47 protein-coding genes, 1 tRNA gene and 1 pseudogene (2 of these 49 cut by a window edge) are annotated in these 57,671 nt (G+C 68.2%); 33 read left to right on the top strand and 16 right to left on the bottom strand.

The features are described from left to right. The 6 genes from ABD154_RS12770 to ABD154_RS12745 form a co-directional block, all read left to right on the top strand. Positions 1-44, top strand: partial view of a metallophosphoesterase gene (locus ABD154_RS12770; protein ID WP_198500661.1) — the 3' portion only. It extends 859 nt beyond the left edge of the window; the window shows 44 of its 903 coding nt (coding positions 860-903); its start codon lies beyond the left edge, outside the window; it ends in the stop codon at positions 42-44. Positions 45-99: 55 nt separating this feature from the next. After that, a complete protein-coding gene (locus ABD154_RS12765) occupies positions 100-2,463 on the top strand; it encodes a transglycosylase domain-containing protein (RefSeq protein WP_198500662.1) in 2,364 nt (787 codons plus the stop codon). A gap of 186 nt (positions 2,464-2,649) precedes the next feature. Further along, positions 2,650-2,805: a Sp36 family protein gene (gene sp36, locus ABD154_RS12760; RefSeq protein WP_171007136.1), complete on the top strand. Its 156-nt coding sequence runs from the start codon at positions 2,650-2,652 to the stop codon at positions 2,803-2,805. A gap of 30 nt (positions 2,806-2,835) precedes the next feature. Continuing rightward, positions 2,836-3,309 (top strand): RidA family protein, encoded by a 474-nt coding sequence (locus ABD154_RS12755; protein WP_140955489.1) that lies wholly within the window; start codon positions 2,836-2,838, stop codon positions 3,307-3,309. Continuing rightward, complete coding sequence (locus tag ABD154_RS12750; protein WP_140955490.1) at positions 3,299-4,273, top strand: NUDIX hydrolase; 975 nt, start codon at positions 3,299-3,301, stop codon at positions 4,271-4,273. Before ABD154_RS12755 ends, ABD154_RS12750 begins: the two co-directional genes overlap by 11 nt. Further along, positions 4,270-5,034 (top strand): MBL fold metallo-hydrolase, encoded by a 765-nt coding sequence (locus tag ABD154_RS12745; protein WP_344251400.1) that lies wholly within the window; start codon positions 4,270-4,272, stop codon positions 5,032-5,034. The genes ABD154_RS12750 and ABD154_RS12745 overlap by 4 nt, the downstream gene beginning before the upstream one ends. Positions 5,035-5,191: 157 nt before the next feature. Here ABD154_RS12745 and ABD154_RS12740 read toward each other — a convergent pair whose 3' ends face one another. Next, positions 5,192-5,869 (bottom strand): Crp/Fnr family transcriptional regulator, encoded by a 678-nt coding sequence (locus ABD154_RS12740; protein ID WP_137827074.1) that lies wholly within the window; start codon positions 5,867-5,869, stop codon positions 5,192-5,194. Positions 5,870-6,068: 199 nt separating this feature from the next. On the opposite strand from ABD154_RS12740, the gene nth reads away from it, so the two are divergent. Then, positions 6,069-6,809, top strand: coding sequence for an endonuclease III (gene nth / locus ABD154_RS12735; RefSeq protein WP_211978045.1), 741 nt, complete (start codon positions 6,069-6,071; stop codon positions 6,807-6,809). After that, on the top strand, positions 6,806-7,579 hold the full coding sequence (locus tag ABD154_RS12730) for an NUDIX hydrolase (protein WP_249120904.1): 774 nt from the start codon (positions 6,806-6,808) through the stop codon (positions 7,577-7,579). Before nth ends, ABD154_RS12730 begins: the two co-directional genes overlap by 4 nt. Before the next feature lie 365 nt (positions 7,580-7,944). On the opposite strand, the gene ABD154_RS12725 is transcribed toward ABD154_RS12730, so the two are convergent. Both ABD154_RS12725 and acs read right to left on the bottom strand, forming a co-directional pair. Then, positions 7,945-8,352 (bottom strand): phage holin family protein, encoded by a 408-nt coding sequence (locus ABD154_RS12725; RefSeq protein ID WP_140955493.1) that lies wholly within the window; start codon positions 8,350-8,352, stop codon positions 7,945-7,947. Positions 8,353-8,466: 114 nt separating this feature from the next. Beyond that, positions 8,467-10,401, bottom strand: coding sequence for an acetate--CoA ligase (gene acs, locus ABD154_RS12720; protein WP_198500663.1), 1,935 nt, complete (start codon positions 10,399-10,401; stop codon positions 8,467-8,469). Positions 10,402-10,690: 289 nt separating this feature from the next. Here acs and ABD154_RS12715 point away from each other — a divergent pair, with 289 nt between their 5' ends. The 6 genes from ABD154_RS12715 (at position 10,691) to ABD154_RS12690 (ending at position 18,386) form a co-directional block, all read left to right on the top strand. Further along, positions 10,691-13,915: a hypothetical protein gene (locus ABD154_RS12715; protein ID WP_344251399.1), complete on the top strand. Its 3,225-nt coding sequence runs from the start codon at positions 10,691-10,693 to the stop codon at positions 13,913-13,915. Positions 13,916-14,133: 218 nt separating this feature from the next. Further along, positions 14,134-15,141 (top strand): septum site-determining protein Ssd, encoded by a 1,008-nt coding sequence (ssd, locus tag ABD154_RS12710; protein WP_211978043.1) that lies wholly within the window; start codon positions 14,134-14,136, stop codon positions 15,139-15,141. Beyond that, positions 15,138-16,307 carry a TadA family conjugal transfer-associated ATPase gene (locus ABD154_RS12705; protein ID WP_211978042.1) on the top strand — a complete coding sequence of 390 codons (1,170 nt, stop codon included), beginning with the start codon at positions 15,138-15,140 and terminating at the stop codon, positions 16,305-16,307. The genes ssd and ABD154_RS12705 overlap by 4 nt, the downstream gene beginning before the upstream one ends. Then, the gene (locus ABD154_RS12700) at positions 16,304-16,993 is read left to right on the top strand and encodes a type II secretion system F family protein (RefSeq protein ID WP_198500666.1); all 690 of its coding nucleotides are present in this window, start codon (positions 16,304-16,306) and stop codon (positions 16,991-16,993) included. The genes ABD154_RS12705 and ABD154_RS12700 overlap by 4 nt, the downstream gene beginning before the upstream one ends. Before the next feature lie 6 nt (positions 16,994-16,999). Then, a complete protein-coding gene (locus tag ABD154_RS12695) occupies positions 17,000-17,647 on the top strand; it encodes a type II secretion system F family protein (RefSeq protein ID WP_198500667.1) in 648 nt (215 codons plus the stop codon). Positions 17,648-17,789: 142 nt separating this feature from the next. Then, a complete protein-coding gene (locus tag ABD154_RS12690; protein WP_198500668.1) occupies positions 17,790-18,386 on the top strand; it encodes a GNAT family N-acetyltransferase in 597 nt (198 codons plus the stop codon). A 136-nt stretch (positions 18,387-18,522) separates the two neighbouring features. Here ABD154_RS12690 and ABD154_RS12685 read toward each other — a convergent pair whose 3' ends face one another. Continuing rightward, the gene (locus ABD154_RS12685) at positions 18,523-19,881 is read right to left on the bottom strand and encodes an MFS transporter (protein ID WP_232623848.1); all 1,359 of its coding nucleotides are present in this window, start codon (positions 19,879-19,881) and stop codon (positions 18,523-18,525) included. A 214-nt stretch (positions 19,882-20,095) separates the two neighbouring features. Further along, positions 20,096-21,130, bottom strand: a complete 1,035-nt coding sequence (locus tag ABD154_RS12680; protein WP_198500669.1) for an MBL fold metallo-hydrolase — start codon at positions 21,128-21,130, stop codon at positions 20,096-20,098. A gap of 99 nt (positions 21,131-21,229) precedes the next feature. Between ABD154_RS12680 and ABD154_RS12675 the strand changes: the two genes are divergently transcribed. From ABD154_RS12675 to ABD154_RS12660, 4 genes are all read left to right on the top strand, one after another. After that, positions 21,230-22,147 carry a LysR family transcriptional regulator gene (locus ABD154_RS12675; RefSeq protein ID WP_198500670.1) on the top strand — a complete coding sequence of 306 codons (918 nt, stop codon included), beginning with the start codon at positions 21,230-21,232 and terminating at the stop codon, positions 22,145-22,147. Positions 22,148-22,317: 170 nt separating this feature from the next. Then, entirely contained in the window at positions 22,318-22,701 is a 384-nt protein-coding gene (locus tag ABD154_RS12670; RefSeq protein ID WP_198500671.1) for a DUF4244 domain-containing protein, read from the top strand. A 1-nt stretch (position 22,702) separates the two neighbouring features. Next, a complete protein-coding gene (locus ABD154_RS12665) occupies positions 22,703-23,074 on the top strand; it encodes a TadE family type IV pilus minor pilin (RefSeq protein ID WP_198500672.1) in 372 nt (123 codons plus the stop codon). Beyond that, the gene (locus ABD154_RS12660) at positions 23,071-23,388 is read left to right on the top strand and encodes an Rv3654c family TadE-like protein (protein WP_198500673.1); all 318 of its coding nucleotides are present in this window, start codon (positions 23,071-23,073) and stop codon (positions 23,386-23,388) included. The genes ABD154_RS12665 and ABD154_RS12660 overlap by 4 nt, the downstream gene beginning before the upstream one ends. Positions 23,389-23,481: 93 nt before the next feature. Here ABD154_RS12660 and ABD154_RS12655 read toward each other — a convergent pair whose 3' ends face one another. Further along, positions 23,482-25,758, bottom strand: a complete 2,277-nt coding sequence (locus ABD154_RS12655) for a DEAD/DEAH box helicase (RefSeq protein WP_198500674.1) — start codon at positions 25,756-25,758, stop codon at positions 23,482-23,484. A gap of 152 nt (positions 25,759-25,910) precedes the next feature. Here ABD154_RS12655 and ABD154_RS12650 point away from each other — a divergent pair, with 152 nt between their 5' ends. From ABD154_RS12650 to ABD154_RS12635, 4 genes are all read left to right on the top strand, one after another. Beyond that, positions 25,911-27,860: a methyltransferase gene (locus ABD154_RS12650; protein ID WP_344251398.1), complete on the top strand. Its 1,950-nt coding sequence runs from the start codon at positions 25,911-25,913 to the stop codon at positions 27,858-27,860. 135 nt (positions 27,861-27,995) lie between these two features. Continuing rightward, complete coding sequence (topA, locus tag ABD154_RS12645; RefSeq protein ID WP_198500675.1) at positions 27,996-30,830, top strand: type I DNA topoisomerase; 2,835 nt, start codon at positions 27,996-27,998, stop codon at positions 30,828-30,830. Between the two features lie 315 nt (positions 30,831-31,145). Beyond that, positions 31,146-31,439, top strand: a complete 294-nt coding sequence (locus ABD154_RS12640) for a BrnT family toxin (RefSeq protein WP_198500676.1) — start codon at positions 31,146-31,148, stop codon at positions 31,437-31,439. Further along, positions 31,426-31,776: a ribbon-helix-helix domain-containing protein gene (locus ABD154_RS12635; RefSeq protein ID WP_198500677.1), complete on the top strand. Its 351-nt coding sequence runs from the start codon at positions 31,426-31,428 to the stop codon at positions 31,774-31,776. Before ABD154_RS12640 ends, ABD154_RS12635 begins: the two co-directional genes overlap by 14 nt. A 312-nt stretch (positions 31,777-32,088) precedes the next feature. On the opposite strand, the gene ABD154_RS12630 is transcribed toward ABD154_RS12635, so the two are convergent. Then, complete coding sequence (locus tag ABD154_RS12630) at positions 32,089-32,823, bottom strand: lipoate--protein ligase family protein (RefSeq protein ID WP_198500892.1); 735 nt, start codon at positions 32,821-32,823, stop codon at positions 32,089-32,091. 217 nt (positions 32,824-33,040) lie between these two features. Here ABD154_RS12630 and tmk point away from each other — a divergent pair, with 217 nt between their 5' ends. Next, positions 33,041-36,013, top strand: coding sequence for a dTMP kinase (gene tmk, locus ABD154_RS12625; RefSeq protein ID WP_344251453.1), 2,973 nt, complete (start codon positions 33,041-33,043; stop codon positions 36,011-36,013). Further along, positions 36,010-37,167, top strand: a complete 1,158-nt coding sequence (locus ABD154_RS12620; protein ID WP_198500678.1) for a DNA polymerase III subunit delta' — start codon at positions 36,010-36,012, stop codon at positions 37,165-37,167. Before tmk ends, ABD154_RS12620 begins: the two co-directional genes overlap by 4 nt. Before the next feature lie 69 nt (positions 37,168-37,236). Here the strand turns inward: ABD154_RS12620 and ABD154_RS12615 are convergent, their stop codons facing one another. Further along, positions 37,237-38,328 carry a M20/M25/M40 family metallo-hydrolase gene (locus tag ABD154_RS12615; RefSeq protein ID WP_232623851.1) on the bottom strand — a complete coding sequence of 364 codons (1,092 nt, stop codon included), beginning with the start codon at positions 38,326-38,328 and terminating at the stop codon, positions 37,237-37,239. 279 nt (positions 38,329-38,607) lie between these two features. Between ABD154_RS12615 and ABD154_RS12610 the strand changes: the two genes are divergently transcribed. Beyond that, positions 38,608-38,680 (top strand) — tRNA-Thr (locus ABD154_RS12610). A 334-nt stretch (positions 38,681-39,014) separates the two neighbouring features. After that, positions 39,015-39,416 (top strand): hypothetical protein, encoded by a 402-nt coding sequence (locus ABD154_RS12605; RefSeq protein WP_198500680.1) that lies wholly within the window; start codon positions 39,015-39,017, stop codon positions 39,414-39,416. Between the two features lie 106 nt (positions 39,417-39,522). On the opposite strand, the gene ABD154_RS12600 is transcribed toward ABD154_RS12605, so the two are convergent. The 4 genes from ABD154_RS12600 to ABD154_RS12585 form a co-directional block, all read right to left on the bottom strand. Then, the gene (locus tag ABD154_RS12600) at positions 39,523-41,043 is read right to left on the bottom strand and encodes a hypothetical protein (protein WP_198500681.1); all 1,521 of its coding nucleotides are present in this window, start codon (positions 41,041-41,043) and stop codon (positions 39,523-39,525) included. Positions 41,044-41,116: 73 nt separating this feature from the next. Next, complete coding sequence (locus ABD154_RS12595) at positions 41,117-41,983, bottom strand: M48 family metallopeptidase (protein WP_198500682.1); 867 nt, start codon at positions 41,981-41,983, stop codon at positions 41,117-41,119. Positions 41,984-42,205: 222 nt separating this feature from the next. After that, positions 42,206-42,697 (bottom strand): HD domain-containing protein, encoded by a 492-nt coding sequence (locus ABD154_RS12590; protein WP_198500683.1) that lies wholly within the window; start codon positions 42,695-42,697, stop codon positions 42,206-42,208. Positions 42,698-42,718: 21 nt separating this feature from the next. Further along, positions 42,719-44,035 carry a C45 family autoproteolytic acyltransferase/hydrolase gene (locus ABD154_RS12585; protein ID WP_198500684.1) on the bottom strand — a complete coding sequence of 439 codons (1,317 nt, stop codon included), beginning with the start codon at positions 44,033-44,035 and terminating at the stop codon, positions 42,719-42,721. A gap of 191 nt (positions 44,036-44,226) precedes the next feature. Between ABD154_RS12585 and ABD154_RS12580 the strand changes: the two genes are divergently transcribed. Next, entirely contained in the window at positions 44,227-45,081 is an 855-nt protein-coding gene (locus tag ABD154_RS12580) for an SA1002 family membrane protein (protein WP_198500685.1), read from the top strand. Between the two features lie 9 nt (positions 45,082-45,090). Here the strand turns inward: ABD154_RS12580 and ABD154_RS12575 are convergent, their stop codons facing one another. Continuing rightward, positions 45,091-45,483, bottom strand: coding sequence for a hypothetical protein (locus tag ABD154_RS12575; RefSeq protein WP_198500686.1), 393 nt, complete (start codon positions 45,481-45,483; stop codon positions 45,091-45,093). Positions 45,484-45,845: 362 nt separating this feature from the next. Between ABD154_RS12575 and ABD154_RS12570 the strand changes: the two genes are divergently transcribed. Next, positions 45,846-47,054, top strand: a complete 1,209-nt coding sequence (locus ABD154_RS12570) for an acetyl-CoA C-acetyltransferase (RefSeq protein ID WP_198500687.1) — start codon at positions 45,846-45,848, stop codon at positions 47,052-47,054. 1 nt (position 47,055) lies between these two features. Continuing rightward, positions 47,056-49,218 (top strand): 3-hydroxyacyl-CoA dehydrogenase NAD-binding domain-containing protein, encoded by a 2,163-nt coding sequence (locus tag ABD154_RS12565; RefSeq protein WP_198500688.1) that lies wholly within the window; start codon positions 47,056-47,058, stop codon positions 49,216-49,218. A 97-nt stretch (positions 49,219-49,315) separates the two neighbouring features. Here ABD154_RS12565 and ABD154_RS12560 read toward each other — a convergent pair whose 3' ends face one another. Further along, positions 49,316-50,464 (bottom strand): putative glycolipid-binding domain-containing protein, encoded by a 1,149-nt coding sequence (locus ABD154_RS12560; RefSeq protein ID WP_198500689.1) that lies wholly within the window; start codon positions 50,462-50,464, stop codon positions 49,316-49,318. Positions 50,465-50,600: 136 nt separating this feature from the next. On the opposite strand from ABD154_RS12560, the gene ABD154_RS12555 reads away from it, so the two are divergent. Continuing rightward, positions 50,601-51,521: an NADP-dependent oxidoreductase gene (locus ABD154_RS12555; RefSeq protein WP_198500690.1), complete on the top strand. Its 921-nt coding sequence runs from the start codon at positions 50,601-50,603 to the stop codon at positions 51,519-51,521. Positions 51,522-51,563: 42 nt separating this feature from the next. Here ABD154_RS12555 and ABD154_RS12550 read toward each other — a convergent pair. Beyond that, positions 51,564-51,857, bottom strand: a pseudogene (locus ABD154_RS12550) (TetR/AcrR family transcriptional regulator); the annotation flags it as partial. Positions 51,858-52,108: 251 nt separating this feature from the next. On the opposite strand from ABD154_RS12550, the gene ABD154_RS12545 reads away from it, so the two are divergent. After that, entirely contained in the window at positions 52,109-53,572 is a 1,464-nt protein-coding gene (locus ABD154_RS12545) for a P-loop ATPase, Sll1717 family (RefSeq protein WP_198500691.1), read from the top strand. Positions 53,573-53,761: 189 nt separating this feature from the next. Here ABD154_RS12545 and ABD154_RS12540 read toward each other — a convergent pair whose 3' ends face one another. Beyond that, positions 53,762-54,358, bottom strand: coding sequence for a TetR/AcrR family transcriptional regulator (locus tag ABD154_RS12540; protein ID WP_198500692.1), 597 nt, complete (start codon positions 54,356-54,358; stop codon positions 53,762-53,764). Positions 54,359-54,471: 113 nt separating this feature from the next. On the opposite strand from ABD154_RS12540, the gene ABD154_RS12535 reads away from it, so the two are divergent. Both ABD154_RS12535 and ABD154_RS12530 read left to right on the top strand, forming a co-directional pair. Continuing rightward, the gene (locus ABD154_RS12535) at positions 54,472-56,085 is read left to right on the top strand and encodes a carboxyl transferase domain-containing protein (RefSeq protein WP_198500693.1); all 1,614 of its coding nucleotides are present in this window, start codon (positions 54,472-54,474) and stop codon (positions 56,083-56,085) included. A gap of 8 nt (positions 56,086-56,093) precedes the next feature. After that, positions 56,094-57,671, top strand: partial view of an acetyl-CoA carboxylase biotin carboxylase subunit gene (locus ABD154_RS12530; RefSeq protein ID WP_198500694.1) — the 5' portion only. 480 nt of this gene lie beyond the right edge of the window; only the first 1,578 of its 2,058 coding nucleotides appear in the window; its start codon is at positions 56,094-56,096; its stop codon lies beyond the right edge, outside the window.

The following is a 57,671-nucleotide window of genomic DNA, read 5'->3' as shown; positions in this document are numbered from 1 at the left end:
CACCACCGGAAGTCGCACTGCTCACCCTGGTGCCCCGCCCCTAGGGTTTTCACCGTTCTTTGAGTGAGCGCTCATCTGCGGTTGGTTAAACTTGGTTTCATGGTGTCTCCTGAGTCAAATGCTGAACCGACCAAGATGGCGGCCTTCCTCCAGTTCGTCGCGGTGAGCGCGGTGGCTGGAATCGTGGCCGCCGGTCTTGCCATCCCCGGAGTCGGTGTCGCCACCGCCAGCGCGAACAGCGCGGTCGACATCTTCAACGCCCTTCCCGCGACCCTCGAGGAACGCGACCTCGGCGAGAAGTCGACGATGCTCGCAGCCGACGGCTCGAAGATCGCCGACTTCTACTGGCAGAACCGCGTCGAGGTTCCCCTCGAGGAGATCTCGCAGCCGATGCAGGACGCGACGATCTCCGTCGAGGACTACCGGTTCTTCGACCACGGCGGCATCGACCTCGAGGGCATCGCCCGCGCGGCCGTGCACAACATGGTCTCCTCGACGACGCAGGGCGGATCGACGCTGACTCAGCAGTACGTGAAGAACGTGCTGGCGGAGAACGCCAACGCGGAGTCGAACCAGGCAGGCATCGACGCCGCGAAGGAGTCGGAGGGCACCGCCGGCTACGCACGCAAGCTCCGTGAGGCCAAACTCGCCGTGGCGGTCGAGAACAAGTACAGCAAGCAGGAGATCCTCAACCGCTACCTCAACATCAACAACTACTCGGGTTCGCCGAACGTCTACGGCGTTCAGGCCGCCGCGTATCGGTACTGGGGCATCGACGCCAAGGACCTCAACATCCAGCAGTCGGCGATGCTCGCCGGCATCGTCCAGAATCCTGCGGCGTTCAACCCGCAGCGATTCCCCGACGCCGTGCTCGAACGTCGCAACGTCGTGCTCGGACAGATGCTCAAGTACGGCCACATCACGCAGGCGGAGTACGACGAGGCGGTCAAGACGGGCCTCGACCTCAACCTCCAGGAGACGCCGAACGGCTGTTCCGCCGCTGAGAACAACGCGGAGTTCTTCTGTGACTATGTCACCAACGTCATCAAGAACGACGAATCCTTCGGCGAGACCGTCGAAGACCGACTCGCGCTCCTGCAGCGCGGCGGTCTGACGATCACGACGAGCCTCAACCCCGACATCCAGAAGATCGCGGACAAAGAGGTCAAGAAGCGCGTTCCCGTCGGCGATCCCTCGGGTGCCGGCCACGCGCTGGTGACGGTCGAACCCGGCACCGGCGAGGTCATCGCCATGGCCGAGAACCGTGAGTACACGGTCGGGGAGGTCAGCGAAGAGGACAAGAACACCAAGACGAGCATCAACTACACCGTCGACAAGAAGCACAATGGCGGTGGTGGGTTCCAAGTCGGATCGACATGGAAGCCGTTCGTGCTCGCGACATGGCTCAAGGAGGGCAAGAGCCTCAACGCGACGGTGAATGCGACGAAGCGCAACTTCCCGGCGAGCTCCTGGAAGTACAGCGGTTGCCCCGCGATGGGCGGCGACTGGGATCCGAACAACGCCGGTGACGGCGGCGGCAACGGCTCGATGTCCGTGCTCGAGGCGACCAAGAAGTCCGTCAACACCGGTTACGCCGCGATCGGCAACCAGCTCAACATGTGCGAGATCATGAACACCGCGACGGATCTCGGCATCCGCTACGGCAGCGGCGCACCGCTGGACCAGGCTGACGACGCCGGCTTCATCCAGGCGCTCTCGCCCTCGTCGATCCTCGGAACGACGGAGACGACCCCGATCGCCATGGCGGCCGCGTTCGCGACGTTCGCCAACGACGGAGAGTTCTGCGGCCCGAAGCCGATCCTCGAGATCACCGACCGCAACGGCAAGAACATGGACGTCCCCGGTGAGGGCTGCAAGCAGGTGCTCGACAAGGACGTCGCCCGCGGCGTCGCGTACGCACTGTCGCAGACGTTCAACGGCGGCACGACGAGCAGCCTCGGCATCGGCGTTCCGGCCGGCGCGAAGACCGGTACGACGAACTTCGAGGTCGGCCACACCTGGCTGCTCGGCTTCACGAAGACCCTGTCGACGGCCGTGTGGACCGGTGACCCCAGCGGTACCCGCGACTGGCGCAAGAACAGCAAGGGCAAGGTCCGCGGTCAGATCTACGGTGCGACGATCTCCGGTAAGACCTGGCAGTCGTACATGAGCAAGGCCGTGAAGTACACGAAGGGCAACACCGGGTTCCCCAAGCCCAGCTCGAAGTACTTCCAGGGCGGCGGCAGCGGCGGTGGATCCGGCAGCGGCGGCAGCTCGAACGGCGGCGGTGGAGGCACCGGCGGCGGAGGCGGAGGCGGCGGCACCGGTGGCGGTGGCGGCGGCTCCCAGAACGGCGGCGGTGGCGGAGGCGGCACCGGCGGCGGCGGAGGCGGCGGCGGTGGAGACACCGGCGGCGGAGGCGACGGCGGCGGGGACGAAGCTCCCGGCCTCGGCGGCAACTGAGCCAGACCCAGCGGGGCGAGACGACAGACCATGTCGTCTCGCCCCGCTTCGCATGTGTCGGCGATGCCCCACGCCCAGCGCATCTCCGCTAGTGTGGGGAGCGGCGTCGTCGCGGGTCCTCCGGGCACCGGCGACGCCCGATCCCGCCCGGGCGGCCCGGGCGACGACAACCAGGCAAGGAGAGCCATGACCAAGTGGGAATACGCCACCGTTCCGCTCATCGTCCACGCGACGAAGCAGATCCTCGACCAGTGGGGTGAGGACGGCTACGAGCTCGTGCAGGTCGTGCCCGGACCGGACAACAACGGACTCGTCGCCTACCTCAAGCGCCCCAAGGCCTGACCCACCGCACATCGTCGAAGGAGACCACCCATGTCGAAAGTGCTCGACCGCATCGCCGAACTCGACCTTGAGCTGCCCACGGTCGCCGCCCCTGCCGGCGTCTACGTTCCCGCGCTGCGCACTGGCAACTACGTCTACACCTCGGGTCAGCTGCCGGTCGTCGACGGCTCCCTGCCGACGACGGGCCACCTCGGCGCCGAGGTCGACGTCGACACCGGCTACCAGCTGGCCAGGATCGCCGGGCTCAACGCCCTGGCGGCCATCGCCTCGGTGATCGGGGATCTCGACAGGATCGTCCGCGTCGTCAAGGTCACCGGCTTCGTCAACTCGACCGACGACTTCACCCAGCAGCCGGCCGTCATCAACGGCGTCTCCGAGCTCTACGGTGAGATCTTCGGCGAGAAGGGCCAGCACGCGCGCAGCGCCGTCGGCGTCAACACCCTGCCCCTCGGCACCCCTGTCGAGGTCGAGGTCGTCGTCGAGGTCGAGGACGATGCCGCTTAGCGGACGCAATCTGCCCGTCTCCTCGGAGCTGACCTGGCTGCTCGATCTCTGGCGCACCGAGGGGCGGCGGCCCGTTCCCGAGCCTCCCCGTCCCGCCTCGGCGATCATCCTCGTCCGGGACACCCGGGAGGGGCTCGAGACGTTCGTGACCCGCCAGCTCGACGTGCGCGGGGTCGAGGACCGCAACCGGCTCGCCTACCCCGTGGGGGAGCTGCGACCCACCGACCTGCGCAATGTTCCGGTGACCGGGTGGAAGTCGACGCGCTGTGCGCGGACGCTGGCGCTGGAGAACAAGTCGCGGGCTCTGCAGCAGTTCTCGGCGGCCGCACGGGTCGCGTTCGCGGCGACCGGCGTCATGCTCGCGGAGAACGTCGACCATGACCTCGTCGCCTCGCCGCAGACGGACTGGCAGTCCGTCCGGTACAAGCTCCTGTCGAACGAGATCGGCTGGACGCAGGTGCTGCGGGAGCGCGATCTCAAGCTGCGCCCGGATCTGCTCAAACCGTGGATGCGGTGGATCAACACCGCCACGCAGCTCCACCGCTTCGACACGACGTACTTCCTCGCCGCGGTGCCGTTCGGCCAGGAGGTCGACTTCCTCACCTCGAACGAGAGCTCGGGGCGGTGGCAGCGGCCCGAGGAGATCCTCGCCGATGCCGCCGACGATCCGAACCGAATCAGCGCGAGCACCCGCCTCATCGTCGAGAGCCTCGTGCCCGTCCACAGCGTCGGCGCCGCCATGGCGCAGGTGCGCGACATCCACCCGCTGCGCCCGGAGATCATCGACGAGGACGGCGAATGGCGGCTGATCATCCAACCCCGCCGCGACTTCCACCGCAAGGGAACGCTGCGCGACAACGAGGTGGCCGTCGGCGACGACGAGAAGGACGAGAGCCCGAGCCTCATGAGCCTGGGCGGTGAAGACGACGACGCCGTGGTCGACGAGGAGAACGAGGACACATGAGGATCCGCGCGAACAATCCCTCACCGATGACCCTGACCGGGACGAATACTTACGTCATCGCCTCGGTCGATGATACCTCGGCGGTGGTCTTCGATCCGGGACCGGAGCTGGCGGAGCACCGGGAGGCCATCCTCGCCGAGGTGGGGGACCGGAGACTGACCGCGATCGTCCTCACCCACCAGCACGCCGATCATTCCGAGATGCTCGGATCCGTCGACGAATGGGCGCCCGAGGCGCCCGTCTTCGCGGTGCTCGACCGATTCGCCCACCACACCCCGCCGGTGCGCGATGGACAGCGGATCGCGTTCGGCAGCGATCCTGCCGATGTCCTCGAAGTCGTCGCGACCCCGGGGCACACGAGTGACAGCATCAGCCTTCTCCACGACGGCGTCCTCTTCAGCGGCGACACGATCCTCGGGGAGGGGACGACGATCGTCACGTACCCGGAAGGCTCCCTCGGCGACTATCTCGACAGCCTCGATCGCCTCCGTGCGCTTCTCGATGCCGGTGCGTACACCCGGATCGAACCGGCGCACGGTCCGACGATCGACAACCCCGCCGAGGTGATCGACCACTACCGCACCCACCGGCAGGAGCGCATCGGCCAAGTCCGCGCCGCCCTCGCCCAGGGTGCGACGACGGCGGCCGAGGTCACTGACATCGTCTACCACGACGTCGATCCCCGCGTCCGCGGGGCCGCCGAGCAGATCGTGCGCGCCCAGCTCAGCTACCTCGGTGAGCTCTCTGCCGAGGACGCGTAGCAGCTGCGCGGACGACCGCCTCGGGTGTCTGACCACCGGCGGGCGACGATGACGCTCAGGGAGGGACCCGGACTTATCGGACGGACGACGAACGCCCCGACAGCTGTCGGGGCGTTCGTCTCACTCTGGAGGCCGGTTAGAGGCCTGCGGGGTGTGATCAGCGGGCGCGGTTGCGCATGCGCTCCATGTCGAGGATGACGACCGAGCGCGCCTCGAGGCGGATGAAGCCACGGGCGGCGAAGTCGGCGAGAGCCTTGTTCACGGTCTCGCGGGAGGCGCCGACGAGCTGGGCGAGCTCCTCCTGGGTGAGGTCGTGCGCGACGAGCACTCCGTCGGGAGCCGGCTTCGAGAAGCGCGCGGCGAGGTCGAGCAGCGCCTTGGCGACACGACCGGGAACATCGGAGAACACGAGGTCGCCGACGGTCTCGTTCGTCCGGCGCAGGCGCTGGGCCAGCGCCTTGAGCAGGTTGAGTCCCGCCTGCGGGCGATCCTTGAGCCACGTCGTGAGGTCCTCGTGCTTGAGGCTGAGCAGCTCGGACTGGGAGACCGCGGTGACGGTGGAGGAGCGCGGACCCGGATCGAAGAGGCTGAGCTCGCCGATGATCTCACCCGGTCCGACGACGGAGAGCAGGTTCTCGCGGCCGTCGGAGGACTCGCGGCCGATCTTGAGCTTTCCGGTGGACACGATGTAGAGCTCGTCTCCGGCATCGCCTTCGTGGAAGAGCACGGTGCCCCGGCGGAGGCTCCGCGGGTTCATGAACTTCATCAGCGCGCTCGTCGATTCGTCATCGAGTCCGGCAAATAGTGTTGCGCCCCGCACAACTTCTGTATCCACAATGTCCTCCTTGTGATGGTCTCCACACATAAATCTACCTGGTCAAGGGTACCTATACCACCAAATGCGCGCGTGTGGGCGGATGAATGAGGAATATGAGGGTGTGTTGTCGTTTCCTGGAGACTGCCTCGCTTGGGTCCCCTTCATGTGTGAGCGGGACAACTGCGGTTTCGATTCCCGCGGATTAGGATGGTGAGTCGTGTTGACGGTGGCAGAGAAGAGCGCGCGGAAGTTCGCGAAGGAGACCCCGCTGGGGAAGAAGCGACGTGCCCGGAAGATGAACCGGATCCTCGCCGAGGTGTACCCCAACGCCCAGGTCGAACTCGACTTCGCGACCCCGTTCCAGCTCCTCATCGCCACCGTGCTCTCCGCGCAGACGACGGACATCCGCGTCAATTCGGTCACCCCCGGGCTCTTCGCCGCCTTCCCCGACGCGCACGCGCTCGCGGTGGCCAACCTCGGCGAGGTCGAGGAGCTCATCCATTCGACCGGGTTCTACCGGGCGAAGGCCCGCAACATCGTCAAGCTCGCCGGCGATCTCGTCGAGAAGTACGACGGTGAGGTGCCGCGGACGATGGAGGAGCTCGTCGAGCTCGCCGGCGTCGGACGGAAGACGGCGAACGTCGTCCTCGGCAACGCCTTCGACACCCCGGGCATCACCGTCGACACCCATATGGGCCGCCTCGCCCGCCGGTTCGGGTGGACGACGGAGACGGACCCGGTCAAAGCCGAAGAGGACATCGCCGGACTCTTCGAGACCAAGGACCTCACCCTGCTCTCGCACCGGGTGATCTTCCACGGCCGTCGCATCTGCCACTCCCGCAGGCCCGCGTGCGGAGCGTGCCCGCTCATGACCCTGTGCCCGTCGTTCGGCATCGGCGAACTCGACCCCGAGAAGGCCCGTGAGATGTTCCGGTACGAGATGGCGCCCTTGGCATGAGCGATTTCCTCCACGGGCTCCACGATGCCGACCGTACGGGATCGGGGTCGACCGGCGCCGAGGCGGCAGGCAGTGACAGCCCTGCCGACGCCGAGCTGCGCGACCAGCTCACCCGCCTCGCCGCCTCTAAGGGATCGCCGCTGTGGCTGCGCCGGGCGAAGGCCCGCGGCGATGCCGTCGTCCGCGACGCCGCCGTCCTCATGCTCTTCGGTCGCGGCGGGAAGCCTCGCACCGCCGCCGGACGCGACGTGCTGCCGGCTCTGGAGGACAAAGGCGTCGCCGACGTCGACCTCGTGCTCCTCCAGCGCGCGAGCACGCTGCGACACCACCCCGGTCAGGTCGCCTTCCCCGGGGGCGGACGCGATCCCGAGGACGACTCGCTCATCGCCGCAGCCCTGCGCGAAGCCGAAGAGGAGGCGGGCATCGTCCCCGCCAGCGTCGACGTCCTCGGCCAGCTCGAGCCGCTCTACATCCCGGTGAGCAAGTTCCAGGTCACCCCCGTCATCGGCTACTGGGCGGTGCCCGGCGTCGTCGCCGTCATGGACGAGGCCGAGTCCTATTCCGTCTACCGCGTCGCCATCGCAGACCTCGTCGCCCCGGCCAACCGCGGCAGCTTCTCCCGTCCCGACCTCGCGCTGACGACCCCCGCCTTCGACGTCGGCGTCTTCAAGGTGTGGGGCTTCACCGCCGGCATCCTCGACTTCGCCCTCGACGAGCTCGGCTGGGCCGTCGACTGGGACCGCGACGCCCACATCGACATTGACTTCTGAGGACGCGGTCTCGGGGGAGGGCTTCGCAGGCCCGGAGCCGCCTCGGTGGGTGGGCTCCACCGAAACGTCCCCGCGGGGACGTGGGTGGGCAAATGTCGTTCTGCTGGCGAAACGTCGTTCTGCCGGTCAGAGGTTTCGCGCTGACAGTGAATGATGGCGAAAAGTCGAAATGCCCCACAACTTGTCGACCGCGCGAGTACTTCTGGCCGACACGATCTCGGCGCTGCCGGCGAGTCGCGCAGGCAGTGCCTGCCGGACGCGACGCGAGGCGAACCCGGGTGGGACGCGAATGGCGCCGAGCTCCCGGGGGAGTCTCGGCGCCATTCGCCTGCTTGCTGTCGGTGCCCCGGTCGCGGGGCACCGGCTCAGTAGCGGGGGCCGGAGGGGTTCTTCAGGGCCCGCTTGACGGCGGCGACGAGTGCCTGCGCCGAGGCGATCGCCCCGCCGGGCACCGGGTTGCCCTTCTTGAGGATCGGCACCGCGATGAGCACAAGGATGATTGCGAGCACCGCGAGGATGCCGAAGATCATGAGGAAGCTTCCCCACCACGGCCATCCGAGTCCCTCACGGAACGCCGAGGCGCCGGCGAAGATCACCATGAACGATGACAGGAACAGGAAGAACAGGGCGACGAGCGCGAGTGCCGAACCGATGCCCAGATTCTTCGCACCGGCGGTGGCCTCGGCCTTCGCCAGGGCGAGCTCCTCCTCGGCGATCGCCTTGGAATCGTCGCCGATGTCCTTGATCAGTTCGCTGATCGACCTCTCGGCCATGAGTGCTCCTATCGACAGAACGGTGTGACAATCTTCCTTAAGAGTAGTCTCAACGTTCGTGCTCGCCAAAGACGTTGCGGACTGAATTCGGCCCGCGCCGATCCCACCGTCGGATCAGGACTTCGCCACCGATTCCTCGATGAGCTTCATCACCGAGGAATCGGCGAGGGTCGTGGCGTCCCCGACCTCGCGGTTCTCGGCGACATCCTTGAGCAGGCGCCGCATGATCTTGCCCGACCGGGTCTTCGGCAGCTCGGAGACGATGTGCACCTGCTTGGGCTTGGCGATCGGTCCGATCTCCTTGCCGACGAACTGGCGCAGCTCCTCGGCGGTCTCCGGGCTGTCCTCGACTCCGCCGACGGTGATGACGAACGCGATGACGGCCTGCCCGGTCGTGTCGTCGGCCGCACCGACGACCGCCGCCTCGGCGACGGAGGGATGGGCGACGAGCGCGGACTCGATCTCAGCGGTCGAGAGCCGATGGCCGGAGACGTTCATGACGTCATCGACCCGGCCGAGGAACCAGATGTCCCCGTCTTCGTCGCGGCGCGCCCCGTCACCGGCGAAGTACGTGTCGGGGAACCGCGACCAGTAGGTCTCCTTGAAGCGCTCGGGGTCCTTCCAGATCCCGCGCAGCATCGACGGCCACGGCTGGCGGATGACGAGGAGGCCGCCTTCGGGTCCGGCCGGGTTCTCACCGGTGTCGTCGACGACGTCGACGGCGATGCCGGGGATCGGACGCTGAGCCGACCCCGGTTTGGTCGCGAGCACGCCGGGCAGCGGCGCGATCATGTGGGCGCCGGTCTCCGTCTGCCACCACGTGTCGACGATCGGGCAGCGACCGCCGCCGATGACCCGGTTGTACCAGCGCCAGGCCTCGGGGTTGATCGGTTCGCCGACGCTGCCGAGCAGGCGCAGGCTGGACAGGTCGTACTTCGCGGGGATGTCCTCACCCCACTTCATGAACGTGCGGATCGCCGTCGGTGCCGCATAGAGGGTCGTCACCTTGTTCTTCTCGACGATCTCCCACCAGCGACCCTGATCGGGAGTGTCGGGGGTGCCTTCGTAGATCACCTGGGTCATGCCCATGGCCAGCGGGCCGTAGGCGACGTAGGAGTGTCCGGTGATCCATCCGACATCGGCGGTGCACCAGAAGACGTCGGTCTCCGGCTTCGCATCGAAGACGGCCTTCATCGTGTAGAGGACCTGCGTGAGGTATCCGCCCGAGGTGTGGAGGATGCCCTTGGGCTTGCCCGTCGTGCCGGAGGTGTAGAGGATGAACAGAGGGTTCTCCGCGTCGAAGAACTCCGCCTCGTGCTCGGGGCTCGCCTTCTCCACGGTGTCGTGCCACCACATGTCGCGGCCCTCGGTGAAGTCGACGTCCTGGCCGGTGCGGCGGACGACGAGGACGGATTCGACCGGGGTGTCTCCCGTCGACAGGGCCTCGTCGACGGCGGGTTTGAGGCTCGTCTCCTTCCCGCGACGGTAGCTGCCGTCGGCGGTGATGACGACCCGCGCCTCGGCGTCGATGATCCGCGAGCGCAGCGCATCGGCGGAGAACCCGCCGAAGACGACGGAATGAGCAGCGCCGAGGCGGGCCGACGCGAGCATCGCGATGACCGCTTCGGGAATCATCGGCAGGTAGATCGCCACGCGATCGCCGGCTTTGACGCCGAGCTCGGTGAGCGTGTTCGCCGCCTTCGACACCTCGGCGAGGAGCTCGGCATAGGTGTATTCACGGGAATCGCCGGGTTCGCCTTCGAACTTGATGGCGACCCGGTCGCCGTTGCCGGCGAGCACATGACGGTCGAGCGCGTTGTAGGCGACGTTGAGCTTGCCGTCGGCGAACCACTTCGCGAAGGGCGGATTCGACCAGTCGAGCACCTCGGTGAAGTCCTGCTGCCAATCGACGAGGTCACGCGACTGCTCCGCCCAGAACGCTTCGAAGTCGTCGGAACCGCGCTCATAGGCGTCTGCCTTGACGTTGGCTGCGGCCGCGAACTCCTCGGGCGGGGCGAAGGTTTCGGTCGCCTCGGTGCTGTCGGTCATGATTCCCTCCGGCTTCTTTGATGGAACGAAGATTCTCTCTGCACTGTATACCCGGGCCAGGCGGTGCGGTCACCGCCGTTCAGGCGCTGAACAGCGTCAGTCGGGGGTAGTCATCGGCACCCTGCTGTGCTAAGACTTGCCGGGTTCGCACGGTCGCCGGCGGTCGGACAAGGGGACTGTCGGTGTCGAATGACTGCACATGAGGGCCGAGGTCTGCAAGGATGGCCCTAGGCCTGCGGTGATGGACGCTGCAGACATGACCTTGTTCCCCGATCGACTGGAGCCCGCGATGAGTTCGCCGCAATACCCCAACGGCCAGGGAGTGCCGCCGTGGCATGACCAGAACGCGCCGAATGCAGGGCCGAACAATCAGCCGCCTGCGGGACAGGCGGGAGCCTACGGCGGTCAGCAGTTCGGCGGTCAGCCCGCCGGCGCCGGACAGTACGGTTCCGGCCCCGGACAGTACGGTCCCGGGCAGGGCGGTCAGCCGGGACAGTACGGTTCCGGACAGCCCGGAGCTGCCCAGGCCGGATCGGGTCAGTACGGATCTGCCCAGTACGGTTCCGGTCCATCAGCGTACGGGCCGCCCGCCGGCGGCCAGCCCGGTGCTCAGCCAGGGCCTTATGGCTCGGGCCCCTCCCAGTACGGGTCAGGTCCGGCTCAGTACGGTTCAGGACCGTCGCAGTACGGTGCGGGTCCGGGACAGTACGGCTCCGGACCGTCGCAGTACGGCTCCGGACCATCGCAGTACGGGTCGGGTCCCGCCCAGTTCGGGCCGGGAGCGCCCGGGCAGCAGCGACCACGGCGCTCGGGTCCCGGCCTCATCGGCCCGCTGACGCTGCGTGATCTCTTCCTGCTCTTCGCGGGACTGCTCGCTCTCATCGTTCTCTTCGTCGCGTTCAAGAGGTTCGAGTTCATCCCGCTGCCGCTGTGGTCGTGGAACATCGATGCGATGGGCACTCTCGTCTTCAATGTGCTCGCGATCCTCCTCATCGTCGCGGCGGTGCTCGTCAACAAGCTCGGCAACGGCGGCCTGCGGGTCGGATCGCTCGGTATCGACCAGTTCATCTCCGTGCTCGCCGCCGTCGCGTTCACGTACGCGTTCGTCGATCTCGTCACCTCGGTGCCGTACTGGCATGTCGGTGCCTACCTCGCGTTCTTCGCCGCTCTCGTGGCGTTCTTCGCCGGGGTCTTCACGATGCTGCCGTTCTTCGGCAAGGAATTCGACGCGCGCGAGAGCGTCCAGGCGCACCCCAAGGCGCGACCGGTGGGCAAGCGGGCACAGCACCCGGCTCCCCAGGCCAATGTGCCCGGCGCTCAGGCTGCCGCATTCGGCAGCGCACCCGGCCAGGACGGCTGGGGCGCACAGGGCCAGCCGGGACCGCAGGGTCAGTTCGGTGCGCAGGGCCAGTTCGGTGGACAGGGCCAGGAGCAGGTTGGTGGCCAGTCGGGTCAGTTCGACAGCCAGTCCGGGTCGGGCTCATTCGACCCCCAGGGCCAGCAGCAGTTCACCGCGGATCCCACGGCACACGGACAGGGATACGGTGCCACCGGCGCCTCCGACCAGCCGGGGTATTCCGCCCAGCCCACCGGCGGCGAACAGGGACACGCAGGGCGTCACTCCTACCCGTCGTCGGACTACAGCGGTTCCGCGGGGCGGTCGGATTCGTCCTTCGCCCCGCCGGCTGCCGGATCCGAGGAGCAGTCGGTGCAGAGCACCGGGTCGGGACAGACCTACCTCGGCGCTCAGCATCCGCGCGATCCTCAGCATTCGCAGAGCGAGCCGACCCAGACCTTCGGGTTCGGTGCGCAGCGCGAGGAGGAGTCGTGGGAATCGGAGACCGTGGTCTCGGACGAACCGCTCGTCGGCGATGATCCGACCGGTGCCGGGGCCGCCGGAACCGACGGTCGCGCAACCGACGCCGGCCAGGGTGACCGCCGTGATTCCGGCCAGGATGACCACCGTGGCTCCGACAATGCCGGTGTCGCCGCAGGTGCGTCAGTAGCCGCCGGGGCTGCCGGTGCGGCAGTCGCTGCCGGGGCCGCCTCGACGCGATCCGGCGACGTCTCGACGAGTGACAGCGCCGGAGCAGACGGTGTGCCTGCCGACCGGGCTGCCTCGGAAGCCGGCACCGCCGACCGTGGTGGTGCCGACAGTGCTGTCTCTGACGGTGCTGTCGCGGGCGGCGACACCTCGGATCGGTCCGCCGAGCGCGGACCCGATGACACCGTCGCGATCAGCAAGGCCGTGAGGAACGACGATTCGGCGGACGCCGGCTCGGAGCGGATCACCTCGGTGTCCGAACGTCGCCGCGGACGCCACGCCGCACCTGACGCGGACTCGGCCACGACCGCCTCGGCGACAGGAGAATCGGCCACGTCAGGGTCGGCCTCGACGGCCACCGAGGCGGCACGCGGCACCGGGCAGACGGATGCGGAGAGGTCGGCGACGGCCACGAGCTACGAATCCGCAGGGGACCGAACGCCCGCTGATTCCGAGACCACCGCAGCGGCCCGGTTCGCCGACGGCAACACCGTGGCCTCCTCGACAGCGACCGGCGAGGACGAGCCGGGTCCCGGTCCGATGGGGATCTTCGTCGGCGGCCCCGGCGGTGTGACCGAGGAGAGCACCGAGACGACCGTCGTCGACGAGACGGCGACCCCGGACGGCGATGAGACGAACATCCGCACGACGGAGGCGACCGTCGTCACCGCTGACGGACACATCGATGAGGCGCCCGGCGCCGATCCGACCGGCACCGATGTCGCCGACGACCGCCGGTCGTCGGACTCCTCGAGCTCCGCGACGGGAGCTGCCGGCGCGACGACCGCGGCCGCGGGCGGCTCCGCAGGTGGAGACTCGGCGACAGCTGGCCCGTCGGCCGGCACGGACGCCGATGTCACCCGGGATGATGACGCGACTGCGCGATTCGACGCGGCCGCCGTCCGGGACGTTGCCGCATCCGGTGGCGACCGCACCGCAACCGCGGGCACGGACGCTGATCGCACGGAAACCGCGGGCACCGACTCTGCCCGCACGGAAGCCGGGGCGGACACTGCCCGCACGGACACCACCCGCTCCGCCGCCCCGAGCGAGCGCGACGGTGCTGCTGGCAGCGGAAGCAGCGAGCGGACGACTCCGCCCGACTCGGACGAGCCGACGCAGTACGTGCCGATGGCGAACTACCGGGAGGACTCCGACAGGGACGCCCGCACCGGTGCGCCTGCGGCCGGCACGGGTGCCTCGTCTGCCGACTCGGCGTCGACCGATGCGGCTGCCTCGAGCGACCGCAGCGGTGCGGACGAGGGTGAGCGGGGGGTCATCCAGGCCTTCTGGTTCGCCGTGCCCGAGCCGCGGGAGGCCGTCGACGAGAAGACCGGCCTGCCGGTCTTCACGATCTACCCCGGCGAATGGTTCCTCGCGCTCGAGGATCGCGGAACGACGTTCACGGTCCGCGATTCCGACGGCAAGGAGGGCCTGCTGCGCAACATCGAGGGCATCCAGCGCGGCTGACTCGTGTGCTGGGCCTGTGGACGGGCCCAGCGCACAGCGCGGGTCGATCCCGCCCGGGCCGTCCACGCTCAGCGCCGTCACCAGTGGTGATGCGCGCATCGTCGCCGAAGGGGCGGCTCCTGTGACTCAGATGCACAGGAGCCGCCCCTTCTCCGCTCTGTCCACAGGCCCACTCCCGACCCTGGCGGGGAGGGGACCGCCGGGGGCAGGCTGTGCGCATGCAGATCGCCCTCATCACCAACCTCGGCGCCATCACCGAGGAGTGCGCCCGCGTTGCCGAGAGCATCGGCATCGAGCTCACGGTGCTGCCACCGGACTCCGGCGGCTGGCAGGGCGCGGCGCTCATCCTCCTCGGCGAGGACGTCCGCGAGGTCCCCATGACCGACCGCGCCGACCGCATCCTCGTCGTCCTCGACGGAGACGAACCCGCATCGGCCTGGCGGCGAGCCGCGACCCTCGGCGTCGAACAGCTCGCGATGCTGCCCTCGGCCGCGGAATGGCTGAGCCAGCGGATCATCGCCGCCGTCGAGCCCCCGGTCACTCCCGGGGTGACCGTCGGCATCGTCGCCGGCTGCGGGGGAGCGGGCGCCTCGGTGCTCGCCAGCGCCCTGGCCAGACGCGCCGCGAAGGAGGTCTCGACGGTCCTCGTCGACGCCGACCCGCTCGGCGGCGGACTCGACCTCGTCCTCGGCGCCGAACAGGTGCCCGGCCCTCGCTGGGCGGACCTCAGCGCCTCCCGCGGCCAGCTGCGCCCCTCGGCGCTGCGCCACGCCCTGCCCGTCCACGACGGACTCGCGATCCTCTCCTGGGGACGCGATGACACCCTCGATCTCGCCCCGGAGGTGTTCGACGACGTCCTCGCTGCCGCCGGTCAGGCCTTCGATCTCGTCATCGTCGACCTGCCTCGCCACGCACCGCCGCAGTGGACGCGGCGCTGCCACCACGTCCTCCTCGTCGCCCCCGCTCGGGTCCGCTCCGCGGTCGCCGCCTCACAGGTGGCCAAACGGCTCTCCCACTCGCACCCGGATGTGCGCCTCGTCGTCCGGGAGACCGGAGCCGGCGGCCTCGACTCCGACCTCCTCGCCGACTCGATCGGACTCGGTCTGGCCGGCAGCATCCGCGACGATCGCGGACTCTCCGCCGCCGTCGACCGCGGTGAGGGCATCCCCGGCGGGGCGCGCCTGGGCCGCCTCGTCGATCGGCTCCTCGGGGAGTGGGTCGGATGAGCGAATGGCTCGACGCCTCCCTCGTCGCCGAGGTCCGCAAGACCCTGCTCGACAATCCCGGACCGGTGACGACCGCCGCCGTCGCCGAGGCGGTCCAGCGCACCGGCCGGGTGCTCGGTTCGGCGGCCCTCCTCGATCTCGTCACCCGCCTGTCCGCGCAGCTGTCCGGTGCCGGTCCGCTCCAGGCCGTGCTCGAGGTGCCCGGCACCACCGACGTCTTCGTCAACGGCCCGCGTGAGATCTTCGCCGACACCGGATCCGGGCCGACCAGCCTCGACCTCTCCCTCGGCTCCGAGGACGACGTGCGCTCGCTCGCGGTGCGCCTGGCCGCGCTCGGCGGGCGTCGCCTCGACGATTCGAGTCCGTTCGTCGATGTCCGCTTGCCCGACGGGGTGCGGATGAACGCGATCGTCCCCCCGATCTCCGGGGACCACACGACGATCTCCTTCCGGGTGCCTCGACGGTCCGGGTTCACCGTCGCTGACCTCCTCGGCGACGGCTTCATCCCGGCCGCCGTGCACGACCTCCTCGCCGAGGCGGTGCGCTCGCGGGCGAACATCCTCATCTCCGGGGGCACGGGCACCGGCAAGACCGTCCTCCTCGGCGCGCTCCTCGGACTCGTCGACCCCGCCCACCGGATCGTCGTCGTCGAGGACTCCCGCGAGCTCATCATCGGCCACGGTCATGTCGTCCAGCTCTCGGCCCGGCAGGCCAATGTCGAGGGCGGGGGCGAGGTCACGCTCACCGATCTCGTCCGCAACGCCCTGCGGATGCGTCCGGACCGCCTCGTCGTCGGGGAGTGCCGCGGTCCGGAGGTCAGGGACATGCTCACCGCGCTCAACACCGGGCACGAAGGCGGGTGCGCGACGATCCACGCGAACACCGCCGAGGCGGTCCCCAGTCGCCTGGCCGCGCTCGGGGCGCTCGCGGGGATGAGTCCGCAGGCCGTCCATGCGCAGTTCGCGACCGCGATCGACCTCGTCGTCCACCTCCGCCGGGTCGGCTCCGACCGCGGGCTCACCGAGCTGGCGATCCCGACCGGGCCGGAGGGGGAGACGATGACGATGGAACCGGTGTGGGGTCGACCCTCCCCGCGGTCGGCCGGGGAGTTCAACCGGCGTGCGCTCGCCCGCTTCGAAGCCGTCCTCGAGACGCGGTCGGCATGATCGTCCTCACCGTCGCCGTGCTCATCGCCGCCGGGATCGTGCTCGCGGCCCCACCCGATCCGCGGGCGCGCTTGGCCCAGCTCCTGGCGGCAGACCCTCGCCGAGGCGGCCCGCCGGGACCGCGATCACTGGCGCGGCGCGGACGGGAGGAGGCCGAGGCCGACCAGCTGTGGGCGATCGGGGCGGTGGAGAGCTGCGCGCATCTGCTCAAGGTGGGGATGACCCCGCAGGCGGTGATGGCGACGCTGGCCGGGCAGGACGATCGCCTTCGTCCGATCTCCCGGGCGATCGCGCTCGGTGACGATCCCGGGCGGGCGATCGCCGCCCGCGGTCAGGGTCTGCCCGCCGCGGCCGCCGAGGTGCTCACCGGGATGGCTGCGGTGTGGACGGTCTCTGAGCGGTCGGGGGCGCCCGCGGCCGACATGATCCTCCGCTACGCCGCTGCTCAGCGGGATGCCCTCGATGCGAGCCGGGAGCGGCGGATCGCGATGGCCGGACCCCGTGCCACCGTGCGGGTCCTCAGCTGGCTTCCCCTCATCGGCATGGGCCTCGGCCTGCTCATCGGCGTCCGCCCGCTCGCGCTCCTCACCGGTCTGCCGGGGCAGCTGAGCATCGGCGGCGGCATCGTCCTCTACGCGCTCGGCCGGTGGTGGATGATGCGGATGATGACCCGGGCGGAGCGCTGAGGGACGATGGCTGCGATCCTCGTCGGACTCCTCGTCGCCGCGGCCGTGCTGCTGTGGACCGCCCGCCCCGCGGGACGGCTGGAGATGCTGCTCAGCGGTGGTGTCCGGGCGGGCCGCCGGTCCGGTCCCGGTCCTGGGACGACCGGTCTGACGGCCGGTCAGACGGCCGGTGGGGCTGCCTCGGCGAGGAGCGGGGACGGGGGCACCGCCTCGGCGAATGAGCGGACCGCGGTCGCCGACGAACAGCTCGCATTCGACCTCGACCTCGTCGCGATCTGCCTCACCGCCGGACTGCCGATCCCTGTGGCGCTCACCCTCACCGCCGAGGCGACGGGCGACCGGTCGGGGCTGCTGCGGATCGCACGGGCGAAGACGATCGGCGGTGACGACCTGTCCGAGGACGACCGGCTGCGACCGGTCCTCGACGTCTTCGTCTTCTCCGAGCACACCGGGGTCGGACCGGCCCCGCTCATCGAAGCCGTCGCCGGGGAGCTGCGGGACTCCTCACGGCGCAGGCGGCAGGAAGCGGCCGCCGCACTCGGGGTGCGCCTCGTCGTGCCGCTCGGCGTGTGCATCCTGCCGGCGTTCCTCCTCCTCTCCGTCGTGCCCGTCGTCATCTCCCTGCTGACCGATCTCACCTCGGTGTTCTTCTGACTCGGTGCCGGGGCAGACAGTTTCGCTCAGCGGTTCATCGTGGACTCCTGCGCCAGTGATCCATGCGCCGGTGATCCACGCGGTGGGGGACGCGGCTCGCAGCTGGATCGGACCCCTCGGAAGCTCTTGATAAGGTCGCCCCATGCCTTCAGTTCCACCGTTCCACTGCCTTGACGATGTCGACGAGGCCGCACAGTACGCGCAGAGCCTCTTCGCCGGGCAGTCCGTTCGGCTGCGTCCCCTGCGCGAGGAGGACCTGCCGTACCTTGAACAGTGGTGGTTCGATCCCGCAATCGTCGTGCTTCAGAATGCCACCGTTCTGCCGCGACCCGAAGGTGCGGTGTCTGAGCAGTTCCTGCAGTGGAGTGCGAATACCGACAGCAGCTCCGTGGGCTTCAGCATCGAGCTCATCGAGAGTGGTGAGTTCATCGGTCACGTCACGCTATTCGGGCGCAACGCCATCAACCAATCCGCCACCCTGGCGATCATCCTCGGACCTGAATTCCACGGGCGCGGCTATGGCACCGACGCCGTCCGTCTGACCCTGCGTTACGGCTTCCTGCAGCTGGGACTAAACCGTGTCGAGCTGCGCACCTGGGCCTTCAACACTCGCGGGATCGCCGCATACGCGAACGCCGGATTCGTCGAAGAGGGCCGCCTGCGCGAGGCGGTGTTCTTCAACGGCCGCCGCCACGACGAGGTCATCATGGCGATCCTGCGCGACGACTGGTCCGGCTGACTCGCAAGAATGTTTCTGGGCGCAGCTGCCGGTCCGAGGGGGCGTCCCGGGATCGGGACGCCCCCTCGGACCGGCAGCTGACGAGGTTCGGCGGCAGGGCACCTGAAGCGTGAGCCGCCGGCCTCTGATGCCGACCTCAGCGCTTGATGCCGTGGCGGTCCATCGTCACCGGTCGCGAGGTGTGCACCATTGCCGGGCCGGACTTCGGGGCGACGATGAGCGAGAGGACCGTGATGAGCGCGACGACGATCCACAGGAAGCCCAGCGGCAGGACGCTGCCGGCGAAGGCGACGGCCAGGGCCGCTGCGACGGTCGGGGCGAGCCCGCCGAGGGTCGAGGCGATGTTGTAGACCAGCGCGGTGCCCGTGAAGCGCACGGCCGTCGGCAGGCGCCGGGCGATGAAGGCCGCGAACGGTCCGTAGAGAGCGCCCTGGATGATGACGTTGCCGAGCACGATCGCGAGCACGAAGCCCCACACGGTGCCGTTGCTGAGCATGAGGAGGATGGGGATCGCGAGGACGCCGCCGGCGATGGCGCCCATCATCAGCACCTTCGTCGTGCCGATCCGGTCGCTGAGGCGGGCGAAGAGGACCGTGGTGAGCATGAGGCCGAGCGCTCCGCCGGCCTTGAGGTAGAGGGAGTCGGAGACGTCGACGCCGTTCTGGGTGGCCAGGGCGAGACCGTAGACGGTGACGATCTGCTGGGTGAAGACCATCGAGGTGTAGACGCCGACACCGATGAGGATCGTCTTCAGGTGCTTGCTGAAGACGTCGAGGATCGGCAGGCGCTTCTCCTTCTTCTCCTCCTCGAGCTGCTCGAACAGCGGCGACTCGGTGACCTTGAGGCGGATGATGAACGCGGCGACGACGAGGACAGCGCTGAGGAGGAACGGCACGCGCCATCCCCAGACGAGGAAGTCATCGCCGGAGATGACGGCGGTCGTCGCGACGACGAGGGCGGCGAGCACGGTGCCCGCGGGACCGCCGGAGACGGCGATCGCGCCGGCGAAGGCGCGGCTCTTCTCCGGGGCGTGCTCGACGGCCATGAGGGCGGCTCCGGTCATCTCACCGCCGACGGCGATGCCCTGGAGGACGCGGAGGAAGACGAGGGCGAAGACACCGAAGTAGTTGCCGTCCTGCGTCGTCGGCAGCAGGCCGATGCCCACCGAGGCGACGCCGATGAGGGCGAGGGTGAAGACGAGGATCGGCTTGCGTCCGATCTTGTCGCCGAAGTGACCGAGGATGATGCCGCCGAGCGGACGGATGAGGTAGCCGACGGCGAGCGTGGAGAACGACGCGAGCAGCGCCCCCTGCGGGCCGAGACCGGAGAAGAAGAGCGGCCCGAAGACGAGGCTGGCCGCCGTCGCGTAGAGCATGAAGTCGTAGTACTCGAGCATCGTCCCCATGAAGCCGGAGGCGAGCACGGTGCGCACTTCCTTGGGGTCCGGGGTGTGTGCGGGCGGATTTTCGGGCAGGGGTGCAGAGGGCTGGGTCACGGGATTCTCCTCGGATCGTGCGGAATTCTCTGCCAGGAGTGCAGATCGTCGAACGTGCAGGCAGGCATCGGCGCAGGGTGGAGCGTCAGCGCGGTGTGCGGCGACGGTGCGGGTGCGGTGGCCCGGTGGTGCGGCCGGTCAGTGGTGCGCTGGGTCGGCACCGTCGTGATGGTGATCCGGAGTCGCTCGCCGAGGTGGCGGCTCCGAACCGGTGTCAGCGCAGGATGAACTCGTCTCGGTCGTGTGGGATGGATGCCCGCGAGTTCCGAACCGCGGACAGCTGCGCCTGGATGCTCGACCGGTTGTTACCGGGAACGATGTGATGGAGGAGGAGCTGCTTGGCTGAAGCGGAGTCAGCCACCCTCAGTGCATCGGCGACAGTCGTGTGGGACCTCAGGTGGTGGGCCCGTGAGGCGCGGGCGACGGGGTCGGTCGGCGAGCCGTGGACGGCGTCGATCCACTCTTCGTCGATCGCCTCGTGGAGGAGGATGTCGGCATTGTCGGCGAGCGCGATCATGTTCGGGGTGAACGTCGTATCCCCGGAGATCGCAACGACGCCGTCATCGGTCTCGATGCGGAAGCCGAACGCCGGTGCCACGGGTGGGTGGAGTGCCAGGGTGGCGAGGACTCGGACGCGATCGTCCTCGTAGATCGCGAACGGTCTGATCTCCGGGGCCGGATCGTCATCGGGGTGATAGCCGATGGTCGTGGGCACCGCGATGTCGGAGGCGGTGAAGAGCTGCTTCGCGGTGGGTTTGAGCCCGTCGAGGTAGCGGTCGTTGAGGTCGGTGGCGAAGGCGCGGAAGAGCAGGTCGACCATGTCTGCGGTGCCCGGCGTCGGCTTCTCCGGGTAGAGCGGGGTGCGGGCGGCCGTGCCGTCGGACGCTGCGGCGTGCTCCGACAGAGGAGGGGGTGTGCCGCGGTCACCGGGGCCGATGATACGGATCGGGTCGCTGTTCTCGCTCTTGGCTTCGTAGCTGCTGAAGAGGAGCAGGCTCGGGAGGGCGGCGACATGGTCGGAGTGGAGGTGGGTGAGGAACATCGCCCGCATCCGCTCCATCGGCAGGCCCGCCCGGACGAGGTTGCGGCCGGTGCCCGAGCCGGCGTCGATGAGGTAGAAGGCGTCGCCGACGACGACGGCGGTCGCAATGCCCGAGGGCTCTTCGGAGGCGGTGGCCGGCCACCAGCGGGGTCCGCCTGCCACGCCCAGGGTGATGACGCGGGTGGCAGTGGAGCTGGTGGATGGCATGGTGGTGACCTCTCGTCGGTGTCGGGGTTTCATCCAGTGTGGCCGAGGTCATAAAATTGATCCAATTAATTAAATGTCGAATGCACATAGGGAATCTCAATGAGCGACATCACGCTGCGCCAGCTCGAATACTTCCTCGCCGCCCTCGACGACGGGTCGATCACGGCTGCGGCGCGCACGTGCAGCGTCACGCAGGCGACGGTGTCGACGGCGCTCAACGAACTCGAGCGGGCCGTGGGCACCCGTCTGCTCGTGCGCAGTCGCACGGCCGGGGTTCGGCCGACGAGCGCGGGGACGGCCCTGGTGTCGCGGGCCCGGGCGATGCTCGATCTGGCCCGCGAGATCCCCGACGTCGCCATGGGGGACCAGTCGACGATCGTCGGTTCGGTCCGGGTCGGGTGCATCTTCCCGCTCGGGCCGTATCTGCTGCCGCAGCTGATCAGTGATTTCGCCGAGGCGCATCCCGGGTTGGACATCTCATTCACCGAAGGGGCGACCGGGGATCTGCGGCGAGAGCTCGACGTCGGTCGCCTCGATCTCGTCCTCACCTTCGGCGGTCAGCTTCCGCCGACGGTGCCGGCGCAGGAGATCGCGAGCTTCCGCCAGGTGATCCTCCTCGCGGCCGACCATCCGCTGGCCGGCCGCAAGGAGATCGCCTTCCGCGAGGTCGCCGAGATGCCGGTCATCCTCTTCAACCAGCCGCCGTCGCGGGACAGGGTCGAGGCGATGATCCGCGGGGCCGGAGTCGAGCCCGATGTCCGCTGGGAGAGTGCGAGTCCGGAGACGGTGCGCGGACTTGTGCGCCGGGGGCTGGGCTATTCGGTGGGCAACATCGGCTCGGAGGCCGAGGGCCGGGACTCCGACGACGGCATCGCCTACATCCCCATCGATGATCCTCAGGCGCCGAACTCGATCGTCGCCGTCTACGAGACCGGGCATCCGGTGCCGCGGCGGGTGAGCAGCATCGTCGACTACTTCATCGAGCAGAGTCCGACCTGGGAGTGGCTCGCGTACTGACTTGCGTGCAGTCGCCTGTGGACGAGTCGCGAACTCGTGTGCGCTGGGCCTGTGGACGCTCGAGCGGAGTCCACAGGGGTGTTCTCGGGCCTCGACCTCCGCGGTGCTCGCTGACCAGTCTGGAGGTCCGTCCGCGCAGAGTGTGCGGAACCGTCCTCGAGGAGGAGACCATGAGCACAGACACCACCGGCACAGACACATTCCGCACAGGCACCGCGCCGACTTATCCCGCGTGGGGGAGTGGACCCGCACCGGCGGCCGGCGGCGATTCCGTCGGTTCCGGGACGAGCGCCGACACCGCGTCGTCGCTCGAATCGGCGCCGCGAACCGACCGCCTGCCGGCCGACCACTCCGGAGCGGATGACCACCTCGACGGTGCGCTGCGGGCAGACGCGGGGTGGGGTGCCGACACCGGGGCGACGACGGCGGAGTACGCGATCACCACGCTCGCGGCCTGCGGCTTCGCCGCGCTTCTCGTCGTCATCCTCAAATCGGAGCCGATCAAGGAACTCGTCACCGGCGTCATCCAGGCAGCCCTCGGCCTCGGCGCCTGACATGCGCGCGCCCGGGTCCCGCGGTCACGACGACGCCGGCACGGCGACCGCGGAGTTCGCCGTCGTCCTCCCGGCCCTCGTGTTGCTCGTCGTCGTGCTCGCGGGAGCCGCCGCCGTGGGATTCTCCCAGCTGAGAGCCTTCGACGCCGCGCGGTCGGCCGCACGTGAGATCGCTCGCGGCGAACCGCGGGCCGCCGTCGTCGACGAGGCGAAGAAGCACGCGGGTACGTCCTCGACGGTCACCGTCGGCACCGACGGCGGGTATGCGACCGTGACCGTGACGATCGCCCTGCCCGACGCGATCTTCTTCCTCGACGAGGTCAGCGCCGAGGCGACGGCGCGTTCCGAGGGCGGACGGGGAGACGGGTCATGACGAACATCGTCATCGGGCTGTGCGGGATGATCGTCGCCTTCGTCACGGCGATCGGGGCCCTCAGCCAGGCGTTCGTCGCCCACAGCACGGCTCAGGCCGCCGCCGATCTCGCAGCGCTTGCCGCCGCGGACGCCGCGCGGGGTCTGACCACCGGCGACCCCTGCGAGACGGCGAAGGAGGTGGCCGAGCGCAACGGTGCGACGCTGCGGGACTGTCGGGCCTCGAGCGCGCAGCAGAGTGCGTTCGTCGAGGTCGACGTCGACATCCCCGGTCCTCTGCCGGCGGTGCGGGAGGAGGCTGTGGCGGGACGGTAGGGAATGGGCTGTCGTTGCGGGGCCCTGGCGTCGGGTGCGGGCGACCGCGACCTCAGGTGTCGATGACAGCGTCCGGTGTCGACGCCGGTGGCCTCAGTCGAGGACGCCGCGGAGCAGGCGCAGGGCGGCCGCCTTGTCGAGCGGTTCGTTGCCGTTGCCGCACTTCGGCGACTGCACACACGACGGGCAGCCGTCGACGCACTCACAGGCCGCGATCGCATCCCGGGTGGCGCCGAGCCACTCCTCGATGACCTCGCTGCCGCGCTCGGAGAATCCGGCCCCGCCGGCCAGTCCGTCGTAGACGAAGACCGTGGCCATGCCGGTGTCGGCGTGCAGCGCCGTCGAGACCCCGCCGATGTCCCAGCGGTCGCACCCGGCGAAGAGCGGCAGCAGGCCGATCGAGGCGTGCTCGGCGGCATGGACGGCTCCGGGCAGATCGGCCTTGAGGACCTCCGTCTCCTCGAGGAGAGCCTGCGGGATCGTCCACCACACCGCCGAGGTCCGCAGGGTGCGCTCGGGCAGGTCGAGGTCGTGTTCGGCGATGATCGCACCACCGCGCTTCGCCCGCATCCGGTAGGCGATGACCTCATCGGTGACGTCGACGGTGCCGCTGGCCACGGTCACCCCCGACGGCAGGGTGCGCTGGGAGGCGGTGTCGACGATGGAGATCTCCGTCGTCGACCGCGGCTGCGTCGTGTAGTCGACCTCGGCGCGCTCGATGAACGCGACTCTCTCGTCGAGATCGAGGTCGGCGACAAGGAAGTCCGTGCCCTGATGCGTGTAGACGGCTCCCGGGTGGGCACCGGTGTGCGCGCCCGCCTCGTCGACGGTGCCGAGCAGCGTTCCCGTGCTCGCCTCGACGAGGCGGAACTGACCGCCGCCGGTGCCGCGGATGTCGGCGAGGTCGGTGGCGGGCATGTCCTTGGCCCAGAACCACCCGGCAGGCCTTGCCCGCAGCATCTTCCGTTCGACGAGGTCGTCGACGACCTCGGCGGCATTGTCGGGGAAATGGGCGAGGTCGGCCGGTGTCAGCGGCACCTCGGCCGCGGCCGCGCACAGATGCCCGCTGAGGACATACGGGTTTCCGGGGTTGATGACCCCGGCATCGACGGGAGCGTCGAAGATGACCTCCGGGTGGTGGACGACGTACGTGTCAAGCGGGTCGTCCCGGGCGATGAAGACGGCCATCCACTTCTGTCCGGCCCGGCCCGCACGGCCGGCCTGCTGCCACAGCGAGGCCAGAGTGCCGGGCCAGCCGGAGATGATGACGAGGTCGAGTCCGGAGATGTCGATGCCGAGTTCGAGGGCATTCGTCGATGCCACCGCGAGCAGACGCCCCGACCGCAGAGCCGCCTCCAAGGCGCGGCGCTCCTCCGCGAGGTATCCGCCGCGATAGGCGGCGACCTTGCCGGTCAGGGAGTCATCGACGGCTCCCACCTGCTCGCGGACCGTTGACGCCAGCGCCTCCGAGCCGCGGCGGGAGGCGATGAACGCGATCGAGCGGAAGCCTGCGCACATCGCGTCGGTGAGGACGTCGGCCGCCTCGGCGAGTCCGCTGCGACGATCACCGTCGGGTGACACCGGCGGCTCCCACAGCGCGAAGCTGCCCGCGGCACGCGGGGAGGCGTCCTCGGTCACCGGGTGCGCCGGCCGCCCGGTCAGCCGCGCGAACGCCGCATCCGGCTGCGCCATCGTCGCCGAGGCGCCGATGACGACCGGATGCGCGCCGTAGTGAGCGGCGATGCGCAGGAGCCGCCTGAGGATGAGCGCGACATGGGAGCCGAACACGCCGCGATACCGATGGGCCTCGTCGACGATGATGAAGCGCAGGGACTTGAACAGCCGGGCGAAGCGCTCGTGCTGGGGAAGGATCCCGCGGTGGAGCATGTCCGGGTTGGTGAAGATGATGTTCGCGTGCCGGCGCGCCCAGTCCTTGGCCGCCTGCGACGTGTCGCCGTCATACGCCGCCGGGCGGACACCGCGGACGATGAGCTGCTCGAGCTTCGTCAGCTGATCGGCGGCGAGTGCCTTCGTCGGAGCGATGTAGATCGCCGAGGAGGTCCGCAGACCCTCCCGCGTCGTCTGGATCGACTCGAGCACCGGCAGCCAGAATCCGAGCGACTTGCCCGAGGCGGTGGGGGTGGCGATGACGACGTCCTCGCCGTCACGGGCCGCCTGCGCCGCCTCGACCTGATGCCGCCACGGGCGGTCGACGCCGATCGCGTGGGTCGCGTGCCGCAACTCCTCATCGACCCACTCCGGCCAGTCCGACTCGTGTTCGAACCGCTGTGGAATATCGCGGGTGTGGACGATCCGATCGTCCCTGACACCGAACCCGGAGACGATGTCGTGGAGAGGGGAATCGGCCATGATCCCAGTATGGCGCAGTCGCCTGTGACTAGGATTCACCTGTGACCGAAGAGACAGCAGATGTGAGCCGCACCCCCGACGTTCGCGATACCCCTGACGTTCGTGACACCCCGGACAGTCGTGACAACTCTGACAGCCGTGCCACCACTGTGGTGGGGAACCGCGGTGACGGGAGCGGGACTCCGTCCCTGAGCGCCGAGCAGCGTGCCGGCGCGGAACGGCTCGGTGCTGCGCTCTATGCGGCGGGGTACACCGAGCCTCGGCTGCGGCAGTTCTGGGGAGGACCCGTCTCCGACGCGCTCGCCCGCAACAACGCAGCCCCCGCCCTCCGCCACTGCCGGCAGGTACTCAGGGCGAGGGGCGCGGACACCGGGCCCGGTGGCGGCACGGACTCGCCGAGCAGCTCAGACTCGCCGAGCGGCGCGGGTGAGGCTTCCGCCACGGAGGCGGCGTCGGCGGACCTGTCGTTCGACGAGCGGCTCGCCGTGCTCGCGCTCACCTTCCTCCTCCGCGACACTCTGCCGACCGCCCTTCTCGAGGCGGCGCTCGGCGCAGCCGACTGTGCGACAGCATTCGACCTCGGCCTCCTCGCTGACGCCTCCGGTCCGGGCACCGGCGATGACCGAGACCGGGACTCCTCCACACGGGACGCCTCCGCCTCATTCGTCACCGCCCCGTTCGCCGTCGCCCCGTTCGACCTTCCCGTCGGCGTCCCGCGCGGTCTGCGACCGGGGGATGAGAACCTCTACCTCGTCAGCGACCACGGCACCCTGACCAGCCCGGACGTCCTCGACGGTGACTTCGTCCTCGGCGTCGGGGGCGCGGGACGGACACTTGTCTCTCTCACCCCGCGCGACCACGTCGCGCTCGCCGCAGACATCGGCACCGGCTGCGGCATCCAGGCACTCCTCCTCGCCCGGCATGCCGACCGCGTCATCGCCACCGACATCTCCGCCCGTGCCCTGCACCTGACCGCACTCGGCGCCGCGCTCAACGGGGTCACCAACCTCGACCTGCGTCAGGGATCGCTGCTCGACCCCATCGACAGCACCGTCGACCTCCTCGTGTCGAATCCGCCGTTCGTCATCACCCCGCGCGGTGCGGAGGCCGATGCAGCGCTGCCCGCGTTCGACTACCGGGACGGCGGGATGCGCGCCGACCGGCTCGTCCGGGAGCTCTTCACCGAGATCCCCTCCGTCCTTGCCCCCGGCGGTCGAGCCGTGTGCCTGGGCAACTGGGAGGTCACGCCCGATTCGACGAGCGGTCCGGAGACCTGGGTCAGCAGCACTGCCGACGGGACTCGCGAGCCCACCGCCTCCCACGACACCACCACTGCGACTGCTGCCTCCCATGACACCGCCACTGCCACCCCAGCCAGGGACTCCCGCGACACCTCTACCGCGGCCGCGGAGACCTCCGTGTTCGTCATCGAACGCGAGATCCTCGACCCCGTCACCTACGCCGAGACCTGGATCCGCGACGGCGGCATCCCCCGCGCGAGTGCCGAGTGGAACGCAGCCACCTCGGCGTGGTTGGACGACTTCGCCTCCCGGAAGGTCACGGAGATCGTCTTCGGCTACGTCCTCATGCACCGGGCAGATAACGATTCCTCATCACTTTCCCCGCAGGCCACCGGCACTACCCTGGGTCGGACCGACCTCGCCGAGGCGGGGGCTGTGCCGGCGTTCCGCGCGCGGGTGCGCATCACCTCGGCGCCGGCGACGAACCCCCACGGAATCGGCGCGTTCGTCCAGACGATCCACGAACTCGGTGCCTGGGCGGAGTCCGCCGGTGACGAGGAGATCGCGGCCACCGCATTCACCCGCTCACCCGACCTCGTCGAGCATCGGCACTTCGTGCCGGGGGAGACGGACCCGACGTCGATCACCGTCGAACAGGGCATCGGCTTCGGACGCGTCATCGACGTCGACACGGCCCTGGCCGGGTTCCTCTCCGTCGCCGACGGCAGTCTCACTCTGCGCCAGACCGCCGCGGCGCTCGCCCAGCTCCTCGGCGTCGACGAGGCGGCGCTGGGGAACCAGCTCATCGCCCAGGTCAGAGGGCTGGTCGCGGCCGGCATGCTGCTTCCCGGCGGCGATTGACACGACGGGACGCGGATGCCACAGTATGGGCCACCGCCAACGCACCCCGGGAAGAACCCGGACAACAACAGTGTTACATTGGCTCGGATCGACCATCTCGTCGATCACCCCGTGCCCCGAAAGGAATGAGTGAGCGTGGCCACAACCGAGAAGAAGCCCCGTCGTCTCGTCATCGTCGAGTCCCCGACGAAGGCGCGCACGATCGTCGGGTACCTCGGCGACGGCTACGACGTCGAGGCCTCAGTCGGACACATCCGCGACCTCCCGACGCCGTCGGAGCTGCCCGCCGACATGAAGAAGGGGCCGTACGGGAAGTTCGCCGTCGACGTCGACAACGGCTTCGACCCCTACTATCGTGTCGATCCGGGCAAGAAGAAGAAGGTCACGGAACTCAAGCGCCTGCTCAAGGACGCCGACGAACTCTTCCTCGCCACCGATGAGGACCGCGAGGGCGAAGCCATCGCGTGGCACCTCAAAGAGGTGCTCAAGCCGAAGATCCCCGTCAAGCGGATGGTCTTCCACGAGATCACCCCCGAGGCGATCTCCCGGGCACTCGAGAACACCCGCGAGATCGACATCGACCTCGTCGACGCGCAGGAGACCCGCCGCGTCCTCGACCGCCTCTACGGATACGAGGTCTCCCCGGTGCTGTGGCGCAAGGTCCGCGCCGGCCTGTCCGCCGGCCGCGTCCAGTCGGTCGCGACCCGGCTCGTCGTCGAACGCGAACGCGAGCGCATGGCGTTCGTCTCCGCCGACTACTGGGACCTCGACGTCGATCTCGGACTGCCCGACGGGTCGAACCCGTTCGCCGCGAACCTCACGACCCTCGACGGGTCGCGGGTGGCCAGCGGTCGCGACTTCAACGACAAGGGCGAGCTGAAGACCAAGTCCGCCGTCGTCGTCGACCAGGCGAAGGCCGAAGAGCTCGCAACCCTGCTCGCGGGGCCGGCGAAGAACGCGCTGACCGTCTCCGGCGTCGAATCGAAGCCGTACTCGCGGCGGCCCGCCGCCCCGTTCACGACCTCGACGATGCAGCAGGAGGCCGGCCGCAAGCTGCGGATGAGCGCCCGCCAGGCGATGCGCACCGCCCAGTCGCTCTACGAGCACGGCTACATCACCTATATGCGCACCGACTCCTCGGCGCTGTCCGGGCAGGCGATCGCCGCGGCCCGACGCCAGGTCACCGAGCTCTACGGTCCGGAGTACGTCCCGCAGTCCCCGCGCCAGTACGCGAGCAAGCAGAAGTCCGCGCAGGAGGCCCACGAGGCGATCCGTCCCGCCGGAGACTCGTTCCGCACGCCTGCGCAGGTGGCGAAGTCGCTCAGCGGCGACGAGTTCCGTCTCTACGACCTCATCTGGAAGCGCACCGTGGCCAGTCAGATGGCCGACGCGAAGGGCTCGACGGCGACGATCAAGGTCGCAGCCGACCTCGGCGACGGCCATGAGGCAGGTTTCAGCGCCTCGGGCACCGTCATCACCTTCCGCGGCTTCCTCGCCGCCTACGAGGAGGGTCAGGACGCGAGCCGCTACGACACGAAGTCCGGCGAATCCCGCCTGCCGCAGGTCGAGCAGGGCCAGAAGCTCTCCGTCGTCAAGGTCGCCGCCGACGGTCACACGACCGCCCCGCCGCCGCGCTTCACCGAGGCGAGCCTCGTCAAGCAGCTCGAAGAGCTCGGCATCGGCCGCCCCTCGACGTACGCCTCGATCATCTCGGTCATCCAGGACCGCGGCTACGTCACCTCCCGCGGCAATGCGCTCGTGCCGAGCTGGCTGGCGTTCTCCGTCGTCCGCCTGCTCGAAGATCACTTCACCGAACTCGTCGACTACGAATTCACCGCCGATCTCGAATCCGAACTCGACCGCATCGCGATGGGCGAAGAGGATCGCAAGGCCTGGCTGGCCCGGTTCTACTTCGGCGGGAAGGGCCTCGACCGCGAGGGTCTCAAGGAGATCGTCGACGACCTCGGCGAGATCGACGCCCGCGAAGTCAACACGGTGCGCATCAGCGACGGCGTCGCCCTGCGCGTGGGACGCTACGGCCCGTACCTCGAGGTCACCTCGGGGGTCGAGGGCGAGGACCCGAAGCGCGTGTCGATTCCCGACGATCTCGCTCCCGATGAGCTCACCGCCGCCAAGGCTGCCGAACTCATCGAGAACCAGGGCGACGGCGACCGTGAACTCGGTGTCGACCCGGAGACCGGGCACACGATCGTGGCGAAGAACGGCCGGTTCGGCCCCTACGTCACCGAGGTGCTGCCCGAGTCCGAGGAGAAGCCCAAGCGCGGCGCGAAGAAGCCCAAGCCGCGCACCGGTTCGCTCTTCAAGTCGATGGACGTCGGCACGATCGACCTCGAGACCGCGCTCAAGCTGCTCAGCCTGCCCCGCATCGTCGGCCAGGACGAGGAGGGCACGGACATCACGGTGCAGAACGGCCGGTACGGCCCGTACCTGAAGAAGGGCACGGATTCGCGGTCGCTGACCGATGAGGAGCAGATCTTCACGATCACCCTCGAGGAGGCGCTGAAGATCTACTCGGAGCCGAAGCAGCGCGGCGGACGCACGGCCAAGCCCCCGCTCAAGGAACTCGGCGAGGACCCGGAGACGAAGAAGCCGATGGTCGTCAAGGACGGTCGCTTCGGCCCCTACGTCACCGACGGGGAGACGAACGCGACCCTGCGCAAGGATGACGACGTCGAGTCGATCACTCCAGCGCGTGGCGCCGAACTCCTCGCCGAGAAGCGTGCGAAGGGCCCGGCGAAGAAGAAGGCACCGGCGAAGAAGGCTCCCGCCAAGAAGACGGCGGCGAAGAAGACGACTGCAGCCAAGACGACCGCGGCGAAGAAGTCGACGACGGCGAAGACCACCGCGGCGAAGACAACTGCGGCGAAGAAGTCGACGACGTCACGGACCACGGCGGCGAAGAAGACCACGGCTTCGAAGACGACTGCGGCCAAGCCGAAGACCCCCTGAGCCGGGCGGCCTGAGGCCGGCGGCGAGGCAGGACTCCTCGAGTCAGGCGACTGCTCTGCGTTCTGCGCGTGCGAGAGCCCCTGGGTGCGTTCCCGGGGGCTCTTCACATGCTCAGCGGTCGGCGGACCGCCGAAGAGCGGCCTCACATCGAAGGTGTGCCGCATCGACGGTGATTGTGTGCCAGCTCCAAGGTGAAATCGGAGCTGATTCCACCCTGAACCTGGCGCACAATCCGGCTGACTGCCAGTGGGCAGTAGGAAACTCTGCGGCGTAAAGGGCTATTGCACTGTATAACGAATGTCATACACTTTCTGTGTGACGGCGATCGAGTGGGATTCGCGCGCAGCTGCACACATGTGGCGGCGCCATGGTGTCACGCAGACAGAGGCAGAGGAGGCAATCGATGATCCGGAAGCCCTCCTGCTGACGCCTGATCCGGCCAGCAGATCCGGCAAATCTGATCGATACATCGGGTGGAGTTCCACGCGGGCAGAGGTGCTGGTCGTCATCGTTGTCAGGCACGAAGGTCTGCTCTACGGCGGCAATGCTTGGCCCGCCAATGAATCGCATCGCAAGCTCTACGAAGGAAGCCGTCATGACGAAAGGTAGTGTTCCTCCCGAGGCGCGCGCAGCACTGCGCGCCGAATTGGATGCCGATACCGCTGATTACCGGGACAAGTTGGCAGAAGGTGAGTGGCGCAAATCGAATCGAAGTGCCTCACCGCTGCTGACCGTGCGAGTCCCTGTTGATGTTCTTGAGAAGCTCCAGGCGCTCGCGGAGGAGTCAGGAGTGTCCGTCTCAGCGCTCACGCGACAGTTCATCGCCGAGGGACTGTCGAATCGCGGCGACGAAGATCTCGTTGCGGCACTGGACCGGTTGGAACGCGATGTGGCGGCAGTGAAGGCGCGAGCTCAAGCAGGCTGCGTAATCCCCGGCCAGCAGTGAAGACGCAGACTCCTCGAGTCAGGCCGCTGCTTCACGCAAGTGAGAGCCCCCGGGTACGTACCCGGGGGCTCTTCACATGCTCAGCGGTCGGCGGACCGCCGAAAAGCGGCCTCACATCGAGTGTGCGCCGCAACGACGGTGGTTGTGCGCCAGGTTCAGGGTCAAATCGGAGCAGATTCCACCCTGAACCTGGCGCACAATCCGGGGTGGCCGCGGAAGGCCGCCGTGAAGTCCGTTTGCGTCTCCCCGCCACCGGACGCCCACCCGGACCCCGCGTGCAGAGCATCTCCCAGGGCACCGCCGCCACCGTCTTCAGAGCACGTGTCCGGCGGCCTGTGCGGGCAGGGCGGCGAGTTCGTCTGCCGTCGGCGAACTGGGCGTGAGCGCGAAGTCGCGGGCGAAATAGGAGGCGAACGCCTCGGCGACGGCATCGACCGTGATCTCCGGGTGCACCTCACTGATCGCCCCGCCGGTCAGCGGATCCCACGTCACGCCCAGTGCGGCCTCGACGTCGGTGAGGACGGCGCGGATCGGATCGGGGTCGGTGACGATGACCGAGGACGAGAACAGCCACGCCCCGGAGACGACGCGCTGCGCGGTGCCGATGGCCTTGATCCGTCCGGCGACGTTGACGCTGTACTCTCCCGGGCAGTATTCGCCGGGGATCTCGCCGAGGCGGGCGTCGACGCCGATGCCGCGCAGCACTGAGACATAATCTTCGCCGAAGCGGCTGAAGCGCGCGGAGGTGTTCGTGATGAAGGAATCGCTCGGTTCGATGTGATCGATGACGAGAGAGCCCTCATGGTAGGCGGCGGCGCGTCCGCCGAGGCTGCGCAGAGCGGGGGTGAACCCGTGGTCGCGGGCGGCTTCGACGGCGGCCGGGAAGCCGGGGAGGAAGCGGTCGCGGGCACCGAAGGCCACGGTCGGGGCGGGACGGTAGAGCCGCAGCGTCGCGCCTCGGCGCCCGGCCTTGACCGAGTCGAGGAGGACACGGGCGAACGCGAGCTCGTCGATCGGGGACAGGCCCTCGGTCTCGACGCGATCCATCGGGGTGCGGGAGTCGTCTCCGGTCGTGGGGCCGGCATCGTCCGGTGCGGGTTCACGGTCTGTCGTCACGGATCAAGAGTAGAGGATGGCCCACACACGCCGGACACTGGCGGCGACCGCGCACCCGACACCGGCGGGACTCACCGGAAGGCCAGCCGAGACTCACGGGGCTTCCAAGAGATATGTCAGCACCTGAAGATAGGGTAGTGGCGTGAGCATGTTGACGACTACAGGACATCGACTTCCCGGCGCTCCTGGCCGGTTGGTCACCGAAACCGCGGTGTGGGGCGCCCTCATCGTCCTTGCCGCGATCAGCTACGTCGTAGCCGGCACCAGCGGGTTCTTCACGACCGTCAGCGGTCGCGCGTTCACGACGCTCGCCGACACCCTCGGCGCCGGCGAGTTCGACAATCAGGCCGGCAGCCTGTCCCTGCTCATCGTCTTCGTCCTCGCCTGTGCGGGTCTCTTCATCCCGTCGAAGGTCTTTGCCGGTCGGGGGCCGGCCGTGCGCAAACGGGCCCTGAGCATCTCCGCCGTCGTCGAGGCGGCCCTCCTCATCGTCCTCAGCCTCGCCCCGAGCGCGTGGCTGACCTGGGTGACCGGTCTCGTCCTCGGTGCTGTCATCGGCCTCCTCATGAGCCTCACCCCCTTCACGAACGAGAAGCCGTGGCGCCGGGTCGGCGTTCCCGCCACCGTCCTCCTCTTCCTCGCCTGCTCCTTCCAGATCATGGGCGGGGCGGTGGCCGGAACGAGTGCGCTGGGCTGGATGAGCCTGCTCGTCGGCATCGCCATGGTCATCGGCGCCGTGATGATCTACCTCACGCCCGAACGCGCACTGCACGCGGAATCGTCGACGACCGGGTCGTTCCCGGTCGCGAAGGCGCGGGTCGCCAGGCCCCCGGCGAGCATCGAGAAGCCGTGGGTCCCGATCGCCCTCTTCGGCGTCCTCGGTGCGACCTTCATCCTCGCCGAACCCACCGCCGTCGAACACGAGTTCGGTCAGGCCGGGTACGCGCTCATGCTCGTCGTCGCCCTCCTCGGATGGGCCATCGGCTTCGAGATGGGGCCGACGTTCGCGCCGGGCATGTCCCGCCCGCGCGTCTCGGCGTTCGCGCTCACGGTCTCCGGTGTCCTCCTCATCGCCACGGGCGCCATCGACGAACTCTCCGGCAAGGTCGTGCTCGCCGGCGTCGTCGCGTTCCTCGTCGGCATCGGCGTGCGCTCCCAGGTCTACGTCTTCTCCCGCCGCATCGGCGCTGTCGGCGGTGCCCTCATCGCCCTCCTCATCAACGCCGCCGACATCACCGTGGCCCCGATCAGCACCGACGCGATCTTCACCCTGCCGCCGGCCGATGTCGCGTTCGTCGTCATCGGGTTCGCCGCGCTCGTCGCCGGCATCATCGGCCTCTGCATCTTCGACCCGCACGGCATGCAGGGACTCTCGGTCGACATCGTCCACGGCTTCCGCCCGCCCAGCCAGTCCGAGGACGCGAACAAGGACGGCGTCGGCGCCCTCGCCGACCGCTTCGGCCCCGGGTTCTTCATCGCCATCGAAGGCGGCGACGGATCGGGCAAGAGCACGCAGATCACCCGACTCTCCCGTGAACTCGCCGACGAGGGCTACAGCGTCGAGGCGACCCGGGAACCCGGCGGCACCGAACTCGGGCGAAAGATCCGCTCGGTGCTCTTCGACGCCGAACCGCCGAGCGCCCGCACCGAAGCCCTCCTCTTCGCCGCCGACCGCGCCCACCATGTGGCCTCGCTCGTCGATCCCGGCCTCGAGGCAGGAAGCATCGTCATCACCGACCGCTACATCGACTCGACCGTCGCCTACCAGGCGGCCGGCCGCGAGTTCGACCCGAAGACGATCCTCGCGCTCAGCCGCTGGGCCACTGAAGGACTCATCCCGCACCTGACGATCGTCCTCGACATCGACCCCGAGGTCGCCGCCGCCCGGATGAGCGCCCGCGGGGAGTCGAACTACCTCGACCAGGAGAACCAGCAGTTCCATCAGCGGGTCCGTCAGACCTACCTCAACCGCGCCCAGAAGGACCCCGAGCGCTATGTCGTCCTCGACGCGTCCGTGACCCAGGAGGAGCTGGCAGGGCAGATCCTCGCAGCCGTGCATGCGCGCCTGCCGCACACCCTGAGGAAGGGCTCCGTCGCCGAGGCGGTCCCCGGTTCCGCGACCGACGCCGAGTCGGCGACGCCGGCCGTCGGAGGCGCGGCGCCCGCCGCAACACCCAGGCCGCAGAGCGACGGGCCGGACAGCGCTGAGACCACGACGCCCTCACCCGCCGGTGGCGCGGACGACGATTCGCCCAGCCGCGATGAGGCTGGCCGGGGGACCGGCGAGCGCGTGCTGCCTGCGACGCAGGCCGCCCCGTTAGTGCCCGAGGACTCGCCGACCGTCGGACAGTCGACCCGCACCGCCGAGGGCGACGCGGCAGACGATGCGTCTGCGGCAACGGCCTCGGAGGAGCGACCGTCACGTGAGTCCGCCGACGGTCCGCGGGCGCGTTTCGTCCCCGTCAGCGAGGTCGGATCACCGACCGATGATGACGATAGCGTTCCCACCGACAAGGTCGACCTCGGTGCCGACCTGCGTGAGGATGCCGACGAGACGACTGCCGACCGGAGCGAGCCGTTCCTCGGTCGCAGCACCGAGGACCGGGGCAGCACAGACGACGAGACCAAAACCAACGATGACGCGCGGACACCGGAGTCGGCAAGCGATGGTCCCGACGCAGAGGATGGCGATGAGGGACCGCTCGTCACCGACGGTGAGGCAGAGACCCGAGTGCACTCGGTGACCGAAGCCGCCCACGTCGTCGGCGATGACGACGCCGTCGAGATCGAGCAGCGCACGAGCAGCGCAGCGACGCCGGATGAGCGAGAGGAAGCCGAGACCACGGTGCTCTCGGCAGGCACGTTCCGGCCGCAGGCACCGGTGACCGACGAGGACGATCCCGATGAGGCGCCGACGACGATCATCGAGACCTCGGCGACTGAGGAGTCGAACGGCTCCGACGAAGCGGCCACGACTGTGCTTCCGGCCCGCAGCGCCCGGCAGATGAGCCGCGAACGCCTCCAGGCACAGGCTGAGATCGAACGGCAGGCCCGGGAGCGTGTGCGCCAGCAGCGGGAGCGCAACCGCAACCGCTTCAACGGTCCCGGAGGGTCCCGGTGAGCGTCTTCGACGAACTCGTCGGACAGGACGACGTCGTTCGCCAACTCGAGTACGCGCTTCATTCGCCGGCGGCGATGACGCATGCGTGGCTCTTCACCGGTCCGCCCGGCTCCGGTCGGTCGAACGCGGCCAGAGCGTTTGCGGCCGCGCTCATCTCCGGCGGTGAGGCGCCCAATGATGTCACGGCCAGGGTGATGTCCGGCCACCACGAGTCGCTGACGATCATGTCGACGCAGAAGTCGGTCATCGCCATCGACGAGGTGCGCGAACTCGTCGGCAAGGCCCAGACCGCACCGGTCAACTCCCCGTGGCGCGTCGTCATCATCGAAGACGCCGACCGGATGACCGAGCGCACCGCGAACGTCCTCCTCAAGGCGATCGAGGAACCCCCGCCGGCGACCGTGTGGCTGCTCTGCGCCCCGAGCCCCATCGACGTCCTCACGACCATCCGATCGCGGTGCCGTCCCGTGCGCCTGCGCATTCCCTCACGTGAGGCCGTGGCGAGCCTGCTCATCGACCGCGACCATGTCGATCCCGAGCGGGCGCGCTGGGCCGCGGCCGTCGCCCAGAACCACATCGGTCGGGCGAAGTACATGGCGCTGAGCGACTTCGCGGCCGACGAGCGGAGGAAGATCCTCGCGATTCCGGGCAAACTCACCTCGGTGGGGGCGACGATCCGGCTGGCCGGGCGCATCGTCGACGAAGCCGCGGAGACGGCGAAGGCCCGGGTCGAGGAGCGCAATGCGAAGGAGCGCAGCGACCTCATGGAGACCCTCGGCATCGCCGGGGAGAAGACCGTTCCGCCGTCGGCGCGAGCGCAGATCCGCAAGCTCGAGGAGGAGCAGAAGCGGCGGTCGGTGCGGGCCCGCAATGACGAACTCGACCGGATCTTCCTCGAGCTCATGAGTCTCTACCGCGACATCCTCATGTACCAGCTGGGCATGCGGGACGGGTGGATCAATGCCGGCGAGGACGAACTCATCACCGAACAGGGCAACCGGGACACTGCGGACACCACCTTGCTGCGCATCGATGCGATCGCCGAGGCGCGGCGGCGTCTGGCCACGAACATGTCACCGGTGCTCATCGTCGAATCGGCGTTCGTGCTGCTGTCGAATCCCTGGCTGCTCACCGACCGCGACGGTGCCGCCTGAGTCTTGCCCGTCCTCTGCACGAATGGAGCCGGACTCGGAGCGGCGGATGCCGTGAACAGTCTGCTGTGGTCAGTCCTCGTCGAGGAGTTCGCCGACGAGGGCAGCGGTGAGTTCGACGCGGCGGGGGATCCACACCTGCAGGGCGTGTTCGGTGCGTGCGTGGGAGCCGCCGCCGACGGTGCCGAGACCGTCGAGGGTCGGTGTCCCGACTCCGGCGGTGAAGTTGCCGTCCGAGCCGCCGCCGACGGCCACCGACCGCAGCGGCGGGTGGCCGAGGTGCGAGGCGAGGCGCTGCGCGCGGGCGTAGAGGCCGAGTGCCATCTCCTCTTCGAGCGGACCCCGGTTGATCCCGCCCTTGAGATCGAGTCGGGCACCGGCGACGGTGGGGGTGAGCGCCCGCAGTTCGGCGTCGATGCGCTCCTGTTCGGCGACGGTTGCGGCACGGGAGTCGATGCCGACGACCGCCTCGGCGGGGACGGTGTTCGTCGTCGAGCCGCTGCGCATGACGGTGGGCACGACGGAGGTCCCGACTGTCGGGGCGTGGAGGGCGGCGATCGACACGACCTGGTTGGCGATCTCGACGGTGGCGTTGATGCCCTTCTCGGGTTCGACTCCGGCGTGCGCGGCGAGACCGGCGACCTCGAGAGAGTAGATCGCCACGCCCTTGCGGGCGATCTTCACCGAGCCGTCCGGGGCGCCGCTTTCGAAGACGAGGGCGGCTTTCGCGCCGCGCGCTTCGTCTTCGATGATCTGCCGTGACCCGGGGGAGCCGAGCTCCTCATCGGAGGTGATGAGCACGCTCACGCCGTCGAGGCTGCCGCGTTCGGAGCGGAGTCGGGCCATGGCGTAGAGGGCGATGAGGATTCCGCCCTTCATGTCATCGGCACCGGGCCCGCGGACGACCCCGTCGGCCACGGAGAAGGGGAAGGACTCGATCGTGCCGGTCGGCCAGACGGTGTCGTGGTGGCCGATGAGGACGACCTCGCGCTCTCCGGAGCCGAAGCGCCACAGCAGGTGCGGATGGCCGTCGGTCTCGATGACGTGCGGCGCGGCTCCGAGGAGGCCGGTGCCGATGCGGGAGATGAGCTGGGCGCTGCGGGCCAGCGCCGCGGGGTCATGGGAGAACGATTCGCACTCGATGAGCGCTTGGAAGTCGCTCATGAACTCTGTCGAATCGAACTCTCTCACGTAATCGGCCTCTCAGTTTCGCAGTCGGTATCACCCAAGGTTAGCGGGTCGGTTGAGTGTGACACGTGTCGCACCCGTTCTCACCAGCAGATGGAGGTCGTGGGAGAGTCGCGGATCACCGTCGTCGGGGCGGTTGAAACCGCAGATCAGCGGCATGCACGCGCACGTGTGGGGTGGGTGGTTCCAGGCACCGAGGTGGTCCGTAGTCCGTTTTGACCCGCGGTGCTCGGATTGGCTAGAGTTGGTGCGGTTGCCGCCTTAGCTCAGTCGGCAGAGCGATTCACTCGTAATGAATAGGTCGCGGGTTCGATTCCCGCAGGCGGCTCGGCAACAGGCCGGTTGACCAGCAGACATGCTGAGTCAGCCGGCCTGATTCGTCCCCCAGACCCTGCAACGCGACGGGACCTCACCGCACGTCGACCTTCGTGCTGTGCGCACGGTTAGCTATGTCAAGCGTGCCGATGCCGAGTCACGCGTCGGCGGCGTGCGGGCCGGTGATGACGCACCGGATCGGCGCAGCAATTGACCATGCCGAAGCCACCTGCTTACGGTGAATGACGTGAAGACATGGCCGACGACGGCGAGAGGACACTCCGGCTCCCAACAGGCCCGGCGGACGACGCGCCACGGGCCCGTTTGAACGAAAGGCGCGCAACCGTATGACGTCGAAGACCTGCACCGTGCTGCTCGGTGTCACCACGCTGTGCGCATGGGGGTCTCTCGCGGAGATCGTGAAAGCGCTGCTTCGCCAGCAGCCGATTGTGAACGGCATAGGGGTCCTCATGGTCCTCTCGACGCTCGCCGCCGGAGGTGTCTGGTGGTACTTCCGATCCAGGGGCCTCCGGCCCGAGGTCAAGAGCTTCGTCGGCAGCGTTCCGCAGGGTGCCGCACTGCTGAGCGTTTGCGTTCTCGCGTTCGTGGTTCCAGGCTTCTTCAGTCGTGGTACCGACATCATCGATCTGGTGGTCACCGCGGTCATTGCCGGCGCCGTCGTCTGGCTTGTCCTCCATCTCCTTCGGAGGCGCTACTTCACGCCGCCGGACAGCCCCTCGGACCTCTGACAGTCACCAGCCCGACAGGGTCCAGAGAATCTAGGGGGAGACGGGTATGCGTACGACGGCAACACCAGAGAGCACCGTCATGTCGACCGTACGACGCGACGGAACCTCACCGCACGTCGACCTTCGTGCTGTGCGCACGGTCGTAGAAGCGGGTTCCGACAACGCCAGCCACTGCAGCGACGACCGTCGCGACGGCGAATCCCAGCAGCGTCGGCACGATCTCGGCGAGCAGGGTCGTCGGGCTTCCCAATGACACGAGCATCTCCAGCTGAATCGCCAGGTCGAGATCGCTGACGGGAAGGGTGAGGAGGCGGGGCAGTCCCGAGTTCGCCGCGACGACGATGACCGCAGCCAGGGCAGCAAAGCCACCGAACACTGTGCCGGCCAGGTCGTTGCTCGCGAGCACGATGCTCACGAGCATCGCGGATACCACACCGCTGAAGACGAGGACCGCGACGAAGCGCACCTCCGCATGTCCACCGGCATGCTGGAAGACGAACGTGCCGATACCGGTTGCCGCGATGGCCGCGGCCAGACCGAGCACCACCGAACCGACCGCTCCGATGAGCAGCTTGATCTTCAGCAGAGTCTGCCGGGGGAACGGTCGCTGCGTGCGCATCGTGCGCCACGGACCGACGAGGACGATGCTCAGCCCCGCCGCCCGATTGACGACGAACGACGCCGTCAATGCCAAGGTCAGTGCCGCGAGCGCCGACGCGATGACCACGGACGGCATCCACGCGGACGACGCCCACGCAGGCTCATCACTGACAACATCCTCGGCGACGGGGTTGACCTGGGCGGTCGCCTCAGGCGGGTCCCCAGCCGACGGCATCGCTGCCGCACCGTCAGCGTCCGGGCCGAAGTAGTCGACCGGGTCAGGGCCCGACACCTCGTCGACGGTCGTCGTGAATGGGCGCTCGAACGCCCGCGCGGTCTCATCGGTCGACCGGGCACAGTCGAGGCTGCTGCCGGCAGGATCGCACGTGAGCTCGCCGGCGACGGTGCGGATCTGGTCGGCGACGAACTCATTGGCCTGCCGAACCACCTCGTCCTCGTACTTCGAGACGATGAAGCGGTCCTCGTTGAGGGCCTGCGGTCCGGCGACGATCGTGATCGGATACGTCGGTGCCTCAGCGAGCCGTCCCGCGGAGTAGTCGCGGATGTCCGACAGCACCGTCGGTGTCAGCTGCGCCGGCAGGACCACCGCGAGAACGGACGTCCCGTCCTCGACCTGAGCGCGGGCCCCGGCGGGGGAGAGCACACGCTCCTCGGTTCCGAACTCCTCAACCAGGGCACCCTCCTTGAGGCGCTTGGCATACTCGTCGGAGAACGCGAGGTAGTCGACCATGGCGCTCTGCAGGGCCGGCATCTCTGAGACCGTGTCATCGACCCCGACGGCGACGGAGAAGCTCGGCGGCGATTCGACGCTCACCGCCGCGGACTCGTCCGCCGGAGGCCCGGGCTGACTGCTCGCGGCGATGGAGCGTTCGAGCTGCGCGAGCGCGGGGGCGAGAACCGCCAGCGCAAGGATGAAGACTGCGACGGCGGCGAGCAGAGGCCACAGCAGCAGACGCAGAGGACGACCGGATCCGAGGGCATTCGCCGAGACGAGGACTGAGCGCACGCCTTCATTCTTCCACCCCGGCGTGTGTCAGTCATCACATACAGGCTGGGAGGCTCGTGAGCCTCGGCCGGCCTCAGAGCATCTTGCCCTGCACATTCCACCCCTGGGTCTTGACGAGACTGAGCGCCTTCATCCGGCGGAACCCGACGGCATGACCGGCGAGGAAGTTCGACAGACGCAGCCAGAACCCGTTCTTGTGCCGATCGACCGAGCGGATGTAGGCGTCGACGTCGACGTGCTTGGCCATGTTCTTGCCGGCGAAGAGGGCGATGAGCTTCATCGCGTCCTGCGGGGCGTAGAACGACGCGGTGCGATCAGCCGTGTACTCCTGGGCGCGCGACAGCGTCGGCGAGAGCCGCAGCAGGGCGAGGATCGGCTGGATGCCGTTGCGCCACAGGTTCACGTGACCGCACTTGATGTGCCCGAGCTCGTGGGCCATGATGAAGCGCAGCGCCCCGAAGTCACCGTACATGTACGCGAGATCGACGATGTCGCTGTAGACGACGACATAGCCGCGCTGCAGCTGGCACTTCGATGCGTAGGCGTTCATCATTCCGTTGCCGTTGATGACGTAGATCTGCGGGATCGTCGACATCCGTCCCGTGCCGGCACCGAAGCCCATCTCCACGGCGAGATCGTGGTAGACCCGGTAGAGCTCCGGGAACTGCTCATCCGTGACCTCGACGCCGTTGGAGATCTGCGACCAGAAGAGATAGCGGATGTAGATGAAGCTGACGATCGGCGCGAACAGGCCGATGAGGATGCCGACGGCCCACTCATCGAGGCGCAGGCCCAGGAGCAGGTAGGTGAGCGCGCCGATGGAGACGATCGCAGTGAGCACGATGCCGAGGACGAGCATCGGCATCTCGGCACGGTGGCGGAGCTGACTGACCGAGGGGCCGTAGGCTCTCACCGGGGTGGGAGTCTGGTTGGCTGTCATGGATCTGTGTCCTCTTCGTCGTCGACTCGAGGCGAGCCGGGGGATGGGGATGAGAGCGCCGAGGCGGCAGGGACCACCCGTCAGGCGCCGGGCTCACGGACGGGGCCGTCCGGCCGAAAGCCTGCGAAACACTAACACAGAACACCGCAACCACCATTGCCGATGCGAGGGTGCCTCAGCGCGGTTCCCGACAGCACCGCCTGCCGCGGGTCGTCGACGGGCTCAGTCGGCGTCCTCCCCGAGCAGGTCGACGCCGAGCAGCTCATAGGCCCGACGGTACTTCGCGGCCAGGCGCACGCGCGTCTCATCGTCGAGCGCGGCCTGCCGGGCGGGGTCGGTGTTGTCGGCGAGGTCAGCGGTCTTGACGATGACGGCCAGCCGGTCGGCCCGGACCCTGGCGAAGTAGTCTTCGACGGCCTCGCCGCTGCGCTTCGTCACCGCGTCGACCGCGTCGACCACCTCGGCGGGGAACTCACGACGCAGATCCTCCGCGCTCACCGAGGTGTCCTCGACGACATCGTGGAGCCACGCCGCCGCGATCGCGAACTCGGCATCGGCGGAGTCCAGACCCTGCTCTTCGGCGATGGCGGCGGCGTTGGCTGCGACCCGCCGCGGATGGTCGATGTAGTCCTGGCCCGCCTTGTCGACCTGGCCGGTGTGCGCCTTCCGAGCGATCGCTTCGGCGCGGGTGATGAGATCCTCGGTGCCGTTCATGGTGCCTCCTGACGGGTGCGATCAGCGCCAGCGTTGCCAGGCGGCCTGGCGGCTGACGTCGGCGAGTTCGGCGACGCGGGCCCACGAATTGTGCTCGGCGAGCAGGCGGGCGCTCGTGCCGAGTGCCTCCCCGACTTCGGAGGACAGGGAGATGAGGGCGGTGAACGCCGCAGGGTCGGGGGAGTGGGCGAGACCGTTGATCGCCTCCCGCGCCGAGGCGATGAGCTCGGCCACCGCCTCCACTCCGGGATCGGCATGCGCATCGGCTGCCGTGAACCGGGTGCCGCCTCCGGAGTGCGCGCTGCCGGCCGTCCCCGCGTTGGAGGACGCGGTGCCGGAGTCGCTGAGATCCACCGGTTCGGTGCTGTCGTCGTCGAGTGTCACAACGATCATCTCCTCTGGAGAGTTGAGGCTGCGGGTCCAACTGCGGGAGTGCCAGCGGTATTCGACCTCGCCCCTCAGGGGCCGATAGACGGCAGTGTACAGGGTGCCGAATGCGTTGTCGTAGTCTCCGCTCCAGACTCCCGGTGCGAGCATCGCCTCGGCCATCTCCTCGACTCCGCGCCCGTCCTCGAGTGCCTCGGTGAGCAGCTCCTGACGCTCGACGCTGCGGAACCGGCGAGCGTGGTCGGGGTAGTCCGGGTGCCGTCCCCGATGGTTCGTCGCGACCGGATCCTCGATGATCTCCGGGGCCATTCCCGGCCCGACGTACGCGGTGACGGTCCTGCCGGTCGCATCGACCATCGTGAGGTTGTAGTACATCGACACCGGAACGGTCTCGAGCCGGCGCAGGGCCTCGGGCACATCACCGGCGACCTCGAGGAGGAAACGGACGACGAGCGGCGCGGCGAAGCCGTCCCCGTCGCCGGGCCGTCCGCCGAAGGCGAGGGACACGGCCAGCCCGTCCTCGTTCAACCCGTCGAGCAGACCCCACAGGCAGTCGGAGGTGCCGATTACCCGTCGGGTGCCGTACCGGGTGGAGGCGTGGACCTGTTCGAAGAGTTCGAGGCCGTAGTCGTAGTTGCGCAGCAGCGCCGGTTCGGGAGAGGACATGGCGACCTGGGAGCAGCCGGGCAGGAAGCGCGGCGGGTTCCACAGAGTGAGCATCCGCGCGGCCGTCTCATCGTTGCCGGTGAGTTCGACGAGGCGCTCCCACGTCGGCACGAGCTCGGGCATGTGCTCACGCAGCTTGGCCTCCGCGGTGGCCAGATCGGGTCGAGCCCAGTCGCCCTCACTGAGGTACCAGGCGCGGTAGGCCGGCCACACGGTGTCGAACAGTGCCTGCCAGCGGGTCGAGGGGCGGTCTTCGGTGATTCCGTAGAAAGTGAAAGAAGTCATGTGTCAAGGCTAGGTTGACACTCTGTCGAGTGTCAAGAAAATATTGACAACTCTACGCGAGGTATGGGCGGATTGCGGTGTTCTCCGTGGTCACCGGGCCTGTGGCGGCGTCATTGACCCCGAGGCTGTGTACCCTTGAGGGCAAGCGGCCTGGGCATCATCGGCTCCGGTCGAGGCGAACGGAGAATGACATGTCGCTGCTGGTCCACCTCGTCGTCCTGTGCGGACTGTTCATCATCATGGGCATCCTCACGACCCCGCCGGGCAACCGCGACTGGAAGCGGATCGGCGGGTTCCTCGGCGCCATCGGCCTGGGCCTGGCGATGACCGTCGTCGGGATGGTCATCCTCATCGTCATGCTCGGCCTCTACATCGTCGGCGTCGCACTCATCAACATCGGCCCTGGCCTCTTCCTCGGCGTCATCTCCGTGGCTCTGGCGTCGGGGATCATCATGTTCCTCATCGTCCAGCCGATCTTCAAGCGCACCGGCGTCGGCCTGGAGATCCTCGCGATCACCGAGTACTACATCCAGTGGTTCCTCATCTACGTCACCGTCTACCAGGTGATCTTCGACCAGCTCAACGGACTCGGCCGCGTCGTCAACGAGCGCGACCTCACGCAGGAGCTCAACTCCTACCTCTCCTCGATCCTCGACCCCTCGGCCCTCATCGCGATCCTCCTCCCGGTGCTCCTGTCGATCTGGGTCGCCGTGGCGATCGCGAAGATCCGCCTCGATGCCCCGTTCTCCACCGACGACGACAGTGCGACGGCTGCGGTGTCCGCGTCCTCCGGCGCCGAGGCGGCCGACCGGACCGAGGAGCCCGGCGAGGGTCGAGTCGTGCAGGTCGAGCGCCTGACCGTCACGGAGGACCCCTCCGGCGCCGAGGCGGGGGAGAACGCCGAGATCACCGAACGCAGCGAGCAGGTTGAGGGCAGGGCAGGCGCGGAACGGGCCCCGCGAGCAGCAGAGTCGACCCCGGAAACGCAGAGTCCCGCCGATCCGGAGAGGACCGACGGGACCGGGCGGCACAGGCCGAAGCACTGAGGCGGAAGGCTACTTCTTCTTCGGGGTGAACGACGTCGAGCACGACCACGACGTCTTGCCCTTCTTCGCCGTGACGGTGACCTTGACCTTCTTGCCCGGGGTGGCGCCCGAGATGTAGTAGTCGAGGTTCGCCGCGCCTTTCTTCGAGGCGGTCGCGTTCTTCTTCGTCTTCGTCGTCTTGTAGTGCGCGGTCGTCGTCACCTTCGCCTTCGCCCCGACCTTCGAGACCTTGACCGTCGTCCACGAGTACTGCTTCGGCTTCGAGTTCGACATCGAGACCTTGCACGACTTCGTCGCCGCCTCGGCGGGGGTCGCGTCGAGGGCGATCGGCCCGGCGAGGAGACCGGCAGCGAGAACGAGAGCGAGGCCCGGGCGCAGGCGGGCAGGGGTGATCACGGACATGAGTCTCCTGAGGGATGAGTGCGGGATGAGGCGACTGCTCGGACAGGGCAGTCGCCTCATCATAAGCACTGCGGCTGTTGTCAGACGAGTCCGGAGGCGGGCCGGCACTGAGACCTTCGTCACAGTGCCACGGGTGCCCGGCGACCGCCTCGGCGAGGGGTGAGTCCGGTGTGTTGACCATCACAGCGATGCGGTGTTCAATGGTGACCGTGAGTATTAGTGAACGATCGATCAGCTTCGATCGAGCGTGAGCGCCGTCGGACGGCGCATGCCGCCCGACACCCCGATTCACCACCATTTGCAGGGATCCGCGCGGGCGATCACACGGTCGCACTGCGCGCCCTCAAGACTGTGAGGACCACATGAGCGAAGCGTTCATCTACGACGCAGTGCGCACGCCGCGCGGGAAGAACCGCGGCGGAGCGCTGCACGGCACCAAACCCATCGACCTCGTCGTCGGACTCATCGACGCCCTGCGCGAGCGCAACCCTGACCTCGACGATGCCGCGATCGACGACATCGTCCTGGGCGTCGTCTCCCCGGTCGGCGAACAGGGCTCGGACATCGCCCGCACCGCGGCACTCGTCGCCGGGCTCGACGAATCGGTCGCCGGCGTCCAGGTCAACCGGTTCTGCGCCTCGGGGCTCGAAGCCGTCAATCTCGCCGCGCAGAAGGTCGGCAGCGGCTTCGAATCGCTCGTGCTCGCCGGCGGTGTCGAATCGATGTCGCGGATTCCTCTCGGCTCCGACGGCGGCGCCTGGTCGCAGGATCCGACGACGAACTACGACACCTACTTCGTGCCGCAGGGCATCGGCGCCGATCTCATCGCGACGACCGAGGGCTTCACCCGCGACGACGTCGACGCCTACGCCGCTGAGTCCCAGCGCCGCGCCGCCGAGGCGTGGGAGGACGGACGCTTCGACGGCTCCGTCGTGCCCGTCAAGGACCTCAACGGGGTGACGATCCTCGACCGCGACGAGCACATGCGCCCCGGCTCGACCGTCGACTCCCTGTCCCAGCTGCCCCCGGCGTTCGCGAAGCTCGCCGAGCAGACCGGCTTCGACGACGTCGCCCTGCAGAAGTACCACTGGGTCGAGGAGATCGACCACGTCCACACCGCCGCGAACTCCTCGGGCATCGTCGACGGTGCCGCCCTCGTCGTCATCGGCGACGAGGAGGTCGGGAAGACGATGGGGATGAAGCCGCGCGCCCGCATCGTCGCCACCGCCGTCGTCGGCTCCGAACCGACGATCATGCTCACCGGCCCCACCCCGGCCACGCAGAAGGTCCTCGACAAGGCCGGACTCACCGTCGACGACATCGACCTCTTCGAACTCAACGAGGCCTTCGCCGCCGTCGTCCTCAAGTGGATGAAGGACCTCGACATCCCGCACGAGAAGGTCAACGTCAACGGCGGGGCGATCGCCATGGGCCACCCGCTCGGCGCAACCGGGGCGATGATCCTCGGCACCGTCCTCGACGAGCTCGAACGCCGCGACCTGAACCGCGGCCTCATCACTTTGTGCATCGGTGCAGGCATGGGCATCGCGACGATCATCGAAAGGGTCTGACATGACGAACGCTCACTACTCCCGCACCACCGACGCCGACGGCATCGTCACCGTCGTCCTCGACGACCCCGATTCCTCGGTCAACACGATGAACGACCACTTCGGCGCCGCCCTCGAGGAGACCGTCGACTGGCTGGAGGCCAACGTCGACGACATCACCGGCGTCGTCATCACCTCGGCGAAGAAGACGTTCTTCGCCGGCGGTGACCTCGACCGCCTGCGCCGGGCCGATCCGGAGAACGCCGAGGCGGAGACCGCGCAGGTCGAGCACATCAAGTCGCTCCTGCGTCGCCTCGAGAAGCTCGGCAAGCCCGTCGTCGCCGCAATGAACGGTGCGGCACTCGGCGGCGGCCTCGAGATCGCGCTCGCCACCCACCACCGGATCGCCGCCGACGACGTGAAGTCCGCGCGCTTCGGACTGCCCGAGGTCACCCTCGGACTGCTGCCCGGAGGCGGCGGAGTCTCGCGCGTCGTGCGGATGATCGGCCTGCAGAACGCCCTGCAGAAGGTCATCCTGCCGGGCACGAAGTTCACCGCCGCCGACGCCCAGCAGCTCGGTCTCATCGATGAGCTCGCCCCCGCCGCGGATCTCGAGGACCGTGCGAAGGCCTGGATCAAGGCCAACCCCGACGCGGTGCAGCCGTGGGACGTCAAGGGCTTCAAGATCCCCGGCGGCGCCCCGACCTCACCGTCGATCGCGATGCTGCTGCCCGCGCTGCCCTCGACCCTGCGCCGCCAGCTCAAGGGCGCCCCGATGCCGGCCCCGCGCGCGGCCATGGCCGCGGCCGTCGAAGGTGCGCTCGTCGACATCGACACCGCGCTGACCGTCGAGACCCGCTACTTCGTCAACCTCACCCACACCGCGGTGGCGAAGAACATGATCAAGGCGTTCTTCTTCGACCTCGGCCACATCAACTCCGGCGGCTCCCGACCCGACGGCGTCGAATCCCGTCAGGTGAAGAAGCTCGGCGTCCTCGGCGCCGGGATGATGGGGGCCGCGATCGCCTACACCGCCGCACGCGCCGGCATCGACGTCGTCCTCAAGGACGTCGAACTCGCCGCCGCGGAGAAGGGCAAGGCCTACGCGGTCAAGCGCGAGGAGGCGGCGCTCGCCAAGGGCAAGACGACCCCGGAGAAGTCCGAGGCGGTGCTCGCGCGCATCCACCCGTCGGCCTCGGTCGAGGACTTCGCCGGCGTCGACTTCGTCATCGAAGCCGTCTTCGAGTCCGTGCCCGTCAAGCACCAGGTCTTCGGGGAGATCGAGAACATCGTCGCCCCCGACGCCGTCCTCGGCTCGAACACCTCGACCCTGCCGATCACGGAACTCGCGACCGGGGTCGAGCGGCAGGCCGACTTCATCGGCGTCCACTTCTTCTCACCCGCGGACAAGATGCCGCTCGTCGAGATCATCACCGGGGAGAACACCTCGGATGAGACGCTGGCCCGGACCTTCGACTTCGTCCAGCAGATCCGGAAGACCCCGATCGTCGTCACCGACTCCCGCGGATTCTTCACCTCGCGGGTCATCGGGACCTTCATCGCCGAGGCGGTCGCCGCCGTGGGCGAGGGCGTCGAACCCTCCAGCGTCGAACAGGCGGCCCTCCAGGCCGGGTACCCGACCGGTGCGCTCCAGCTCCTCGACGAGCTCACGCTCACCCTGTCGCAGAAGATCCGCCAGGAGACCCGCGCCGCGGTCGAAGCCGGCGGCGGCAACTGGGAGGAGCACCCCTCCGAGGCGGTCATCGACTGGATGGTCGATCAGGGGCGCACCGGACGCAAGGACGGCGCCGGATTCTACGAGTACGACGAGACCGGCAAGCGCACCCACCTGTGGCCCGGCGTGCGCGAGCACTTCGACTCCGGATCGAGGGAAGAGCCGTTCGCCGACCTGCAGGAGCGGATGCTCTTCGCCGAGGCGATCGAGACGATCAAATGCCTCGACGAGGGCGTGCTCACCTCGGTGCCCGATGCCAACATCGGCTCGATCTACGGCATCGGGTTCCCCGCCTGGACCGGCGGCGTCCTCCAATACGTCAACCAGTACGAGGGCGGGCTGCCCGGCTTCGTCGAGCGGGCGAAGGAACTCGCCGCGACCTACGGTGAGCGGTTCACCCCGCCGAAGTCGCTGCTCGCCCGCGCGAAGTCGGGGGAGACCTACGAGTGAGCTGACGTCAGCGGCTCGGCGAGATTCCGACAGCGCCCACAGACCGGAGGCCCGGACGACGCGATTCGTCCGGGCCTCCGGTGTGCTCGACCCAGAGTCAGGCCGGTCGGTCCACCGCCGTGCGCTCGGCCAGCTGCGGGTAGGTGCGGACCAGTCCGTCCTCATCGATCGTGAGGTCAGCCGTGAAATCCCGCGTCCCGCTCGTGTACCGGACGCGGTCGGCGTCGATGCCCGTGTAGATCTGCGGACTGGCGATGACATTGAGGGAGGGCATGTCGATCCACGCCATCGTCAGCGAATGCTCGGCCGTCGTGTCGGTCTGCAGGGACAGCCGGCGGATCGGCATCGTGTTCGTCAGCGGACACAGTCCGAGATCGCAGTCGAGCGCACCGTCGAGGGCATCGGCGTCGACGATGCCCGGCGACGGCAAAGGGAAGGGCGGCGTCCCCGACTGCTCAGTCTCACTCGACCAGCGACCCGTGTCCGGATCCCGCGTGAGGCTGAGCGCGCGCGACCAGCCGCGGCCCTGCACGGCGACCGCGACGGTCCTCGTGATCCACCCGTCGCGGGCGTCGACCGTCCACGCCGCCGCGTAGTCGTCCGTGACCTGCCGTCCGACGGCGTGGAGACCGTCGGCGAGGAGCACCTCGGCGCTGTCGCGGCGATCAGGATCGTCGAGACCCCTCCAAGCGACCTGCCGTGAGCGTGCATCGGCGGAGGTCGCCTCGAAGTGTTCGATCGTCGTGTCGTAGTACCTTGTGGTGGCACCGAGCGGAGTCATCCCGATGCGCCGGGCCACCGCCTGTGAGGCGGGATTGTCCGGGCGGACGACGGCGATGCTCCGCTCGAGTCCGCCGGCGAAACCGGCAGCGAGCAGCAGCGCCCCCGCCTCGGCGGCATAACCCCTGCCCGCGTGCGCGGCATGGGACCGCCAGCCGATCTCCACCTCGTCCCCCGTTTCCCCGGCGCTGTAGCGGATCGGCTTGAGGACCGCAGCGCCGACCGGGGTGCCGTCGTGGAGAGTCACGCACCACCAGCCGCGTCCCGGCGACGCCGAGTCATTCTCCGTCGTGATCCACGCGGCGGCGTCCTCGATCCGCGGCAGCGCCGCCTTCGGGATGAAGCGGAGGAGATCCGGATTCGCATGGAGGCCGTGGACGAACGACGCATCGGCATCGTCGAACCGCCTGAGGATGAGACGGTCGCAGACATAGTCCGGTGGCGGAGGATCCGCGAGCACAGTCATGTCATGAGACTACGCCGGGGCACTGACATCGTCGGGGACTCCGGCGGAATAGCGCGCGGGCCGGGGGCGTTGTGCGTCGCACGGGCGCACAACGGTGCCCGCACATCTGACTCGACAGCCCCTTTGAGGAGGCGCGATGCGCGCAGCGGTCTATGACCAGTTCACCGATGACTTCGACGACATCACCGTCCGAGAGATCGAGGATCCGAAGGTCCCGCCGGCCTCCGTCCTCATCGAGGTCAAGGCCGCGGGGGTCAACCCCGTCGACTGGAAGCTCGTCGGCGGCGGGCTCGAGAAGTTCCTGCCCACCCAGTTCCCCGTCATCCCCGGCTGGGACGTCGCCGGCACCGTCATCGGCCTCGGCTTCGACACCCCGGAGTTCGAGATCGGCGATGAGGTCGTCGCCTACGCCCGCAAGGACGTCCTCGGCGGCGGCACCTTCGCGGAGAAGGTCGCCGTCCCCGTCCACGCCGTGACGAAGAAGCCCGCGGGACTGACCTGGGAACAGGCCGGGGGACTGCCGCTGGCCGGCAACACCGCCCTGCGCACCCTCGACGCCCTCGGCGACCTCGACGGGAAGACCGTCCTCATCCACGGTGCCGCCGGCGGTGTCGGCAGCATGGCCGTCCAGATCGCCAAGGCCGCCGGCGCCCGTGTCATCGGCACCGCCTCGGAGCGCAACCACGACTGCCTGACGGGTCTCGGGGCCGAACCCGTCACCTACGGCGAGGGCCTGGCCGACCGGGTCACGGAGCTCGCAGGCGGTCCCGTCGACGCCGTCGCCGATTTCGTCGGCGGACAGCTCGAGACCACGCTCGCCGTCCTCGCCGACGACGGAGCCCACGCCTCGATCGCCGACCCGACCGTGACCGAGCACGGCGGACGCTACATCTGGGTGCGTCCCGATGGAGCGACGACGGCCCGGCTCACCGAGCTCGTCGACGCGGGCAAGCTCACCGTCGATGTCGCAGAGATCTTCCCCCTCGCCGAGGTGGCCGACGCGTTCCGCTCGAGCGCGACCGGGCACACCCGCGGCAAGCTCGTCATCGTCCCCTGACCGGCCCGCATCCCGGCCGGCGGATCCGTCCGCGGCCGGGGCTCAGCCGATCCCCAGCGCCGCGGTCGCTGCCGCCCGCAGCTCGCGGCGGACCACCTCGGCGCTGGAGCTGCGGGCGAGGTACGGCGTCGAATTCATCATCCCGAACGCCGCGTGGACGCGCACGGTTGCGGCCTCGAGCGACCAGTCCGGGTGGGCCTGCGCCGCGACGGCCGCCCATTCGCTCACGTACTGCCGCTGCAGACGCCGCACCGTGCGCCGCGACCCGTCGGGCAGGGCGGCGAAATCGCGGTCCTGGATGCGGATGAGATCGGGCTCGGACATCGCGAAGCCGAAAAATGTACGTACGCCTCATGGCGCGCCTCGCAGGGCTCCCTAACCAAGTCACCGTAGCTTCGGCATAGGCAATACTGGAGATACCGATACGCTTGTAGACATTGGCCGCGCTCGTGCCTGGAGAGCCAGCTTCTCAAACGGCAGAGGAGTTTGAACTGCTGTCGGCCGAAATTTTCGCCATCAGTAGTCGCCTAGAACTTGACTCAGACTTTCGTTCACGCCCTGGCGCGCCGACGGTCTAGACTAACGAAATGGCGAAGAAGACATCCCCGCGCGAACTCTCCCCGAAGTTCAGTGATCTCAACTTCGGAGACATAGATGCTACTCAAGAAGCAATCGACGAGCCCGAACTACTGTTAAACGGTTACTTCGATTATCGTGAAGCGGCATACGGCATCGAAACTCGCAATCTTTGGTTATTGCTTGGCCCGAAGGGATCAGGAAAAACGGCAGTTCTAGAGCATATTAGGCTCAAATGGCAAGGCGACCCGAACCGGTTCTTTATGCTCTGGGATCTCGCCGGCTTCCCGGTTAACGATGTCACAGGCTTCGGAAGCGGACAATCGCTGGGCGCTTCGAGGACTCAATCTGGATGGGAATTTTTGCTTTTGTTGAGGCTGTTGTCCTCGCTATCGAATGATGTAGGTGCGACTTCCGCCCATCGGCAACTTGAGCAACTAATTTCTGGACTGCGTAAGCAAGGATACATTACAAATGATTGGATCGGGGCGGTAACAAAGTGGAAAATGGGTCCGATCAAGATGGATCTCAAATTTCTTAGCAGTGAATTTGGCAGGTCCGAAAAAAACAACGAATTTACATCTCAGGGCCCATTGGAGGCCTCGGCGTTCATTAAGGAAACCTTGATCGAGAATCCAAGTGAAAGTCGGCATTTGATTGCACTGGATGGATTGGATTCGTTCTTCTTTGAAGATCATGACGAGTGGAATTCTCTTACCGGTTTGATCCAGGCGATCAATTCTCTGAACAAGTGGTCGAAAGCTAGTCGGCTGCCGTATTTGTTTGTTACCGCAGTTCGCTCAGATATTTTTGATGTGCTTTCGGGGCCCGATCTGAACAAGATGAAGCAAAAAGCGGTCCACCTAGACTGGAATGCTGGCGGCATTGGGCCTCAGAATGATCTTTGGAACTTGGTTCAAGGAAAAACATCCGTGCGCCATCCTCAGATTAATCTGGTAAAACAGTACTTTGCCAATCACAGGGCGTGGATATATCCCGACATTCCAACCGCGATCCTGGATCATACCCGTCTATTGCCGCGTGACATTATCGCGGCATTGAATTACATGAAACTTGAATACGGTGGACGTTCGGCAATCCCGCAGGCGATTGCTGAGAGTGCGTTAAAACGCTACTGCATTGAGTATTTCGTGGGTGAAATATTCGACAACCTTGCGGGAGTTTTGCCGCCGAATAAGACGCCTCGCCTAAGAAGTTTTGAGGATGTGTTGCGAACAAGCCCTAGGCGCATGTTTTCTTTCGAGTACCTCCAGCGAGAGCTAGAAGGTGAAATTGAAACACATGAAATCCGTCAACTGCTGAAACAGCTGTTCGATGTTGGGGGAATAGGTATGCGCAATGGAAAGTATACTGACTTTGCTTATCGCAATGTCAGCGGTGCCGGGTTTAGCCGTCATCATCAATATATGCTTCATGATGCATTGACACGAGCCTGGAATCGACCGTGGACCTGAACGTGCTGGTATCTCTGTGATTGAGGTTGGGTGGCGAAATGTGGGCTCGTTTAGAGAGAACTCAGTTCAAGCAACGGATGCTTCTGACGTGAATCTTTCTTGCAGTTTCCGTGCACGTACATTTGACCTCGTCCTGGTTTTGTTGCCTATAGGGCACCGTGGCGTCCGACGAGAACTCGATAGATACTCTTACTTTGATAGCCCCAGCGCCGCGGTCGCTGCCGCCCGCAGCTCGCGGCGGACCACCTCGGCGCTGGAGCTGCGGGCGAGGTACGGCGTCGAATTCATCATCCCGAACGCCGCGTGGACGCGCACGGTCGCGGCCTCGAGCGACCAGTCCGGGTGGGCCTGCGCCGCGACGGCCGCCCATTCGCTCACGTACTGCCGCTGCAGGCGCCGCACCGTGCGCCGCGACCCGTCGGGCAGGGCGGCGAAATCGCGGTCCTGGATGCGGATGAGATCGGGCTCGGACATCGCGAAGTCGATGTGGAAGTCGACGAGCGCCCGCAGCGTCGGCACCGCCTCGGCGTTCCGGGAGGCGATCGCATCCCCGCCGGTCTGCAGGTACTGGGAGATCCCGACGAGGAGCTCCTCGAGGACGGCCTCCTTCGACTCGAAGTGCCGGTAGACCGCGGGTGCGGAGATGCCCACGCCCTTGGCCAGGTCCTCGAGGCGGACCCCGTGGAAGCCGTGCCGGGCGAAGAGCGTCTTCGCCACCGCGAGCAGCTGCTCGCGCCTGGCCGCCTTCGCCGCCGCGCGCGGCGACGTCGCTTCCGTCTGCTTCATTCCCACTCACATTCGTGCTCGGTGGTCGTGCGCGTTGTCACACTCGACCGTGAGCAGTATCATAGCAGTCAGTTAATCACCATTAACTGAAACTGCAGTGAGGGGACCAGGGAATGAGAGCAGTGGGAACTGCGGCCAACCCGGCGGCCGGGCAGGCCAACGCCGACGCGCACGCCGCGCTCATCGCCGAACTCCGGGACCGCATCAGCGCCACCGCGCTCGGCGGACCCGAGAAGTCCAGGCAGAGGCACATCGACCGCGGCAAGCTCCTGCCCCGCGATCGCGTCGAGGCCCTCCTCGACCCCGGCACCCCCTTCCTCGAACTCTCCCCGCTCGCGGCGAACGGGATGTACGACGACGCGAGCCCGGGCGCCGGGATCATCACCGGCATCGGCCGGGTCGCCGGGCGCGAATGCGTCATCGTCGCCAACGACGCCACCGTCAAGGGCGGGACCTACTACCCGGTGACGGTGAAGAAGCACCTGCGGGCCCAGGAGATCGCGAAGGACAACCGGCTGCCCTGCATCTACCTCGTCGACTCCGGCGGTGCGAACCTGCCCAACCAGGACGACGTCTTCCCCGACCGCGAGCACTTCGGTCGGATCTTCTACAACCAGGCGACCCTGTCCGCCGCGGGCATCCCGCAGCTCGCCGCCGTCCTCGGCTCCTCGACCGCCGGCGGCGCCTACGTCCCGGCGATGGCCGACGAATCGATCATCGTCTCCGAACAGGGCACGATCTTCCTCGGCGGCCCGCCGCTGGTCAAAGCCGCGACCGGCGAAGAGGTCAGCGCCGAGGACCTCGGCGGCGGTGCCCTGCACTCCCGGGTCTCCGGCGTCACCGACCACCTCGCGGCCAACGACGCGCACGCACTCGAGATCATGCGCGACATCGTCTCCACCCTCGGACCGAAGCCGGCGCCGAACTGGGACGTCATCGAACCGCAGGAACCGCTCCACTCACCGGAGGAGCTCACCTCGATCGTCCCCGTCGACTCGAAGGTCCCCTATGACGTCCACGAGGTCATCGCCCGCCTCGTTGACGGCTCGCAGTTCCACGAGTTCAAGGCCGAGTACGGCACGAGCCTCGTCACCGGCTTCGCCCACATCGACGGCCACCCCGTCGGCATCATCGCCAACAACGGCATCCTCTTCGGCGAATCCGCCCAGAAGGGCGCCCACTTCATCGAACTCTGCGACCAGCGGACGATCCCGCTCGTCTTCCTCCAGAACATCTCCGGCTTCATGGTCGGCCGCGACTACGAGGCCGGCGGCATCGCCAAGCACGGGGCGAAGATGGTCAACGCCGTCGCCACCGCCCGCGTCCCGAAATTCACCGTCGTCATCGGCGGATCCTTCGGCGCCGGCAACTACTCGATGTGCGGGCGCGCCTACTCCCCGCGCTTCCTGTGGATGTGGCCCAACGCCCGCATCTCCGTGATGGGCGGCGAACAGGCCGCCAGTGTCCTCTCCACCGTCAAACGCGACCAGATCGAGTCCCGCGGCGAGACGTGGTCGGCCGAGGCCGAAGACGAGTTCAAGCAGCCCATCCGCGACCAGTACGAAGCCCAGGGCAACCCGTACTACTCGACGGCCAGGCTGTGGGACGACGGCATCATCGAACCTCAGGACACCCGCGAGATCCTCGCGCTCGCCCTCGACCTCGCCCGCTTCTCGCCCCTGAGCCGACCGCTCGACGCCGCCGGCTACGGCGTCTTCAGAATGTGAGCTGACCAATGTTCGACACCATCCTCATCGCCAACCGCGGCGAGATCGCCCTGCGCGTCATCCGCACCGCGAAGCGCCTCGGCATCCGGACCGTCGCCGTCTACTCCGACGCCGACGCGCACGCCGCCCACGTCAGGGCCGCCGACACCGCCGTGCGGCTCGGTCCCGCCGCCGCCTCGGAGTCCTACCTCGACATCGACAAGGTCATCGCGGCCGCCCAGGCGACCGGGGCCCAGGCCATCCATCCCGGCTACGGCTTCCTCTCCGAGAACGCCGACTTCTCTGCCGCGTGTGAGGCCGCCGGCATCGTCTTCCTCGGTCCCGGACCCGAGGCGATCCGGACGATGGGCGACAAGATCACCGCGAAGCAGGCCGTCTCCGCCCGCGGCGTGCCGCTCGTGCCCGGCACGAAGGACGCCGGGCTGAGCAATGAGGCGCTCATCGCCGCCGCCGAGGACATCGGCTACCCCGTCCTCATCAAGCCCTCGGCCGGTGGCGGCGGCAAGGGCATGCACGCGGTCTTCGAGCCCGCAGCTCTGCCCGCCGCTCTCGAGACCGCACGTCGCGAGGCCGCGAACTCCTTCGGCGACGACACCCTCTTCCTCGAACGCCTCGTCGCCACCCCGCGCCACATCGAGGTCCAGGTCATGGCCGATGCGCACGGGAACGTCATCCACCTGGGCGAACGCGAATGCTCCCTGCAGCGCCGCCACCAGAAGGTCATCGAGGAAGCTCCCTCGGCCCTCCTCGACGCGGCGACCCGGGAGCGGATCGGCCAGGCGGCGATCGAGACGGCACGGTCCGTGGGCTACCGCGGCGCCGGCACCGTCGAATTCATCGTCGGCGCCGACCGGCCCGACGAGTTCTTCTTCATGGAGATGAACACCCGCCTCCAGGTCGAGCACCCCGTCACCGAGGAGGTCACCGGGGTCGACCTCGTCGAACTCCAGCTGCGCGTCGGCGCGGGGGAGGAGCTGCCGCTGAGCCAGGACGACATCACCCTGACCGGGCACGCGATCGAGGCCCGCATCTACGCCGAGGATCCCGCCCGCGGATTCCTCCCCACCGGCGGCCGCGCGCTCGACGTCGTCTTCCCCGCCGGGGAGGGCATCCGCGTCGACTCCGGACTCGACGCCGGTCAGCGGGTCGCCTCCGACTACGATCCGATGATCGCCAAGCTCATCGTCTCGGGCCCTGACCGAGCCACCGCCCTCGCCCGCCTCGACGCCGCGCTCGCGGCCTCGGCGGTGCCGGGTATCGTGACGAACATCGACTTCCTCCGCACCCTGGCCACCCTCCCCGAGGTCGTCGCCGGTGACCTCGACACCTCGCTCATCGACCGCCTCGGCGAGGATCAGCTCGCCCACACAGCCGGGGAGATCGACCGGCAGATCGCGACCGCCGCCGTCCTCCGCACGCAGGGCCGGGCCGGCACCGAGGTGACCGGGGAGCTCACCGCGGACGCGCTGGGTCGGGGGACCGCCTCGGCGTGGGCGCGGGCGCTGCCCTTCCGCACTTCGCGTCCGGACTTCCGCCCCACGGTCGCCCTCACCGTCGACGGGGAGACGGTCGACGTCACGAGCGCC

The organism is Brevibacterium sanguinis (assembly GCF_039528855.1).
Classification (GTDB): domain Bacteria; phylum Actinomycetota; class Actinomycetes; order Actinomycetales; family Brevibacteriaceae; genus Brevibacterium; species Brevibacterium sanguinis.
Note: the sequence above shows the minus strand (reverse complement) of the source record. Positions and strands in the feature narration are given on the sequence as shown.

Coding starts and splice junctions, on each gene's coding strand:
- ABD154_RS12660 (WP_198500673.1), top strand. CDS start 23,071: ATGACGAACATCGTCATCGGGCTGTGCGGGATGATCGTCGCCTTCGTC.
- ABD154_RS12615 (WP_232623851.1), bottom strand. CDS start 38,328: ATGAGCGACTTCCAAGCGCTCATCGAGTGCGAATCGTTCTCCCATGAC.
- sp36 (WP_171007136.1), top strand. CDS start 2,650: ATGACCAAGTGGGAATACGCCACCGTTCCGCTCATCGTCCACGCGACG.
- ABD154_RS12745 (WP_344251400.1), top strand. CDS start 4,270: ATGAGGATCCGCGCGAACAATCCCTCACCGATGACCCTGACCGGGACG.
- ABD154_RS12675 (WP_198500670.1), top strand. CDS start 21,230: ATGAGCGACATCACGCTGCGCCAGCTCGAATACTTCCTCGCCGCCCTC.
- acs (WP_198500663.1), bottom strand. CDS start 10,401: ATGACCGACAGCACCGAGGCGACCGAAACCTTCGCCCCGCCCGAGGAG.
- ABD154_RS12670 (WP_198500671.1), top strand. CDS start 22,318: ATGAGCACAGACACCACCGGCACAGACACATTCCGCACAGGCACCGCG.
- ABD154_RS12715 (WP_344251399.1), top strand. CDS start 10,691: ATGAGTTCGCCGCAATACCCCAACGGCCAGGGAGTGCCGCCGTGGCAT.
- ABD154_RS12575 (WP_198500686.1), bottom strand. CDS start 45,483: ATGTCCGTGATCACCCCTGCCCGCCTGCGCCCGGGCCTCGCTCTCGTT.
- ABD154_RS12630 (WP_198500892.1), bottom strand. CDS start 32,823: ATGGATCGCGTCGAGACCGAGGGCCTGTCCCCGATCGACGAGCTCGCG.
- ABD154_RS12705 (WP_211978042.1), top strand. CDS start 15,138: ATGAGCGAATGGCTCGACGCCTCCCTCGTCGCCGAGGTCCGCAAGACC.
- ABD154_RS12700 (WP_198500666.1), top strand. CDS start 16,304: ATGATCGTCCTCACCGTCGCCGTGCTCATCGCCGCCGGGATCGTGCTC.
- ABD154_RS12755 (WP_140955489.1), top strand. CDS start 2,836: ATGTCGAAAGTGCTCGACCGCATCGCCGAACTCGACCTTGAGCTGCCC.
- ABD154_RS12655 (WP_198500674.1), bottom strand. CDS start 25,758: ATGGCCGATTCCCCTCTCCACGACATCGTCTCCGGGTTCGGTGTCAGG.
- ABD154_RS12560 (WP_198500689.1), bottom strand. CDS start 50,464: ATGACTGTGCTCGCGGATCCTCCGCCACCGGACTATGTCTGCGACCGT.
- ABD154_RS12555 (WP_198500690.1), top strand. CDS start 50,601: ATGCGCGCAGCGGTCTATGACCAGTTCACCGATGACTTCGACGACATC.
- ABD154_RS12730 (WP_249120904.1), top strand. CDS start 6,806: ATGAGCGATTTCCTCCACGGGCTCCACGATGCCGACCGTACGGGATCG.
- ABD154_RS12605 (WP_198500680.1), top strand. CDS start 39,015: ATGACGTCGAAGACCTGCACCGTGCTGCTCGGTGTCACCACGCTGTGC.
- ABD154_RS12595 (WP_198500682.1), bottom strand. CDS start 41,983: ATGACAGCCAACCAGACTCCCACCCCGGTGAGAGCCTACGGCCCCTCG.
- ABD154_RS12535 (WP_198500693.1), top strand. CDS start 54,472: ATGAGAGCAGTGGGAACTGCGGCCAACCCGGCGGCCGGGCAGGCCAAC.
- ABD154_RS12585 (WP_198500684.1), bottom strand. CDS start 44,035: ATGACTTCTTTCACTTTCTACGGAATCACCGAAGACCGCCCCTCGACC.
- ABD154_RS12580 (WP_198500685.1), top strand. CDS start 44,227: ATGTCGCTGCTGGTCCACCTCGTCGTCCTGTGCGGACTGTTCATCATC.
- ABD154_RS12635 (WP_198500677.1), top strand. CDS start 31,426: ATGACGAAAGGTAGTGTTCCTCCCGAGGCGCGCGCAGCACTGCGCGCC.
- ABD154_RS12690 (WP_198500668.1), top strand. CDS start 17,790: ATGCCTTCAGTTCCACCGTTCCACTGCCTTGACGATGTCGACGAGGCC.
- tmk (WP_344251453.1), top strand. CDS start 33,041: ATGTTGACGACTACAGGACATCGACTTCCCGGCGCTCCTGGCCGGTTG.
- ABD154_RS12540 (WP_198500692.1), bottom strand. CDS start 54,358: ATGAAGCAGACGGAAGCGACGTCGCCGCGCGCGGCGGCGAAGGCGGCC.
- ABD154_RS12725 (WP_140955493.1), bottom strand. CDS start 8,352: ATGGCCGAGAGGTCGATCAGCGAACTGATCAAGGACATCGGCGACGAT.
- ABD154_RS12750 (WP_140955490.1), top strand. CDS start 3,299: ATGCCGCTTAGCGGACGCAATCTGCCCGTCTCCTCGGAGCTGACCTGG.
- ABD154_RS12765 (WP_198500662.1), top strand. CDS start 100: ATGGTGTCTCCTGAGTCAAATGCTGAACCGACCAAGATGGCGGCCTTC.
- ABD154_RS12665 (WP_198500672.1), top strand. CDS start 22,703: ATGCGCGCGCCCGGGTCCCGCGGTCACGACGACGCCGGCACGGCGACC.
- ABD154_RS12695 (WP_198500667.1), top strand. CDS start 17,000: ATGGCTGCGATCCTCGTCGGACTCCTCGTCGCCGCGGCCGTGCTGCTG.
- ABD154_RS12570 (WP_198500687.1), top strand. CDS start 45,846: ATGAGCGAAGCGTTCATCTACGACGCAGTGCGCACGCCGCGCGGGAAG.
- ABD154_RS12545 (WP_198500691.1), top strand. CDS start 52,109: ATGGCGAAGAAGACATCCCCGCGCGAACTCTCCCCGAAGTTCAGTGAT.
- ABD154_RS12565 (WP_198500688.1), top strand. CDS start 47,056: ATGACGAACGCTCACTACTCCCGCACCACCGACGCCGACGGCATCGTC.
- ssd (WP_211978043.1), top strand. CDS start 14,134: ATGCAGATCGCCCTCATCACCAACCTCGGCGCCATCACCGAGGAGTGC.
- ABD154_RS12680 (WP_198500669.1), bottom strand. CDS start 21,130: ATGCCATCCACCAGCTCCACTGCCACCCGCGTCATCACCCTGGGCGTG.
- ABD154_RS12590 (WP_198500683.1), bottom strand. CDS start 42,697: ATGAACGGCACCGAGGATCTCATCACCCGCGCCGAAGCGATCGCTCGG.